At 39.0% G+C, this 55,943-nt stretch carries 60 protein-coding genes and 1 riboswitch; of the genes, 49 read left to right on the top strand and 11 right to left on the bottom strand.

What is annotated here, in order from left to right; all coding sequences use genetic code 11:
• The first annotated feature begins 122 nt into the window (after positions 1 to 122).
• Positions 123 to 827, top strand: a complete 705-nt coding sequence (locus AC5KOD_RS10030; RefSeq protein ID WP_496914418.1) for a DUF554 domain-containing protein — start codon at positions 123 to 125, stop codon at positions 825 to 827.
• Between the two features lie 50 nt (positions 828 to 877).
• Here the strand turns inward: AC5KOD_RS10030 and AC5KOD_RS10025 are convergent, their stop codons facing one another.
• The 3 genes from AC5KOD_RS10025 to AC5KOD_RS10015 form a co-directional block, all read right to left on the bottom strand.
• Entirely contained in the window at positions 878 to 1,678 is an 801-nt protein-coding gene (locus tag AC5KOD_RS10025; protein WP_496914417.1) for a helix-turn-helix domain-containing protein, read from the bottom strand.
• 96 nt (positions 1,679 to 1,774) lie between these two features.
• The gene (locus tag AC5KOD_RS10020) at positions 1,775 to 2,665 is read right to left on the bottom strand and encodes a DMT family transporter (protein WP_496914416.1); all 891 of its coding nucleotides are present in this window, start codon (positions 2,663 to 2,665) and stop codon (positions 1,775 to 1,777) included.
• Between the two features lie 16 nt (positions 2,666 to 2,681).
• Positions 2,682 to 3,482 carry a helix-turn-helix domain-containing protein gene (locus AC5KOD_RS10015; protein ID WP_496914415.1) on the bottom strand — a complete coding sequence of 267 codons (801 nt, stop codon included), beginning with the start codon at positions 3,480 to 3,482 and terminating at the stop codon, positions 2,682 to 2,684.
• A 796-nt stretch (positions 3,483 to 4,278) separates the two neighbouring features.
• Here AC5KOD_RS10015 and AC5KOD_RS10010 point away from each other — a divergent pair.
• The gene (locus AC5KOD_RS10010; protein WP_496914414.1) at positions 4,279 to 5,400 is read left to right on the top strand and encodes an alpha/beta hydrolase family protein; all 1,122 of its coding nucleotides are present in this window, start codon (positions 4,279 to 4,281) and stop codon (positions 5,398 to 5,400) included.
• A gap of 133 nt (positions 5,401 to 5,533) precedes the next feature.
• Positions 5,534 to 6,166 carry a TetR/AcrR family transcriptional regulator gene (locus AC5KOD_RS10005; RefSeq protein ID WP_496914413.1) on the top strand — a complete coding sequence of 211 codons (633 nt, stop codon included), beginning with the start codon at positions 5,534 to 5,536 and terminating at the stop codon, positions 6,164 to 6,166.
• 35 nt (positions 6,167 to 6,201) lie between these two features.
• On the opposite strand, the gene AC5KOD_RS10000 is transcribed toward AC5KOD_RS10005, so the two are convergent.
• Positions 6,202 to 7,092, bottom strand: a complete 891-nt coding sequence (locus tag AC5KOD_RS10000) for a MurR/RpiR family transcriptional regulator (RefSeq protein WP_496914412.1) — start codon at positions 7,090 to 7,092, stop codon at positions 6,202 to 6,204.
• A gap of 1,126 nt (positions 7,093 to 8,218) precedes the next feature.
• On the opposite strand from AC5KOD_RS10000, the gene AC5KOD_RS09995 reads away from it, so the two are divergent.
• From AC5KOD_RS09995 to AC5KOD_RS09950, 10 genes are all read left to right on the top strand, one after another.
• Positions 8,219 to 9,226, top strand: a complete 1,008-nt coding sequence (locus tag AC5KOD_RS09995) for a D-isomer specific 2-hydroxyacid dehydrogenase family protein (RefSeq protein ID WP_496914411.1) — start codon at positions 8,219 to 8,221, stop codon at positions 9,224 to 9,226.
• Between the two features lie 6 nt (positions 9,227 to 9,232).
• On the top strand, positions 9,233 to 10,363 hold the full coding sequence (locus tag AC5KOD_RS09990) for an iron-containing alcohol dehydrogenase family protein (RefSeq protein WP_496914410.1): 1,131 nt from the start codon (positions 9,233 to 9,235) through the stop codon (positions 10,361 to 10,363).
• Positions 10,351 to 11,193 carry a PTS mannose/fructose/sorbose/N-acetylgalactosamine transporter subunit IIC gene (locus AC5KOD_RS09985; RefSeq protein ID WP_496914409.1) on the top strand — a complete coding sequence of 281 codons (843 nt, stop codon included), beginning with the start codon at positions 10,351 to 10,353 and terminating at the stop codon, positions 11,191 to 11,193. The genes AC5KOD_RS09990 and AC5KOD_RS09985 overlap by 13 nt, the downstream gene beginning before the upstream one ends.
• Positions 11,194 to 11,214: 21 nt before the next feature.
• Positions 11,215 to 12,072, top strand: coding sequence for a PTS system mannose/fructose/sorbose family transporter subunit IID (locus AC5KOD_RS09980; RefSeq protein ID WP_496914408.1), 858 nt, complete (start codon positions 11,215 to 11,217; stop codon positions 12,070 to 12,072).
• Between the two features lie 27 nt (positions 12,073 to 12,099).
• On the top strand, positions 12,100 to 12,606 hold the full coding sequence (locus tag AC5KOD_RS09975) for a PTS sugar transporter subunit IIB (RefSeq protein WP_496914407.1): 507 nt from the start codon (positions 12,100 to 12,102) through the stop codon (positions 12,604 to 12,606).
• Between the two features lie 75 nt (positions 12,607 to 12,681).
• Positions 12,682 to 13,572 (top strand): hypothetical protein, encoded by an 891-nt coding sequence (locus AC5KOD_RS09970; RefSeq protein WP_496914406.1) that lies wholly within the window; start codon positions 12,682 to 12,684, stop codon positions 13,570 to 13,572.
• A 44-nt stretch (positions 13,573 to 13,616) separates the two neighbouring features.
• The gene (locus AC5KOD_RS09965) at positions 13,617 to 14,066 is read left to right on the top strand and encodes a PTS sugar transporter subunit IIA (protein WP_496914405.1); all 450 of its coding nucleotides are present in this window, start codon (positions 13,617 to 13,619) and stop codon (positions 14,064 to 14,066) included.
• Positions 14,067 to 14,129: 63 nt separating this feature from the next.
• Complete coding sequence (uxuA, locus tag AC5KOD_RS09960; protein ID WP_496914404.1) at positions 14,130 to 15,209, top strand: mannonate dehydratase; 1,080 nt, start codon at positions 14,130 to 14,132, stop codon at positions 15,207 to 15,209.
• Between the two features lie 29 nt (positions 15,210 to 15,238).
• Positions 15,239 to 15,892 (top strand): bifunctional 4-hydroxy-2-oxoglutarate aldolase/2-dehydro-3-deoxy-phosphogluconate aldolase, encoded by a 654-nt coding sequence (locus tag AC5KOD_RS09955; RefSeq protein ID WP_496914403.1) that lies wholly within the window; start codon positions 15,239 to 15,241, stop codon positions 15,890 to 15,892.
• On the top strand, positions 15,889 to 16,569 hold the full coding sequence (locus tag AC5KOD_RS09950; protein ID WP_496914402.1) for an HAD family hydrolase: 681 nt from the start codon (positions 15,889 to 15,891) through the stop codon (positions 16,567 to 16,569). Before AC5KOD_RS09955 ends, AC5KOD_RS09950 begins: the two co-directional genes overlap by 4 nt.
• A 183-nt stretch (positions 16,570 to 16,752) precedes the next feature.
• On the opposite strand, the gene AC5KOD_RS09945 is transcribed toward AC5KOD_RS09950, so the two are convergent.
• Complete coding sequence (locus AC5KOD_RS09945) at positions 16,753 to 17,700, bottom strand: 1-phosphofructokinase family hexose kinase (RefSeq protein WP_496914401.1); 948 nt, start codon at positions 17,698 to 17,700, stop codon at positions 16,753 to 16,755.
• A 162-nt stretch (positions 17,701 to 17,862) separates the two neighbouring features.
• Here AC5KOD_RS09945 and AC5KOD_RS09940 point away from each other — a divergent pair, with 162 nt between their 5' ends.
• The 12 genes from AC5KOD_RS09940 to AC5KOD_RS09885 all read left to right on the top strand — a co-directional run bounded on the left by AC5KOD_RS09940 (position 17,863) and on the right by AC5KOD_RS09885 (position 30,004).
• On the top strand, positions 17,863 to 18,636 hold the full coding sequence (locus AC5KOD_RS09940; protein ID WP_496914400.1) for a DeoR/GlpR family DNA-binding transcription regulator: 774 nt from the start codon (positions 17,863 to 17,865) through the stop codon (positions 18,634 to 18,636).
• Positions 18,636 to 19,079, top strand: coding sequence for a PTS sugar transporter subunit IIA (locus tag AC5KOD_RS09935; protein ID WP_496914399.1), 444 nt, complete (start codon positions 18,636 to 18,638; stop codon positions 19,077 to 19,079). The genes AC5KOD_RS09940 and AC5KOD_RS09935 overlap by 1 nt, the downstream gene beginning before the upstream one ends.
• A 20-nt stretch (positions 19,080 to 19,099) precedes the next feature.
• Positions 19,100 to 19,381, top strand: coding sequence for a PTS galactitol transporter subunit IIB (gene gatB / locus AC5KOD_RS09930; protein WP_496914398.1), 282 nt, complete (start codon positions 19,100 to 19,102; stop codon positions 19,379 to 19,381).
• Between the two features lie 21 nt (positions 19,382 to 19,402).
• Positions 19,403 to 20,743, top strand: coding sequence for a PTS galactitol transporter subunit IIC (locus AC5KOD_RS09925; protein ID WP_496914397.1), 1,341 nt, complete (start codon positions 19,403 to 19,405; stop codon positions 20,741 to 20,743).
• Positions 20,744 to 20,760: 17 nt separating this feature from the next.
• The gene (locus AC5KOD_RS09920) at positions 20,761 to 21,807 is read left to right on the top strand and encodes a galactitol-1-phosphate 5-dehydrogenase (protein ID WP_496914396.1); all 1,047 of its coding nucleotides are present in this window, start codon (positions 20,761 to 20,763) and stop codon (positions 21,805 to 21,807) included.
• Entirely contained in the window at positions 21,798 to 22,769 is a 972-nt protein-coding gene (gene lacD, locus AC5KOD_RS09915; RefSeq protein ID WP_496914419.1) for a tagatose-bisphosphate aldolase, read from the top strand. Before AC5KOD_RS09920 ends, lacD begins: the two co-directional genes overlap by 10 nt.
• A gap of 328 nt (positions 22,770 to 23,097) precedes the next feature.
• On the top strand, positions 23,098 to 23,940 hold the full coding sequence (locus tag AC5KOD_RS09910) for a PRD domain-containing protein (RefSeq protein WP_496914395.1): 843 nt from the start codon (positions 23,098 to 23,100) through the stop codon (positions 23,938 to 23,940).
• Positions 23,937 to 25,784, top strand: a complete 1,848-nt coding sequence (locus AC5KOD_RS09905) for a beta-glucoside-specific PTS transporter subunit IIABC (protein ID WP_496914394.1) — start codon at positions 23,937 to 23,939, stop codon at positions 25,782 to 25,784. The genes AC5KOD_RS09910 and AC5KOD_RS09905 overlap by 4 nt, the downstream gene beginning before the upstream one ends.
• A gap of 9 nt (positions 25,785 to 25,793) precedes the next feature.
• Positions 25,794 to 27,224 (top strand): family 1 glycosylhydrolase, encoded by a 1,431-nt coding sequence (locus AC5KOD_RS09900; protein WP_496914393.1) that lies wholly within the window; start codon positions 25,794 to 25,796, stop codon positions 27,222 to 27,224.
• 36 nt (positions 27,225 to 27,260) lie between these two features.
• Positions 27,261 to 28,073, top strand: coding sequence for a histidine phosphatase family protein (locus tag AC5KOD_RS09895; protein WP_496914392.1), 813 nt, complete (start codon positions 27,261 to 27,263; stop codon positions 28,071 to 28,073).
• Positions 28,074 to 28,261: 188 nt separating this feature from the next.
• Positions 28,262 to 28,361: riboswitch (THF riboswitch) on the top strand.
• 36 nt (positions 28,362 to 28,397) lie between these two features.
• Positions 28,398 to 28,922, top strand: coding sequence for a folate family ECF transporter S component (locus AC5KOD_RS09890; RefSeq protein ID WP_496914391.1), 525 nt, complete (start codon positions 28,398 to 28,400; stop codon positions 28,920 to 28,922).
• Positions 28,923 to 29,185: 263 nt separating this feature from the next.
• Positions 29,186 to 30,004, top strand: a complete 819-nt coding sequence (locus tag AC5KOD_RS09885; protein ID WP_496914390.1) for a ZIP family metal transporter — start codon at positions 29,186 to 29,188, stop codon at positions 30,002 to 30,004.
• A 120-nt stretch (positions 30,005 to 30,124) separates the two neighbouring features.
• Here AC5KOD_RS09885 and AC5KOD_RS09880 read toward each other — a convergent pair whose 3' ends face one another.
• Complete coding sequence (locus AC5KOD_RS09880) at positions 30,125 to 30,316, bottom strand: hypothetical protein (RefSeq protein WP_496914389.1); 192 nt, start codon at positions 30,314 to 30,316, stop codon at positions 30,125 to 30,127.
• A 331-nt stretch (positions 30,317 to 30,647) separates the two neighbouring features.
• Here AC5KOD_RS09880 and AC5KOD_RS09875 point away from each other — a divergent pair, with 331 nt between their 5' ends.
• On the top strand, positions 30,648 to 32,867 hold the full coding sequence (locus AC5KOD_RS09875; RefSeq protein WP_496914388.1) for a glycoside hydrolase family 3 protein: 2,220 nt from the start codon (positions 30,648 to 30,650) through the stop codon (positions 32,865 to 32,867).
• Between the two features lie 106 nt (positions 32,868 to 32,973).
• Positions 32,974 to 33,459, top strand: coding sequence for a GNAT family N-acetyltransferase (locus AC5KOD_RS09870; protein ID WP_496914387.1), 486 nt, complete (start codon positions 32,974 to 32,976; stop codon positions 33,457 to 33,459).
• Here AC5KOD_RS09870 and AC5KOD_RS09865 read toward each other — a convergent pair.
• Entirely contained in the window at positions 33,445 to 33,741 is a 297-nt protein-coding gene (locus AC5KOD_RS09865; protein ID WP_496914386.1) for a hypothetical protein, read from the bottom strand. The two genes, AC5KOD_RS09870 and AC5KOD_RS09865, sit on opposite strands and share 15 nt — an antisense overlap.
• 111 nt (positions 33,742 to 33,852) lie before the next feature.
• Here AC5KOD_RS09865 and AC5KOD_RS09860 point away from each other — a divergent pair, with 111 nt between their 5' ends.
• Positions 33,853 to 34,215 carry a MerR family transcriptional regulator gene (locus AC5KOD_RS09860; protein WP_496914385.1) on the top strand — a complete coding sequence of 121 codons (363 nt, stop codon included), beginning with the start codon at positions 33,853 to 33,855 and terminating at the stop codon, positions 34,213 to 34,215.
• Positions 34,216 to 34,277: 62 nt separating this feature from the next.
• On the opposite strand, the gene AC5KOD_RS09855 is transcribed toward AC5KOD_RS09860, so the two are convergent.
• Positions 34,278 to 35,306, bottom strand: coding sequence for a Gfo/Idh/MocA family protein (locus tag AC5KOD_RS09855; RefSeq protein WP_496914384.1), 1,029 nt, complete (start codon positions 35,304 to 35,306; stop codon positions 34,278 to 34,280).
• Positions 35,307 to 35,715: 409 nt separating this feature from the next.
• Between AC5KOD_RS09855 and AC5KOD_RS09850 the strand changes: the two genes are divergently transcribed.
• From AC5KOD_RS09850 to AC5KOD_RS09805, 10 genes are all read left to right on the top strand, one after another.
• Positions 35,716 to 36,639 (top strand): AraC family transcriptional regulator, encoded by a 924-nt coding sequence (locus AC5KOD_RS09850; RefSeq protein WP_496914383.1) that lies wholly within the window; start codon positions 35,716 to 35,718, stop codon positions 36,637 to 36,639.
• Between the two features lie 165 nt (positions 36,640 to 36,804).
• A complete protein-coding gene (locus AC5KOD_RS09845) occupies positions 36,805 to 38,088 on the top strand; it encodes an ABC transporter substrate-binding protein (protein ID WP_496914382.1) in 1,284 nt (427 codons plus the stop codon).
• Between the two features lie 114 nt (positions 38,089 to 38,202).
• Positions 38,203 to 39,111, top strand: a complete 909-nt coding sequence (locus tag AC5KOD_RS09840; protein ID WP_496914381.1) for a carbohydrate ABC transporter permease — start codon at positions 38,203 to 38,205, stop codon at positions 39,109 to 39,111.
• Between the two features lie 15 nt (positions 39,112 to 39,126).
• Positions 39,127 to 39,954, top strand: a complete 828-nt coding sequence (locus AC5KOD_RS09835) for a carbohydrate ABC transporter permease (protein WP_496914380.1) — start codon at positions 39,127 to 39,129, stop codon at positions 39,952 to 39,954.
• A 299-nt stretch (positions 39,955 to 40,253) separates the two neighbouring features.
• A complete protein-coding gene (locus AC5KOD_RS09830; protein ID WP_496914379.1) occupies positions 40,254 to 41,423 on the top strand; it encodes a Gfo/Idh/MocA family protein in 1,170 nt (389 codons plus the stop codon).
• A gap of 30 nt (positions 41,424 to 41,453) precedes the next feature.
• Entirely contained in the window at positions 41,454 to 41,924 is a 471-nt protein-coding gene (locus tag AC5KOD_RS09825; RefSeq protein ID WP_496914378.1) for a hypothetical protein, read from the top strand.
• Positions 41,924 to 42,916 (top strand): Gfo/Idh/MocA family protein, encoded by a 993-nt coding sequence (locus AC5KOD_RS09820; protein ID WP_496914377.1) that lies wholly within the window; start codon positions 41,924 to 41,926, stop codon positions 42,914 to 42,916. The genes AC5KOD_RS09825 and AC5KOD_RS09820 overlap by 1 nt, the downstream gene beginning before the upstream one ends.
• On the top strand, positions 42,900 to 43,763 hold the full coding sequence (locus AC5KOD_RS09815; protein WP_496914376.1) for a sugar phosphate isomerase/epimerase family protein: 864 nt from the start codon (positions 42,900 to 42,902) through the stop codon (positions 43,761 to 43,763). The genes AC5KOD_RS09820 and AC5KOD_RS09815 overlap by 17 nt, the downstream gene beginning before the upstream one ends.
• 114 nt (positions 43,764 to 43,877) lie before the next feature.
• On the top strand, positions 43,878 to 45,065 hold the full coding sequence (locus AC5KOD_RS09810; protein ID WP_496914375.1) for a glycine C-acetyltransferase: 1,188 nt from the start codon (positions 43,878 to 43,880) through the stop codon (positions 45,063 to 45,065).
• A 58-nt stretch (positions 45,066 to 45,123) separates the two neighbouring features.
• Positions 45,124 to 46,116: an L-threonine 3-dehydrogenase gene (locus AC5KOD_RS09805; RefSeq protein ID WP_496914374.1), complete on the top strand. Its 993-nt coding sequence runs from the start codon at positions 45,124 to 45,126 to the stop codon at positions 46,114 to 46,116.
• 75 nt (positions 46,117 to 46,191) lie between these two features.
• Here the strand turns inward: AC5KOD_RS09805 and AC5KOD_RS09800 are convergent, their stop codons facing one another.
• Both AC5KOD_RS09800 and rsgA read right to left on the bottom strand, forming a co-directional pair.
• Positions 46,192 to 46,653, bottom strand: coding sequence for a hypothetical protein (locus tag AC5KOD_RS09800; RefSeq protein ID WP_496914373.1), 462 nt, complete (start codon positions 46,651 to 46,653; stop codon positions 46,192 to 46,194).
• Positions 46,654 to 46,865: 212 nt separating this feature from the next.
• Positions 46,866 to 47,870, bottom strand: a complete 1,005-nt coding sequence (rsgA, locus tag AC5KOD_RS09795; protein ID WP_496914372.1) for a ribosome small subunit-dependent GTPase A — start codon at positions 47,868 to 47,870, stop codon at positions 46,866 to 46,868.
• Between the two features lie 251 nt (positions 47,871 to 48,121).
• On the opposite strand from rsgA, the gene AC5KOD_RS09790 reads away from it, so the two are divergent.
• Genes AC5KOD_RS09790 through AC5KOD_RS09775 form a run of 4 tightly spaced genes read left to right on the top strand, consistent with a single transcriptional unit; the run spans position 48,122 to position 50,666 of the window.
• Complete coding sequence (locus AC5KOD_RS09790; RefSeq protein ID WP_496914371.1) at positions 48,122 to 48,769, top strand: HD domain-containing protein; 648 nt, start codon at positions 48,122 to 48,124, stop codon at positions 48,767 to 48,769.
• A 23-nt stretch (positions 48,770 to 48,792) separates the two neighbouring features.
• Positions 48,793 to 49,437 carry a pentapeptide repeat-containing protein gene (locus AC5KOD_RS09785; protein WP_496914370.1) on the top strand — a complete coding sequence of 215 codons (645 nt, stop codon included), beginning with the start codon at positions 48,793 to 48,795 and terminating at the stop codon, positions 49,435 to 49,437.
• A 30-nt stretch (positions 49,438 to 49,467) separates the two neighbouring features.
• Positions 49,468 to 49,941 (top strand): SRPBCC family protein, encoded by a 474-nt coding sequence (locus tag AC5KOD_RS09780; RefSeq protein WP_496914369.1) that lies wholly within the window; start codon positions 49,468 to 49,470, stop codon positions 49,939 to 49,941.
• A 14-nt stretch (positions 49,942 to 49,955) separates the two neighbouring features.
• Complete coding sequence (locus tag AC5KOD_RS09775) at positions 49,956 to 50,666, top strand: DNA alkylation repair protein (protein WP_496914368.1); 711 nt, start codon at positions 49,956 to 49,958, stop codon at positions 50,664 to 50,666.
• A gap of 38 nt (positions 50,667 to 50,704) precedes the next feature.
• Here AC5KOD_RS09775 and AC5KOD_RS09770 read toward each other — a convergent pair whose 3' ends face one another.
• Positions 50,705 to 50,920 (bottom strand): hypothetical protein, encoded by a 216-nt coding sequence (locus AC5KOD_RS09770; protein WP_496914367.1) that lies wholly within the window; start codon positions 50,918 to 50,920, stop codon positions 50,705 to 50,707.
• Between the two features lie 302 nt (positions 50,921 to 51,222).
• On the opposite strand from AC5KOD_RS09770, the gene AC5KOD_RS09765 reads away from it, so the two are divergent.
• The 7 genes from AC5KOD_RS09765 to AC5KOD_RS09735 form a co-directional block, all read left to right on the top strand.
• A complete protein-coding gene (locus AC5KOD_RS09765; protein ID WP_496914366.1) occupies positions 51,223 to 52,716 on the top strand; it encodes a BglG family transcription antiterminator in 1,494 nt (497 codons plus the stop codon).
• Complete coding sequence (locus AC5KOD_RS09760) at positions 52,703 to 53,143, top strand: PTS sugar transporter subunit IIA (RefSeq protein WP_496914365.1); 441 nt, start codon at positions 52,703 to 52,705, stop codon at positions 53,141 to 53,143. Before AC5KOD_RS09765 ends, AC5KOD_RS09760 begins: the two co-directional genes overlap by 14 nt.
• A gap of 12 nt (positions 53,144 to 53,155) precedes the next feature.
• The gene (locus tag AC5KOD_RS09755) at positions 53,156 to 53,476 is read left to right on the top strand and encodes a PTS fructose transporter subunit IIB (RefSeq protein ID WP_496914364.1); all 321 of its coding nucleotides are present in this window, start codon (positions 53,156 to 53,158) and stop codon (positions 53,474 to 53,476) included.
• Between the two features lie 18 nt (positions 53,477 to 53,494).
• Positions 53,495 to 53,944: a PTS sugar transporter subunit IIA gene (locus AC5KOD_RS09750; protein ID WP_496914363.1), complete on the top strand. Its 450-nt coding sequence runs from the start codon at positions 53,495 to 53,497 to the stop codon at positions 53,942 to 53,944.
• Positions 53,945 to 53,963: 19 nt separating this feature from the next.
• Complete coding sequence (locus AC5KOD_RS09745; RefSeq protein ID WP_496914362.1) at positions 53,964 to 55,064, top strand: PTS fructose transporter subunit IIC; 1,101 nt, start codon at positions 53,964 to 53,966, stop codon at positions 55,062 to 55,064.
• A 24-nt stretch (positions 55,065 to 55,088) separates the two neighbouring features.
• Entirely contained in the window at positions 55,089 to 55,778 is a 690-nt protein-coding gene (gene alsE, locus AC5KOD_RS09740) for a D-allulose 6-phosphate 3-epimerase (RefSeq protein WP_496914361.1), read from the top strand.
• A gap of 45 nt (positions 55,779 to 55,823) precedes the next feature.
• Positions 55,824 to 55,943 (top strand): thiamine pyrophosphate-binding protein (locus tag AC5KOD_RS09735; RefSeq protein WP_496912754.1); only part of this gene is annotated, 120 nt, incomplete at its 3' end.

Below are 55,943 nucleotides of genomic sequence, written 5' to 3'. Positions count from 1 at the left end.
GACAAAACTTCAAGGAGGAATACTACGACCTCTATCTGTACGAAATAATCATACCCCTTATGGGGATGAAAAGGAACTATCAGAATAAATCTGATAACCTTATTATACGAGGAGGAAGAAAAATGCCAGTAGGACCTTTAGTAAATGTCTGTGCGACGTTGATAGGAGGCTTGATTGGCGCCTCAATCGGGCGCTTTATTCCAGAGTATTTACGAATTAAGATGCCTCAAATTTTTGGCTTGATTGCGTTTTGTTTAGGACTTCCAATGTTAATTGGTATGACTCACATGCTTAGTGTGGTAATTGCAGTTTTATTAGGGGTTATTATTGGAGAGTTGCTTAAATTAGAAAAGAGAATTGAAGGCTTAGCAGGTAAAATTCGTACCCCTTTGGAGAAAGTGATGAAATCCTCACCTTCGTTAGGTGGCGATGAATTTATGAATCAGTTTATTGCTATTTTAGTTCTATTCAGCGCCAGCGGACTAGGGGTTATCGGCTCAATGACTGAAGGGATGACAGGGGAGTACGATATTTTATTAGTGAAATCATTGTTGGATTTTTTTACAGCGATTATTTTTGGAACTAGTTTAGGTTATATGGTTTGCTTAGCCGCGATACCTCAGGGAATTGTGATGTTTACGCTCTTTTTCTTAGGCTCCACCATTATTCCTCTGACAACTCCTGATATGTTGGTTAATTTTTCGGCAGTTGGTGGTGTTATTATGCTAGCTACTGGTTTTCAAATTATGACAATTAAAGAATTTTCTATGGCTAATATGCTACCAGCATTGGTTATTGTGATGCCGCTATACGCGGCGATAGTCTAGTTAAAAAACGCATCAACTACATTCGTAAGAATGCTGTTTTGATGCGTTTTTCATTTGATTAAATCTTTGAATTCTGTTGGGGAGTAGGTGGTTTGATTTTTGAAAAATTTATTAAAGTGAGGATGATCGTAGAAGTCTGTATCTAAATAAGCATCGGTCACTTTTTTTGAGTGATCAAGAATTCGCGACATGGCTTGCTGTAAACGAACAGCTTGAATTACTTGTTTAGGGCTAGAGCCTAATAAATCAGTAAATAATTGCCGAATGTATCGATCACTCACGTGTAGCTGGGCAGCAAGTTCTTTAATAGATGGCAGTTCTTCACCAGAAAGTGATTCTTTCAGAATATAATTAATTATCTCGTGTTGCGTGTAAGGTAGCCATTCGTGGACGTAGTTTTGAAAAAGAGTAATACGTTGTTCAAAATCAATTTGGGTAAATTTTTTCCAAGGAAAGGCTTCGAAGGAATGGCTGAAAGTCTTTAATTGAGAGACTCGATGAACGAGTTCTTTTGCGGGTACATTGGTTTTAAAAATATAGTTTGGTGGGATCTTGATAACAAAATATGATTTATTCTTGGTATATGCTACGGGTTTAGGTTGTTTCATGCGCCCGAAAAAACAAGGACTAGTGAGACCCGTGGGATCAAATTCAATGCAAATAGCTGAATAACCATCTGGAAAAAGAGTCAGTACTAAGTCCTGTGTGTTATCGACATAAAACTCTTCAAACATAATATCGTTAGGAGAATCGGCGCCGTTCCAAGATCCTTTTTTGCGATAAAAGCTACCGATACTATTATCTAAAAGAGGTTGTTTTGAGGTCATCTTTTGATCAGTAAAAATAGACATGGTAGCCCACCTTTCTATAAATAAACGGATACTTTAGCTTCATTATAGCATAGTAAGCGTTTTTTTGTGAGAGGTGAAATAACCAGAATAATCTGGTTATTTTCGTTCTGAGACAAGTAGACCTAAGATGGCTAAAATGATGCCAATTACCATTGGCCAAGTCAGCTGTTCATGCAGGATAAGCACTGAAAAAGTGACAGTAACTACAGGGACTAAATAAATATAGACACTTGTTTTTACCGCACCAACGACTTTAACTGCATAATTCCAAGAAACAAAGCAAAAGGCTGAAGCGCCAATACCAAGAAAAAGTAGATTTAGCCAAACAACAGGTTTGATATAGTTCTCCAGAATCGGCTGAAATCCTAGAAATGGCATGGCGACTAACATAAAAAGAATACCGTAGCTAAAAATGCGTCGGGTCGTTAAAATGTTTGAATAGCCTAAGCTGCTTATTTTTTTCGTTAAGATGGAGTAGAAGCCCCAACAAACAGAGGCCAGAATCGCCAAAATATCTCCTGTAGAGCTAAAACTGACGGCTCCACCGTTGAAACTCAAAATAAAAATACCTGTTAAAGAGATGAGAAAGCCAATAAAGTAGCTGACTCGCAAGCTCTCTTCTTTTAGAAAAAGCGAGGCTAGTAAGGCCGTAAAAAAGGGGGAAATAGCAACAATCACCCCAACATTAGATGCCAAGGTATAGGTTAGAGCGATATTTTCTAATAAAAAATATAAGGTTACCCCAGTGAGTCCTGCTCCTGCAAATAATAATTCCTCTTTCCAACTGGCCGTTTTAAGTAATTTTGGCGCTAGCAGGAGTAAGACAAACCAACCTAGAATAAAGCGGAAAACTAATATTTCCAGAGGGCTGATGTGCACTAATAAAAATTTTGTAGAGACAAAGGTGGTGCCCCAGAGAAATATTGTAATCAAGGCAGCGATATGGCCTAGTGTGGTGCTTGATTTAGATGTAGTTAAGTGGTTCATTTTATAATGCCTCCAGTTAGTGAGTGTGTTGATGATAGATTTTTTGATAGGTTTTGGGTGTGACTCCCGTAATTTTCTTAAAGGCATTTGAAAAATGACTTTGATCGGTATATCCTAGTTGGTAGCTAATATGAGTAAGTTTTTCTTGTTTTTTGAGTAGTTCCTTAGCTTTAATGACGCGTGTTGTTTCTAAATATTGATAAGGTGTCACGCCAGTTGTTTTAAGAAAGTGACGAATTAACGTAAATTTATTTTGTCCAGTGTGGTGGGCGAGCGTATCAAGTGACAATTTTTCCTCCAAATGCTGATCAATATAGTTGATTGCAGTTGTTACCGCAGATTCATAGGTGACTGATAAGGGCTCGTTCTGTTGCTCGATTTTGGTTGATAGAGCATCAATGACGAGATAGAATAAGTCTTCTTTACTTTGTTTGGAATCATTTGCCAAAATAGCCGCAAATAATTGACGTAGATAAGCTTGGACTGAGAGAGAGGTGATGACATTGGAAGTGAATCTAGTGTCACTTCCAGTAAGTTCTTTCATCCTCTTTTCAGAAATATGTAGGCAATGATAATCGAGAGGGATATCGCCTAATTGGGCACAAGCATGAGGATCATACGGATTTAAGACAAACAAATCACCGGGCTCAAGCTGGTAGAACTGCTGATTACAGGTTAATTCGCGCTGACCTTTAACGATTAAGCCGATAACATAATAATCATGAAAATGATTAGGAAACTTTTGTGGTAGATTGATGAATGTGCAGTATTCCATATCTAACTCGCTATCTCTATATAAATGGCGTTCCTCGAGCATAAGCAATCCTCCTAAAATGATTAGTAATTAATCTAGAATACCACAAATGATCAACGAGTTATTGTAAAATATTGATTTTTTTTCATTTTTTACACGTTAATAAGTCTCTAAGTTACCATAATTCTCTTAATCTTACTGTTCAAATGTCGAATAAATGGAAAAGAATGCTGATTCTAGACTATTTTAAAAGAAAATTGAGGCTTGGTAAGAGCTGTTTAGGGCATATTAGAGGATTATGGGGCCTGTACTGGATTGGACAAGTCTTGACTGAGTGTGATATAACTGGATTAATAGGCTGATAGAGAAAAGGGATCGGGTAACGAAGAATAGAAAAATCGTGTACGGTGTTTACGTACATGAATCAATCGAGAAAAATTGATTGAATAACTTCTTATAAAGGACTCATTTTTTATTAAGTTGATAAAATTAGGATTTAAATCTAGAAAGTGATTATTAAAATGACAAGGTCTGAAAAAATGATGTACGGTGTTTGTATACATGGACCAATCGGGAAAAATCAATTAAATAACTTGTTTAAATTGGATACTTCTTGGATTGTTAATCATTAATAAAAAATAGATAGGGATACAAGAGTCATTCAGCGAAGGCAGCTAGTTTCGAAAAGTTAGCGTGGCACGGTTGAATGCTTTTTGTGTTGTAGTGACTTATCCTTTAAGTGTATGACTTTGAGGTGAAGGATCGCTTAAAAGATTTTGTAATTAGTATTGACAACTCAGACAGTACGATGTACTATTTAGTTATAAAACAGTACAATGTACTAAAGGGAGTGAAGATTGTGGAAAAAAGAATGAGACCAGCCGCTCAGGATATTGGAAGGATTCTTGGAGGAGGAATGTCACCAGAAGATTTTATCAAGTTAATGGATACAACGGAATTCAATTGTGGAACGTTTGAAAAAGTTCCTTTTGAGCAAACCCATGATTTTGTTGAAACATGCGAAAAATTAGGCGATCGAGCTGTTGCTTATGCAGAAAAAAAAGAGGCCTTAGGGCAACAAGTGACAGCAAGCCAGTATTATTTTAATGCGTCTTGCTTGTATCGACTAGGTGATTACGGGATTCGTGGTGTGACAGAAGAAAAATACAGAGTGTATGATAAACTTCTTAAAAGTTTCAAAAAGAGTAAGGAATTGACAACAACTGAAAACAGTGAGCCAGTGGAGATTCCGTTTGAAGGGAAGTCGATGCCGGGTTATTTACTAATCCCACCAAATGCGCCAAAGGATGTTCCGGTGGTTATTTGTATCCCTGGAGCAACTGGCTATAAAGAAGAAAACTATAATATCGCGTTATCTATTTATGAGCGTGGCTGCGCCGCCCTTATTTTTGACGGTCCAGGTCAAGGCGATCCGTTATTGAATCGTGGGATGTATTTAACGGTTGATAATTATGATCGTGCAGTTAAGGCCGTTATCGAGTTTATCCATGCTCACCCAAATGTTGGAAATAAAATAGGCCTAAGTGGAATGAGTTATGGTGGTTATTTAGCAACCAGTGCTTCAGCGTCCAACTCTGAACTGATTTCAGCACTGGTGAGTCGTGGCGGGTGCTCTCAAACAGATCAGTTAACGATGCATGAATGGGAAGGGATTGATCATTTTTATTTACGGCATTTTATGCCAAAATTTAATGTTGAAAATATGGATGACGCGATTGAAATCAGTCATGCTATGAATGTAGAGCCTCGTTTGCAGCAAATAACTTGTCCAGTGCTTGTTGTTCATTCAGAAGAAGACGTAATCCTTGGGGTTGTGGGGGCGAAAACTATTTATGAGAAAGTTGCGAGTGGTGACAAAGAGTATTATGAAGTTCCTGGCAATGTTCATTGTGGCAATAATGAAGATCAAAAAACACGCTCCTATGCGGCAGATTGGATTGTTAGTAAATTAATGCCGTAATAATCAAGTAACAGTGAGAATAGTTACTTCCATTTCTTAAAGCAATCATTTTGTTGTCGAAGATGATTGCTTTTTCCTATATAATGAAAGTAGTATATAGGTCATGATAGCTTGGGATGAAAGGAGCAGATAGATGAAACGAACCAACGAAAAAATAGTTGAAGCGGCAGTCGAGTTGTTTAATGAGAAGGGGTATAATGACGTGTCCTTACGTGAGATTGCGCTAAAGGCTGGAACAACTATTGGTAATTTAACCTATCATTATAAGCAAAAAGAAGAACTATTGAAAGCAATTTTAGCTAATCTTCAAACTAATTTTCCATTGAAGTCATCAGCAGGTTTAACGGGAATTGAAACATTAGAAAACATGTTAGACGCTATTAATTCGGCTCAAATGAATGAGACGAACAACTCCTTTTACTATCAAAATTTATATGAAATGACAAAGGATTCTGAATATATTTCAGAAAAGGCAAAAGAATTTCAACAATTTTTGTATGAATTAACACTTCAAAATCTGAAAAAGCTTCAAAAGGAAGAGATTGTTGAGCGAGCGATTAGCTATGAACAGTTGCAGAGCTTTGCGTATACGTTTGTAACAGTGTCAACAGTCTGGCTACAGCAAAATAGTCCACATAATAATCAGCTAATTCCTCAGCTTTCACTTTCTGTGGTACTATGTAATAGTCTTAGTCTCTATATCAGCGAGTCTTATCTAGAGACGTATCTTAATTTATGTCTAAAAAAAGGGATTAAACTGGCTTAATAAAAGAACCTGTCGTAGAGGACAGGTTTTTTTTATTAAGGGATAAAATTGTAAGGATTAGTTTTAGTTGTGCTGATGTTGTCCCTAATTTTTTTTATGGATTCAACGTTTTGATCGTAATTATGGTGCATGACATTTGTGTATAAAATATCCATAACAGTTAAGTAGCTGATTCGTGAGGCTAAAGACTCTGTTCGAAATAAAGTTTCTTCAGTTAAAACGATAATCGCTTGATCTGCAAGTGTAACGAGCTCAGAGCCACTGTTACCAGTCAGAGCGATAATTTTCGCAGGCGTTTTTTTGATTTGCCTCGCCAAGTTAACTGATTCTTTGGTTTGTCCTGAATGAGAAAAAATGAATACACAGTCCTCACTTGATAACTTGGTGGCAAAGCCTAGCTGCATATGATAGTCAAAAATATAGTTGCAACGATACTTGGTTCTAATAAATTTATGGAAGCTGTCGAAGGCGACAATTGATGAGCCACCAAGGCCGAAGAAATGTAGCGTTTTAGCAGAGTAAATAATGGCAAGGACATTATTTAACAGTTCTTCCGTTAGAAAATGAATGGAATTATTCAAGGAGTGAACATTCGATTGTAGAACTTTTTTGGCGATGTCGATACTTGAATCGTCTGGGTTAATCACATCTGTGCCATTCATAGCGCTTAGATTATGAAAGGTGGGTTGATAGCTAAAGTTACGAGCAATATCGATTTTGAAATCTTGAAACCCGCTATAGCCGATTTTTTTTACAAATTGATAAATAGACGATTGGGAGACATTTATTTCATTTGCTAATTCTTCTAATGTTTTTCGTGAGAGTAATTCATCGGAATGAATGAAATAATCAGCAATTTTGTGTTCAGTTTCACTGAGATTTCCTTTTTTTGCTCTGATTCGTTGATCTAAATAATGATTTTTCATTGGAACCTCCTGTGAGTGTTAGTATGTGTCAGTAGTACTAAGTATTTTTTTAAGAGAAAAGGGTTACAAATGATGATACTCGTAACGATGTTGAGCTAACTCTAGTGATGATTCACTGAAGTCAGTGGACTGTGCCGGCTAAAATTTGGTTACTTTTTATAGAGGGTGGGACTTATAGCTTATTATAGAGAATAACTGTCTAAAAAACAATTTTTATTTTTTTTAGGTTAGTAAAAAATAAAATTTGAAAAAGATTGCTTGAAAATAATGAGTGGATTTACTTTCTTCAAGGCAAAAAGTTAAAGAAGAGTGAGACAAAAGTCTCATCTTTTTTTCTTAACGAACTTTTAATCGTATATTCATAATTAATGTTTGTTTTATTGTTTTTTTTTCAATAAAAAGCATACAAAATAGTTTATCGTTCGTATTTTAAGGTGTTAATCGAAGAGTAACGATTGTATGTCCTAGTTACATAAAAGATAACAATTGTCATTAAATTGATAAGTGCGTGTGAAAGTAAAGGGGGATTTTTGAGCATTTTTAGTTTTAGCGTGATGATCAGTAAAATAGATGGCAAGCGAAATGAGTATAACACGTCTTAATAGTGACTAAAAAATTAGTTTTATATATACTTTTAATTTAATTAATCATGTTGATTATTTGGTGGCTAGGACAGTAAGTGTCAAAATGAAGGGGGAAACAATGGTTGGTTACTTTTATTAGTGGTGAGATTATGGCGACGGTTAGTAAATTAATCAGCTCATTTGTCAGCTAGTTTTTAAGAGGATTCATGGAAATAATTGTGTCGAAAAAATCAGCTATTTTCATTTTTGAGACCGTTTTCCGATAAGCGTTTTAGTAGTGATAAGCCGTGATAATAAAAAATATTTTTTATTATCTAAAACTCTTTACATAATTTTTTTTATGAAGTACTATTTAGGTATCCGATAGGGATACATTATAAAGTGACTGAGTTATCAGGTTTGCAGCTAGGTTGAGGGATTGAGAAGGGAGTGCTAGTGGGTCACTTGTTGGAAGGAGGAATAAATGAAAAGGCTTAATTGAATGATGGGTCGCTTTTTGAGAGGCACTGCAAAAAAATAGCGGTGAAAGGAGTTTGAGTAAGGTGAAGTATAAGATTGCAATTGTTAATTCTAGTAGTTTTGGCAAAATTTTTCCTGAGCATATGAGTCGATTAGAGAAAGTCGGAGAGGTCAAACATTTTACGGTTGATGGCGAGATTTCTGGTAGAGAATTGGCAGAGGTTCTTGAGGGTTATACCATTATTATTGCAAGCGTTACCCCGTTTTTTACACAAGAATTTTTTGATTACAAAGATGAACTTATTTTAATTTCACGACATGGGATTGGCTACAATAATATTGATCTTGAGGCAGCCGCAGACCATCAAACAATCGTGTCAATTATTCCAGCTCTTGTAGAGCGTGATGCAGTGGCAGAAAATAATGTGACTAATTTGATGACTATTTTAAGGCGGACAGTTGAGGCGGATAGCTCCGTGAGGGCGAATCATTGGGAAGACCGAGCAAAATTTGTCGGTAGAACGTTGTTTAATAAAACCGTTGGTGTCATTGGTGTCGGGAATACTGGCAGTGGCGTGGTTGAGATCGTCCGTAATGGGTTTAGATGCGAAGTTCTTGCTTATGATCCTTATAAGTCTGAGCGTCATATTCAAAGCTTTGGGGCTAGAAAAGTCGAGCTTGATCAACTATTGGAATCCTCAGATATTATTTGTTTATGTGCTAATTTAACAGAAGAGAACTACCACATGATTGGGGAAAAAGAAATTGCTAAAATGAAAGATAATGTGTATCTATCTAATAGTGCTAGAGGTGCCCTAGTTGATGAAACGGCGATTGTAACCGGTTTAAAAACAGGGAAGATAGCTGGTTTTGCAACAGATGTGCTAGAAGAAGAGCCGGGCCGACAAGATCATCCTTATCTTTCATTAGGTAATGTAGTAATGACACCGCATACGTCTGCTTATACAAGAGAATGCTTGAAAGATATGGGAGAGAAATGTGTTCAGGATGTTGAAGATATCGCTCAAGGAAAAGTACCTGAAAGGGCTGTGCAGGCTGAGAGTAGCTATCTTGCACAAGTGGTAAGGTAAGGGCGTATGATAGACGGGTTAAAAGTGAAGGTTGGGCCACAGTTTTATCAGTATCAGATTGGCGCCATTGAGTGTGTGCCGAGCTTGTTAGCGGAGTACAAGGCTAAAAAAATTCTGATTGTGCATGGGACTGTTTCATGGGAAAAGGCTAAGCCTAAGTTGAGTTTTTTACAGGACAGTCATTATCAATTCAGGTATCACCGTTATACAGGTGAATGCAGTTATTACGGCGCTGAGCTGATTAGGGAACTTGCCGAGCAGGAGGAAATTGATTTTATTATCGGCGTGGGTGGTGGCAAGCTGACAGATTTAGTTGGCTATGCAGCTCATTTGCTTAATCTTAATTTCGGGATTATTCCGACACTGGCAAGTAACTGTGCACCGTGGACGCCTCTTTCAGTTATGTATAAGGAGACTGGTGAAGCTGAGGGGAAAACAGAGCATTATTTAAGACAGGCGGCATTTTTAGTAACTGATCCTGAATTAATTATTGATGCGCCTGTGCCTTATTTTATTGCAGGATTGGCTGATACCTTGGCTAAGTGGTATGAATCAGATACTATTTTGCAGCAAGAGCATTTGAAAAATGAACCCTTTTTACAATTAGCAGCTTATACATCAGTTTTATGTAAAAAGGCGATTATGCAGGAATCAACGAAGGCAATTGAAGACATGAAAAAAGGCGAGCTTTCAGCTGAATTTGTTCATCTATCAGAAATTGTTTTTGCCGTTGCTGGTATGGTGGGAGGCTTGGGCGATAAATATGCGCGAAATGCTGCTGCCCATGCGATGCACGATGCAATGAGTAAGTATATTCCTGAAAGTCACCAGTACTTACATGGTGAAAAAGTTGCGTATGGGATTTTTTATCAATTAGCGCTAGAAGGTAAATGGGAAGCTATTGATGAGTTATTACCTTTTTATCAGACGTTGAAATTACCTATGTCTTTGCAGCAAATGGCGATTTATCCCACAGATAAGAGTGTTATTGATCAGATGGTGACATTTATTAATTCAAAAGAAAAGGTTCATCTTATTCCAATAGTCGTGACTGAAGCGTCGCTTAAGACAGCGGTAAATCAGTTGGAAGATTATATTAAAGGGAAGAGAGAGAAGGGAGACATATGGAAACATTAAGTGTTGTACAAAGTTTGTTAATTGCTTTATGGACTGCAGCGGTTATGTCGAGATGGCTAGGGGGAGGCGCAACTTTAACCCTCAGATTTTCACCATTAATGACTGGTTTGATTGTTGGTCTTGTTATGGGAGATGTCGCTCAAGCGATGATTGTAACTGCCGCGCTACAAATGATTTATATGGGAGTATTTTCACCAGGTGGGTCAATGCCGGCGGAGCCTTCAATTGCGGCGGCGATTGCGGTTCCCGTAGCTTTAATGGGGAATTTAGCTCCAGAAGCGGCTATCGCTGTGGCTGTACCCGTTGGGCTGTTAGGTAGCTATTTATATCAATTTAGATTTTTTATCAACACATTCTTGGGTAAATATACAGATAAAGCGGTGGATGAATTAAATCCGAAGGCGATTTCTCGTTCGATCATTGCTTATCCGACTATTGCGTCATTTGCACTGTTTGTTCCACTCGTTTTTGTGGCTCTTTATTTTGGCGCACCGGTTATTGCGGATGTTATCACAGCGCTTGAAGGAACAGTTGTTATTCACGTATTAGAAGTTGTTGGTGGTGGATTAGCCGCAATTGGAATTGCGACAACTGTTTACGTTATTGGTCGAAAGGATTATATGATGTTCTTTTTCCTTGCGTATTTCATGAGTATTGTCTTTAAATCATTAGAGGTTACGATGGTAACTTACGCAATCTTTGGTGTAATAATCGCCTTGATTTTTGTTCAGTCTCAAAAAGGAAAAAATGTGCCAGCGCCAGCTAGCAGTGCTGGTAAAACAGGAGCCTCTTTTGACGACGATGACGATGATTATGATGACGGATTTTAACTGATAGGAGGAGAAAGTAACATGACAGAGACGACAAAAAATACAACTCTTGCACCAGAAGAGATTACGAAAAAAGATGTGACGAAAGCGTATCTTAGATGGCATTTTGCCAATGAAATTCCCCATTCTTTTGAACGGTATCTAGCGCCTTCGTTACTATATGCCATGATGCCAATTTTAAGAAAGCTTTATAAGGATGATGATGCGTTAAAGGCAGCGTATAAGCGTCAATTGCTATTTTTTAATACTCAGCTTAGCTGGGGGGGCGGTGTAATTACAGGTCTGATGTCTTCGATGGAGCAGCAAAGAGCTCAAGAAGAATATGAGGATACTGAAATTTTAATGCAAGATGATTTGATGTACAACACAAAGGCTGGACTAATGGGAGCCTTAGCCGGTATTGGGGATGCGATTGACTCAGGAACGGTTCAATACATTTTTATTGCGATTGCAGTACCGTGGGCAGAGCAAGGAAGTGCTTTAGGCGCCTTGTTCCCATTTATTGCTTTTGCTCTTTATCAAGCAACATTAGGGGTGTTTTTTGCTCGACAAGCTTTTACAATGGGACGCAACGCAACGGGGTTAATGCAAAGTTCTGGGGTTCAAAATGCGATCGAAACCTTATCTGTTCTGGGATTGTTTATGATGGGGATATTGGCAGGGAATTATGTTAAAGTGTCATCGGCTTTGCAATTTAAAATTTCAGGTCGAGAGTTTGTCATCCAGGATATATTGGACCAAATTGTTCCGGGAATCTTGCCTTTAGCAGTAGTTATGGGTGTCTATTGGTTCTATACGAAAAAAGGTCTGAAAGTAACTCAGGCACTGTTATGGCTGACGGGAATCTTGATAGTCTTAGCAGCAGTGGGAATCTTATAAACTAAACCTAGAAGGAAGTGGCATAAAATGGGAGTCATTAATTTAGCACGTGTAGATGAGCGATTAATTCATGGTCAGGTCATGATGACACTGTCACAAAAAAGCGGAGTTAATTCAATTTTTGTTGTTGATGAGGTGGTGGCTAAGGATAAATTTATGCGCGATTTGTATAAAAGCGCTGGTGGCCGAACAGGTCAAAAAACGATCGTTGTATCACCTGACAAAGCGAAGTTTTACTGGGATGAGTACGAATTTAAGGACTATAACTGTATTCTGATCGCTAAGACAGTGAGTGTTATCTATGATTTGGTCACACATGGGGTGCCGATGAAAGAGTTAAACATTGGTGGTATTGCTCAGAAAAATCCTGATAAAGATCTTTTGGTGACTAAATCAGTTTACTTAAATAAAGAAGATGCTGAAAAGTTAAAAGAGCTGAATGAAGCGTATGGTGTTGAGGATATTTATTTCCAAGCGACGCCTTCAGCGCCAAAATCAACTTTAAAAGAGGTATTAGCGAAGTTCGATTTGTAGGCGGACTTTGTGCTGACGGTGATTGCTTTTTAGCAACATCGTCAGTGTTTCAAGTAATGGAACAGATGAGGGGAAGTGCGGATCAAGATGAAACCAGATGAGCGGCTACAGGATTGGACGTTTCGCTATCAGTATATGTATCGCTTGCGTCGTACAAATAAGCAAAAGCGACGATTTATATCAGCTCTTGTGGCGGATATAAGTCAAATGCGACAGGATATTAAAATTATTGAGCACCAACAAAATAAAAAATACGTTTCGAGTAATGTCTATATTGGCGATGTGGAGACGGCGGATCGAATTATTTGTACTTATTACGATACGCCACCTAAAAGCATTGGCCCTTATACATTGTTTGACCGCAAGAAACAGCGTCAAGCTGTGACTTCTTTTATGGTGGTTAGTACGGTGATTGCTTTGTTGTTTGGTCTGATAGTAACATTAGCTTATATGAAAAGTTCTCAAGGGGCATTTGATTTTAGATCAGTTAATACGCTGATAGCGATTGGCTGTTATGGCATTTATTTTTTCCTTTTTAGTAAAGTAGCGAAGGGATTGTCGACGAGAAAAACACTTATCCGAAATACATCGTCTGTTTTGGCCTTATTAAGTTTGATTGAGACAGTGACAACTAAAAAAACGGCATTTGCGTTTGTTGATGAGGGCTGTTTTGGTGAGTTGGGACTAGATTTATTGAAAGAAACGTGTAAAGCCTCTGCTAAGATTTATGCGCTCGATTGTGTGGGAGCAGCGACTGAGTTACATGTGATGGGTGACGGAATTCAACCAGACAAGCGCCACTTGGTTCAGAGTCATCCGCAAGAGAAAAATCAGGTGACGTTTATTTTTGGTGGGAGATTGGCACAAACTGCTCAAGGTCCGCACTTTTATCTTGAGCCATCAGATTTAAAACAATCCACGTTGAAAGTTGAAAATATTAATAAAATTAAGGCCCTGTTTGATTAGAAAAATGAGAATAAAGAGGTAAAAACAGCTAAGGAGGAACTACCATGCTTGGAATTGTTATTGCAACCCACGGAAAACTAAGTGACGGACTCAAAGATTCAGCTGAGGTGATCATGGGTGGAACTACGAATATAACGACAGTTAATTTGAATCAAGGAGACGACATTCAAGAACTGGGTGTACAGATAGAAAAAGGAATTAATGAGGTAAATCAGGGCGATGGTGTGATTATCTTGGTTGATTTAGTCAGTGCGAGTCCTTATAATCGTTCTCTACTCGTTGTTAGCCAATTAGAGGAAGAGTTGCAGCAGTCTGTTTATGTCATCGGTGGCGCAAACTTGCCGATGCTACTTGAGGCAATTAATCATCAATTACTGGCAACGCCTGTCGATCAGACAGCACAAGCGATTGTGGCTCAAGGCGTAGACAGTATAAGTAAATGGCATGTGTCTATGGTTGCTGAGACGGCCGATGATGACGAGGATGATTTCTAGTAAGACTATCAGTTTAAGCTGATAGAGTATGTAGCTGAATAAAATAGCAAAGGATGATTCAAAATGAAATGGGGATTTAGATGGTATGGTGAAAAAGGAGATTCCATACCATTACAACACGTGAGACAGATACCCGGGATTACGGGTGTTGTGGGAACACTTTTAACTAAATTACCTGGCGATGTCTGGGAAATTTCTGAGATTCAGGAGTTGAAAGAATCCGTTGAAAAGGAAGAATTGGAGTTGCTAGGCATTGAAAGTGTTGCGATTCATGATTCGATTAAAGCTGGTGCACCAGATAGAGACACGTATATTGAGCATTATATTCAAACGATTCGCAATCTATCTCACTGCGGCGTTAAGTTGATTTGTTATAGCTTTAAACCGATTTTTGGTTGGGCGAAAACGACGTTAGCTCATGAAAATCAGGATGGTAGCTTTTCACTTGTATACGATCAAGCAGTTGTTGATAAGATGGATGCCAGCGAAATGTTTAAATTGATTCATAGTCAATCTAAGGGCTTTAGCTTACCAGGATGGGAAGAAGAGCGGCTTAAAAAGTTTGACTCGCTAGTTAAGATTTATGAAGGGGTAACTGAGGAAGATTTGTTTGAAAATCTAAAGTATTTCTTACTGAAGGTGATTCCAGTTTGTGAGGAGATGGATGTCAAGATGGCGATTCATCCGGATGATCCACCGTGGGAAATCTTCGGATTACCGAGAATCACAAAAAACCTGCATGATTTGCAAAAGATAATGGGGATCATTGACTCGCCTTATAATGGGATTACGTTTTGTACCGGCTCTTTAGGGGCAGATCCGGCCAATGATTTGGTTGAAATGGTGCATCAGATTGGCGATCGTATTAATTTTGTTCATTTTCGCAATGTTGGATTTATGGGCGAAAAGAAATTTAAAGAGACCGCTCATTTAAGTACGGAAGGCTCACTAGATATGTCTGCTATTATGAGCGCCTTGATCGAGGTTGGTTTTGATGGGGTTATTCGACCTGATCATGGCCGAACAATTTGGGGAGAAGTGGCGATGCCAGGCTATGGTCTTTATGATCGCGCGCTAGGGATTTCTTATTTGCAAGGCTTGCATGAAGCAATTACCAAAGCAAAATCAGAGGAAGTTAATTAGCTAGGAGCCATAAAAGAAGGAGAATGAGGATGCTAGCAAATATGGAGCATGAGTTATATAAACAATTAGCGGAGGTTAAGCTGTTGCCATTATATACAGCGACTGACTTAACATATCTTGAGCGTTTAGAGGAAATACTTATTCGTCATGAGGTTCGCTTCATTGAAGTGACATTTCGTAGTGAATTAGCTGCTGAGGCAATTAAACTATTGGCGAGTTCGGGAGAATTAGTTGTCGGTGCGGGAACGGTCAGAACGTTACAGGAAGCTAAGGTAGCCATTGCTAACGGAGCGAAGTTTATTGTCTCACCTGCTGTTGTTCCTGATGTTATTGAGTATTGCTTGGGCTTGGGGATTCCGGTTTTTCCGGGAACTGCGACACCAGGAGATATTCAGCGGGCGCTAGAGTATGGGCTTAAGGTTGTTAAGTTTTTCCCAGCTGATATTTACGGTGGTTTATCTGCCATTAACGCATTGAGTGGGCCGTTTTATGACGTGAAATTTTTACCAACAGGTGGTATCACTCCAGATAATTTTGTTGAGTATCTTGAGAATGATCAGGTCATAGCTGTTGGCGGTTCGTTTATTATATCGGAAGCGTCACTGAAAGAGGACGCTCAAAGGGCAAGTGAGAAGCTAGGGGAATTAGTCGCTCGTTTGCAATCTAAGGAGGTGCGTCAATGAGTGAAACGGTCGCAATAGCTGGAGTTATTTTTGATATGGATGGTTGCTTAGTGGATACTGAGTCAATTTATAAGATTGCTTGGAGAAAAGCCTTTGATTCATTTGCAGTCGATATTTCAGCCAAACAAATCGATGGTTGGGTGGGATTAGGCTGGGATTTAATCGCCAAACAAATTGACCAATTGACACAAAATAGTAAACTGACCGCTGCGATTCGTCAAGCGAGAGAAACGTATTTTTTTCAAATGCTGTCGGATGATCTGGTTCATTTGATGCCTGGTGCTTTGGAAATTCTAACTGTTGCTAAAGAGGAACGGTTGGTTATTGGGCTAGCCTCATCAACTTTGACTGAAAAAGGTCGCAAAATTCTTACGCATTTCGACCTGTTAGATTTCTTTGATTTCTTAGTATTTGGTGATGAGGTCAAGGAGAGAAAACCTGCAGGCGATATTTATGTGAAGGCGATTGAAAAATCAGGGCTTAAAAAGGAGCAATTGTTGGTTTTTGAAGACTCGCTTATCGGCTGTCAGGCTGCAAATGAGGCGAACTTGCAAACGGTTTGGGTACCTGACAAACTAGCTCATAGTCAAACAGAAGAGTATCCTGAAACAATTTGTAAGGTAGTCGCATCATTGGATAAAGGAAAAGATTATCTGCAGAGCCGTGTAAAGGCCTAACAGAGTTTATGGGAGCATCGTTATTGGGGGTAGAAGTGGGGTCGATAAAACGGACCTACTTCTATCTTTTTTTGTTTGTTTAAATGAGCCAACAATCTCCCATATTGTTGATTTTGAGCATATAAAATTAAAATAGAGTGAAAAACGAGTCGCGGTGAAAAGTAACCGCGACTCGTTTTTTGATTAATCAGTTAGTGGCTCTACTGTAATGGTGTTTTTATACTGTTCTAACTGCTGGCTAGTCACTTCTGGAAAGACATTCAATGCGTTACAGGTAGAAAATAAAAGAGCATCAGCTAGTATTGTTTCGGGTGCTTGTTTATTAGCAAGACCTTTAATGAGTCGACCAAGAAAGAAGTCACCACAAGCAATAGGATTTTTTGCTTCGATAGGCTGAGCCCAGCCATGATAGCACTTGCCATTTAAGCGACCAATGATGCCATCTTTTCCAAGGGTAATAACAAAATTAGGGATATCGGTGTTAATTTTTGTTGTTAGTAACGTCAAAAAGTCTTCCTTGTGTTCTAAGTGTTCGTTTGGGAAAATATCGCGTATTTCTTCGTCATTAATCTTTATCAAAAAAGGAGTAGTTTGGGCATATGTGTCTTTAAGGGCCTCGCCACTTGAATCAAGGCAAATGTTAATTTTTTTTCCTCGTTCGGTAAAGGCAGTTTCTAGTTGATAGAGATAATTAGAGGGCATTCCACGCATAAAAGAACCAGAAAAGACGAGAAAGTCATCTGTTTGAACTTTTAGGAGTAGCTGCGTTGTTAAGTCGGTTAAGACAGAGTCTTTTAGCGGCTGCCCTTTTTCGTAAATGGGTATGACCGAAGAGTGCTGCTGATCGACTAAGATGCTACAAATCCTTGTTTCCTCTTGGCTTTTTGTAATGGCTAAGGGGTAATCTTGCTGATTGGCAAGTTTGGCAACTTTTTCGCCATAGCTTCCTCCTAGAATAGTGTGAATCAGAAAGTCAGTCTTCTTTTCAAAGTTTAATGAATAGGCGACGTTGAAGCTTTTGCCGCCGGGGAATTCCCTGATTTCTTTTGGGCGATTGGGATATCCTTCTTTAAGATCTTGGAACAAAAGGGTTCGGTCGATTGCTGGGTTAGGACAAACTAGGTGTATCATGTTGGATCACTCCTTCATTTTAATACACTCATTATACATCTTTTTTGCAGTTTAGCCATATAAAATTTGTTAATGCAAAATTATTGCAAAGAAAAACATTGCATTTTGCAAAATACATGTTATTATATTGATAACGATTACAGGTAGGAGGAAGCGGAAAAAATGGCAGAGAATCGTAAAGAAAAAATATTAGGGATTTTAAAAGAAAAAAAATCAGTTCGAATTTTGGACCTAAGCAAAGAATTAAGAGTTTCTCGAGAAACGGTTCGCAAAGATATTACTGAGATGGAAGAGATGGGTCTGTTAAAAAAAACCTATGGTGGTGCTGTTTTAGATGGAGCAAACACAGAAACTGATTACGAAAAGCGCAGGACGGAAAGTCAGCAAGCAAAAGAAACGATCGCGGAACGGGCGCTACAGTTTATCGAAACTGGAGACACGATTTATTTGGACTACGGCACTACTTCATATATGTTGGCAAAAAAATTAGTTGATTTTGAGAATTTGACAGTAGTGACTAACAGTATCCCGATCGTTAACCTTTTAATTCGCTCAGAAGGAATCAATTTGATTATTTTGGGTGGCAATGTTCGCAAGAATGAAGACTCTCTTTTTGGTACTTTTGGATTGAACAATGCTCAGCAGATATTTGTTGATCTTGGGTTTTTTGGTTGTGCTGGAATTGATATTAAATCGGGAATGACCAACTACCATATGGGCGAAATTGAAATTTCTAAGGCGATGTTAGCTCACAGTAAAACTGTAATTGTGATGGCGGATGATACAAAGTTAGGTAAGTCGGCACTTTATAAAACCTCAGAATTGGCTGATATTGATATATTGATCACAACCGAAATGAAGGATAGTGAGATGGAACATGAGTTTTTAAGTCATGCTATCGAGGTGATAAAAACAGAAAAGGAGGAGGATAATTAATGGTTTTAAAAGAGTATTTGTTTCAGACTAACTTTCAAGATCAGCATGAGTTATTCGCTGAGGCAACTAAATTTTTAGTCAGGGAAGGTTATGTTAGTCCAGAGTTTGAGAGGGCTTTATTGGAAAGGGAGGCGTCATTTCCAACAGGGTTGCCAACTACACCAGAGGTAGCGATACCTCATACTGATGGTACGTATGTAAAAAAGGATGGCATTCTCTGCATCCTTAATAAACAACCGATTAAGTTTAATGAGATGGGGGGAGATGATGAGGATGTGGTTTATCCGCAACTAATTTTTCTACTGGTCATTAAAAGTGGTGGCAAGCATCTCGAGCAGCTGCAACAATTGGTTGAAAAAATTCAAGAAGGTGAGCTGACACGTCAATCATTAGCAGCTAAAGACCAGCAACAATTTGAAACAATTGTACAAACATTTATCTAAGATAATAGGAGGAAATTATAATGAAGAAAAAAGTAATCGTCGCGTGTGGAGGAGCAATTGCAACGTCAACCGTTGCTGCTAATAAAATTAGGGAGTTGATGGAGGCAAATGGAATTGATGGGGAGGTGAAGCAGACTAGGATTACAGAGTTAGAGGCAGAAAAAGATGGAGCGGATTTAATCGTGACGACAGCTAAAGTGAAAAAAGATTTTGGCGTGCCTTTAGTTCACGGTGTGGCCTTTATTTCTGGTATGGGCATGGATAAACTTGAACAACAAATTTTGGATGTTTTAAAAGATTAACAGAATATAGGAGGTCTATTGATGGGAATAATAAAATATATAGTCGATCTTGGTCCAACTGTTATGCTTCCGCTAATTATTTTTATTATCGGAATTGTATTGAGGCAGGGGATCGGTAAATCTTTACGATCAGGCTTAACAGTCGGAATTGGTTTTGTAGGGATTAATTTGGTCATCAGTTTGATGACACAAAATCTAGGGGATGCAGCAAAGGCAATGGCAGATAATTATAATCTGGGCTTGGAGGTCATTGACCTAGGATGGCCGGGTACGGCTCCGATGGCTTGGGCTTCAGATATGGGATTAATCGCTATTCCAATCGCTATTTTGGTTAATATTGTCATGCTAGTTTTAAAGCTGACAAAAGTGGTTAATGTTGATATTTGGAACATTTGGCACATGGCTTTTACAGGTGCGATGGTTCAAGTTGCTACAGGAAGTTATGTCTGGGCGATAGTTGGCATTGTGGTGCATGCTGCGATTGCTTACAAATTGGGCGATATTTTCACGCCTGTGACGGATGATTATTTTGGTTTAGAAGGAATCGCCATGCCTCACGGGACATCGGCATATACGGGTGTGATGGCGGCTCCGATTGATGATTTAATTGAAAAAATTCCGGGGCTAAACAAGATTAATTTAACCTCTGAAAAGATTGAAGAGCGTTTGGGCGTTTTTGGGCAACCGACAATTGTTGGGGCAATTCTTGGTTTTATTATCGGACTACTTGCTAAATATCCAATAGGCGATGCCTTGACGTTAGCAGTGCAGATGGCGGGGGTTATGGTACTGATGCCGATGGTAGTCAAGCTTATCATGGAGGGGCTAATTCCTATTTCAACGGCTGCTCGCGATATGTTAGATAGACGTTTTTCAGGCGGAGATTTTCGGATTGGCTTAGATTGTGCCCTGATGTTAGGAGATCCAGCAGTTGTGGCGAGCTCGATGCTGTTTGTTCCACTGACTCTAGTGATTGCCGTATTGATGCCGGGGAATAAAATCTTGCCTTTTGGTGATTTAGCTACTATTGGCTTTTTCATAGCCATTGCTGTAGGTGTCCACAAAGGAAATATTTTCAGAACCTTATTCTCAGGGACTTTTATTATGAGTATAACGATTTGGATTGCGAATCAAATGGCAACGATTCAACAAGCGCTAGGACAGCAAGTTGGGCTAACGAAGGCTGGGGAACAAATTTCTTCACTGGACCAAGCTGGCTCACCAATTACTTATTTATTAACAAAAGGGATTACTTTAGAGATGAGTCTTGGTTTTTTTGTAATAGCAGCGATATATATTTTCTGTTTAGCGTATACGTATGTGAAATATAAAAAGGGCACATTGTACGTTGAAGCGGAGTGAAAGTGAAGTGATGTAAAATGAAAGCATTGGCGGTAACAGATAAAGCGATACTAAAGTTACGTGAGTTGGATGTACCACGCCCTAAAGAAGGGGAAGTGGTTATAAAAGTGGCCTATGTGGGAATTTGTGGATCGGATTTACCTCGATATTTTGATGGCGGTGTTCACTCTTATCCACAGGTATTAGGGCATGAATTTTCAGGTGTAGTCACAGAGTTAGGTGAAGGTGTAACGAATCTAACCGTTGGAGAACGAGTTGCAGTTGCGCCACTTATACCTTGTAATCGATGTGAACAATGTCAAAAGGGCCGACCACAATTGTGCACAAATTATAGTTTTATAGGATCGCGGCAGCAAGGCGCGATGGCAGAATATGTAAGTGCTCCAGCAGTAAATTGTTTAAAGGTGCCAGCTGATTTGAGTTTAAAAGTAGCAGCAACGATTGAACCATTGACAGTCGCCATACATGGTATAGAGCGGATTAATACTCGTTCAGGCGATAGGGCATTGGTACTCGGAGCGGGAACGATTGGGTTGATGACGATTTTGGCGCTAAGAGCACGTGGTGTTGGCGAAATTATTGTGATTGATTTGAATCCTTACAAGTTGGCAAAGGCTTTGGAAATTGGGGCTGATGTCGTACTTAATCCTTTAGAAGTGGAGTTAGATGCTTACTTTGAAGCCAATGGTTTGGCTGAGTTAGTTTTTGAAACAGCAGGTAGCAATCAAACTCAACGGCAAGCGATTAGATACGCGGACCGAAAAGGAAAAGTCGTTTTTATTGGGACGTGTACAAATAGTGTTACCTTTGAGGCGGAAGAGTTTGAAGTGATTTTAAGGAAAGAACTCGAATTGACAGGGTCGTGGATGTCTTATTCTACACCATTTCCAGGATTTGAATGGACAGCGGCACTCCGATATTTGGCGTCTAAAGAAATTGATACGGCTAGCTTAATTACTGGGATCTATCATCTTGAGGATAAAGGATTGCCATTTGAAAAAATGCGAGAAAAAAACTCCCATGAAATTAAAGTCTTAATTGAAATTGGAGGAGAATTAGTGTGAATGAAACAAAGAATGACCGATTACGAAAAATGATAACTCCAGAAGGTGTGATCGCTGCATTGGCAATTGACCAACGAGGAGCTATGAAAAAAATGATGGCTGCACACGAAAAAGAAGCCACAACAGAAGAAATTAGTGAGTTTAAGTCACTTGTTGCCAAGGAATTAACACCCGCTACTTCTTCTATTCTCTTAGACCCTGAATACGGATTACCTGCGACCAAACAGACCGATTCAGCATGTGGCTTATTACTAGCATACGAGAAAACAGGCTATGATGCAACTATTCCTGGGAGATTACCAGACATTTTAGAGGACTGGTCTGTTTCCCGCTTGAAAAATGCTGGGGCAGATGGGATTAAATTTTTGCTTTATTATGATGTCGATGAGGCTAGTTCAATCAATGAACAGAAGCGGATATTTGTTGAACGGCTGGGAGCAGAATGTCTAGGAGAAGAAATGCCTTTCTTTTTAGAATTGCTGTCTTATGATGCAACAGGCTTAGATCAAAATAGCCTTGAGTTTGCGAAAGTAAAACCGCATAAAGTTAATGAGATGATGCGAGAATTTTCAAAGCCACAGTATCATGTGGATGTCTTGAAAGTGGAGACACCTGTTAATATGGCATTAGTTGAAGGTTTTTCTGAGGGAGAGAGTGCTTATACGAAAGAGCAGGCTGCTGCTTTTTATCAGCAACAAGCAGAGGCGACAAAGCTTCCTTATATCTTTCTAAGTGCAGGAGTTTCTTCTAGGCTGTTTCGTGAAACATTGAAATTTGCTAGGGAATCTGGTTCGACATTTAACGGAGTTCTTTGTGGTCGAGCAACTTGGGCTGATGGTGTCCCGATTTTTGTTAAGGAGGGGAAGGAGGCAACCATTGAGTGGCTTCAAACAATTGGAAAAGAGACTGTTAATGAGTTAAATCAAGTCTTGAAAGAAACTGCTACACCGATTAAGTGGTAGATAAAATAAGAGAAGCGGAGCTGTGACGTATGTCACGGCTCTGCTTCTCTTGTTTTCATTTTGACACATGTGTCTTCACGTGGTGAATTAAATTAAAAGCGTGATAACGATAAGAAAAAGCTAACAAAATTGTGGAAGCGTTGACTAACGGAAATAAACATTGTATAATGATGGCATAAATTAAGAAGAAGAACGAGAAATAGCGCTGTAGTTATTTCTTGAGTTATGTTACTGATAGAGCAGGCAGAACTCAGATTAAACATCAAAGGAACCGATATCGGTTTGTTTAGTGTTTAATCTGAGTTTTTTTTCTGGAAAGGAGTCAATGATGAAAGTTCGTCAAATATTAAATAACAATGTCGCTTTAGTGGTACGAGGAGGGCACGAATCTATTGTGTATTCGACAGGGATATCATTTAAGAAAAAAGTTGGCCAACGAATAGATGAGTCTGAAATTGAGCGAGTATATGTGTTAGATTCTAAGGACCGCTTGGAACATTTCAGTTATTTGCTGTCTCAATCAGATGAGGCAACCACTGATTTGATTAATGAGTTAGTTTCTTTTGGGGAAAAAGAGATAGGCAAAAAGGCAAATGATTATTTGTATTTGGCTTTACTAGATCACATCATGTTTGCTGTCAAACGAGCTGAAAAAGGACAATTTATTCGCAGTCCGCTAGCTTGGGAAGTGAAAAAGTTTTACCCAACTTATTTTAAGATTGGGGTACACGCTCTTGAGATGATGAGACAGCTTTATGGGATTGAGTTTCCAGAAGACGAGGCGGTTTCGATTGCGTTGCATTTTGTTAACCTACAAGAAAATCAGGTATTACTAGATGAAAAGCTTGAAGATATGGAAACGTTAAGGGATATGTTAAATATTATCAAGTATCATTTCAATATGAATTTTGATGAGACAAGTCTGACTTATCTGCGTTTAGTGACGCATCTCCAATACTTTATTGAACGGTTAAGACTCAATAGTCCATATGAAGCAAAAGAATCCGTTCTATATGATCAGGTGAAGGCGTTATACCCTGACTCATTTGAAGCAATCGAAAAAATTGCCATTTACGTTAAAGGGAAATTTAATCAGGTCCTGTCAAAAGAAGAGTTTACCTATTTAATGATTCATATTAATCGTGTAACTGAAAGGAAAGATAATGAATGAAGTATCAAGCATTTAATGAGCAAATAATTAAGCTAGTCGGTGGTAAAAAGAATATTCAATCAGTGGTTCATTGTATGACTCGACTTAGATTTACATTAAAAGACCGCAACAAGGCTAACACGGATGCCATCAAGGAAATGGATGGCGTTATTGATGTGGTGAGTAATAATGTTGCGTATCAAATTATTGTTGGAACGCATGTCAATGATGTTTATAAAGAACTGACAGAGATGCTCGGAATAAGTGACTCTCAGGGAGAGGCACCGAAAGAAAAAAAGAATATTGTTAAGGCTATTTTAGATGTTATTTCTGAATCAATGACGCCAATCTTAGAACCGATTATCTGTGCCGGTTTATTGGCGGCATTCTTATCGATTGTGTCTTTGACAGGAATTATTTCTCCAGAAAGTCCGACGTATCAAATTTTTGATACTTTACGTATTGCGGTCTTCTTTTTCTTGCCAGTATTTATGGCAATGAGCTCTGCTAAGCGTTTAGGAGCTAGTCCGTATTTAGCAGTGGCGTTAGCTGTGACGATTTTATCTGAGCAAATTAACGGCGTTAAAGGGCTAGGTCTGTTCGGCTTATCTCTACCAGAAATCACGTATGCGAATAGCTTTATTCCCATTTTACTAGCCGTGTGGTTTATGGGGCTTGTGACGAAGTTTGTTAAACGAATTGTGCCTAGTGCGGTTCAGTATTTCTTGACACCACTTTTAGTCATGGTGATCACGTTACCCGCAACATTACTAGTATTTGGTCCTTTGGGCTATTATTTAGGAGAAGGTATCATTGGTTTCTTTAATTTGTTAATGAATACAGTTGGCAGTTGGTTTGTTATGATGTTATATTCTGCTTTGCAACCATTTATTATTATGCTTGGAGCTGGAAATTTCATTATGCCAGTTGTTGCACAATTGATTGCAGCAGATGGATTTGACCCTGCGTTTATCTCTTCTTGTACAATTTCTGATATTGCCGTTGGAGGAGCGATGCTTGGTTATTTCTTAAGAACTAGAAACAGTAAACAAAGACAACTATTTGGAACGGTGACCTTATCAGCTGTTTTAGGCGTAACTGAGCCAGCTATTTACGGGGTATTTGTTAAGTTCCGTCGGCCTTTTGTTGCCGTAATGATTGGCGGTGGCTTAGGTGGTTTATTTGCAGGCTTGACTGGAGTTAAAGCTTATTCAGTAGCGTGGGGATTATTTGGCTTACCGTCATATATCGGTAATAACGGTGACTTTAAAAATTTATGGTTTATGGTAACAGCTGTGGTTATTAGTTTTGTTGGAGCGGCCATTGCTTCTTATATGTTGGGCATTCCGTCAGAAGAGGGAGAAGCGACACAATCAGATAATAAGGTTGTTAATAGTGAGCAAGAGATACGGACGATGCCTGTCGGTAGTTTAGTAGCAGGCAAGCTGGTTCAATTAGCTGAAATCGGCGATCAAGCTTTTTCAACAGGTGCCTTAGGTAAAGGTGTTGGTATCGTACCGACAAGTGACGACTTATACTCACCAATCGATGGTGAAGTGACAGTTGTTTTTCCAACTAAACACGCCATAGGAATTAAGGATGAAAACGGTATTGAATTATTGATTCATGTTGGGATTGATACGGTTGAATTAGAGGGTCGTCATTTTGATTTATTTGTCAAGCAAGGCGATCAAGTAACAAAAGGTCAAAAATTGGCCCAAGTCGATTTTGCAGGAATTAAACAAGAGGGGTATGATCCAACGAGTATTATGGTTGTGACAAATACTAATGATTTTCTGGATGTTATTCCTGTTTCAAATCAAGTGGTCAATGCAGCTGATTCATCGATGAGCATTGTATTTTAGGAGGAGCTTATGAAATTGAAGAATGATTTTTTATGGGGCGGTAGTATTGCGGCTCATCAGTGCGAGGGCGCATGGGATCAAGACGGAAAGGGTCTCGCGATTATGGATTTAGTGACGACTGGTTCTTATGAAGTGCCCCGTGAAATTGATCAACATATTCAAGAGGGGAAAAACTACCCGTCTCACACGGGAATTGATTTCTATCATCGTTACCGTGAGGACATAACCTTGTTTGCGGAGATGGGGTTTAAAGCGTTAAGGATTTCCATTGACTGGTCGCGAATTTATCCTAATGGAGATGAGTCTCAGCCTAATGAACGAGGGATTCGTTTCTATCAAGAGCTTGTTGCTGAATTACTCAAGAATGGCATTGAGCCAATTGTAACCTTGTATCATTTTGAAATGCCGATTCACTTAGTTAGAGAATATGGCTCTTGGGCTAATCGTCAGGTGATTGATTTTTATCTTAATTATTGTGAAACTATGTTTGAAGCTTTGAAAGGGCAGGTTAAATATTGGGTTACTTTTAACGAAATGAATCACATTGACCCTCAAACAGAGGCGAGTGATATTTTTACTTACATTATTGCTGGTCTAAAATATTCGGAGTTAACGGACAAGGCGCAGACATTAGCAACTATTGGGTATCATATGACTGTTGCAAGCTGTATGGCTGTCGAATTAGGTCACAAGATTGATCCGACAAATCAAATTGGCTGTGTTTTTGGGATTGAGCCGGTTTATCCAGTGGATTCTAATCCGATTAATGTGATGAACGCATTTAAACAGTTAGATCGAGATTTCTACCAAATTGATGCGATGTGTCACGGAGCTTTCCCTCGCTATAAACTAACTGAGTACCGCGAAGCAGGTATTCAAATAACGGTGACAGAAGCTGATCAATCCGCGTTTTCGAAAGGTAAATTGGATTTTATAGGAATGAATTACTATGCTAGTTCAGTAGCTGAGTATGAGGGGGCAGATGCCGAAAAGAGCGCTTTGTTTGGTGGTATTCAGAACCCATTTTTGGAAACAAGTAAGTGGGGTTGGGCAATAGATCCTATTGGTTTGCGTTATTTATTGAATTACACTTATCGCAAGTACGGTCTACCAATTATGGTGACTGAAAATGGTTTAGGTGCGGTTGATGACCTAACAGAAACAGGCGAGATTCATGATGCGTACAGAATTGATTATTTGCAGCAGCATATCAAAGAATTGAAAAAAGCAGTTGAAGAAGATCAAGTCGACTGTATTGGTTATTTAACTTGGGGGCCGATCGATTTAGTAAGTGCCACGACTGGTGAAATGAAGAAGCGTTACGGCTTTATTTATGTGGATAAGCAGGATGATGGTAGTGGCACTCTGGCGCGCTATAAAAAAGATTCCTTTGATTGGTATCAGCAGGTGATAGCGTCTAACGGAGAATGTTTGGATTAAGAATGAGTAAGCATATGAGAACGGGGAGAATGTAGGATGACAGTAAAGTTAAAACGGACAATAGGAATGAGCTTAGTGTTGGCAGGAATCGTATTAGGGGGATGTACAAGTAAGTCGGTGGAAAAGGCTGATTCAACGCCAACTGAAACAAAACCAGTCGAAATTTATTTTGTACGTCACGGTAAAACAATGTTTAATACGACAGGTCAGGTTCAAGGCTGGTCAGATACGCCATTAACCGATAAAGGAATTGAGCAAGCGATGGAGGCTGGTAAAGGCTTAAGTGAGGTTGAGTTTCTTTCGGCTTACTCAAGCGATATGGGACGAGCGCGCCACACAGCCCAGTATATTTTAGCTGAAAGCAAGTCAAAAAGTGTGAAGGATTTGTCGGTGAATGAGCTAGAAGGACTTCGAGAATGGGGCTATGGCGGATACGAAGGACGCGATGATGCGGAGTTGTGGACGCCATTGTTTGATGAAAAAGGAATTAAGTTTGAAAAAGATTGGTCTACTTGGGAAGAGTTGACTAAAGCAATGACAGACGAAGAGATGGCGGATGCTATAGCTAAAAATGATCCGACTCAGACGGCGGAAAACTATGAAGAAATTGTTAAACGTTCTAAAGAAGCCGTTGATACGATTATTAAAGCAGCTGAAAAACAAGGCGGCGGTAAAGTGCTAGCAGTCTCTCATGGTAGTGAAATTCCGACCATTCTATCTATTTATACGCCAGAGGATTATCATGGTGAAAGTATTGGGAACTGTAGCTTGACAGTACTTAAATATGCTGATGGAAACTATACATTAGAAAAAGTTGGCGATACTGAGTACATGGCTCAAGTAAAGTAATGACCTAGAGGGAGTTAAAGGAATAAATTTTTGCTCCAACCTAAAACAGGCCGCATAAATTAAAGGGAGGTAAGTATCCTTAGTTTATGCGGTCTGTTTTGAATGGAAGTTGGGTAAAACAAAGTGCCTCTCCTTGAAGAAGTAGTACGGTATGTGCTATATTAAAGGCGGTAGAAATACCAAAAATAAACAGAGTAGGAAATAAAGCGTTAAGTGTTGGAAGGATGGGATGTTGCCTTTCGGACGAAGGACTTTTTAGTTCGCGGTTTTATTTTCGCATTCGCTGCAGTTTTTTTGTAGCAGCTCTATTAGGAGATGCGCAGGATGAACACAAAAAAAATCACCACCAAGGGAATCGCCTTAATGGGCGTACTAATGGCTATGCAGCTGATTTTAACAAGGTTTTTGGTTATCCAAACACCTGTTGTTAGAATTGGCTTTTCGTTTATTCCCACAACGATAATGGCCATGATTTTTGGACCACTTTTAACAGGAGTTGGTTCGACATTGTCTGATTTTATTGGGATTACACTGTTTCCAACAGTTGGTGGGTACTTCCCAGGATTTTCAGTATCAGCCTTTTTATCAGGAGCCATTTATGGTTGGTTCTTTTATAAGAAGGAGATGACATGGCAACGTATCTTAATTGCGAATGTCATCATTGTCGTTTTTATTGACATCATTTTGAATACCTTTTGGTTATACTTGATTATGGGACCAGGAATTGTTGCACAAATTCCACTACGGATTGGTAAAGCGTTGATTTTATTGCCTATTCAGGTCGGAATAATGTATGGTCTTGGCAATAAAGGTGTCCTAAAGAATCAAGTTGCACGGTTTCAAAATTAATAACAGATACAACTAATAGAAGACGAACATCCATTTGTGGCTAGGAGACAATCCTAGCTGCTTTTTTTATATAATATCTTTAAGGGTGCCTAAAAAACAATTTATTTAACCCTATAATCGCTTGGCTGTCTAACAAACCTGTGATAAAATGAACACATAATGACAATGAATGAATAATTGAGCTTTTTTAGAGAGATTAAAGGGTTTTTGTTCTTAGTGAGAGAGAAAAGTAGGCAAATGAGTGTAAAAATGGAGGCGTTTAAATGGTTAATTGGCTATTGGGTCTAAATGCTTGGCAGCAAGCGTTAGTCGGGACATTATTTACTTATGGTATGACTGCCTTAGGTGCTGGGCTAGTTTTTTTCTTCAAGGATATCAAAAAAGATGTCTTAAATATCATGCTAGGATTTGCTTCGGGTGTGATGATTGCCGCTAGTTTCTGGTCATTACTTGATCCGGCAATTGAACAAGCGCGAGCAAATGGGGATATACCTTGGCTAGTGGCTGGAATTGGATTTGGTTTAGGTGGGCTGTTTTTATATGCAGCAGATCGCTTGATTCCGCACATGCATTTCGGTCCAGCTAAAGAAAAAGAAGGCTTGCCAAGTCATCTAAAGCGAACCATTTTGTTAGTATTTTCTATTACCTTACACAATATTCCAGAAGGATTGGCAGTCGGAGTGGCTTTTGGTGCTGCCAATCAAATGGCTAACCCCACTGCTGGTGTATTAGCTGCAATCTCTGTAGCAATTGGGATTGGAATTCAGAATTTTCCCGAGGGAGCCGCTGTTTCAATCCCTTTAAGACAAGAAGGATTGAGCCGTTCAAAAGCCTTTATTTATGGGCAAGCATCAGGAATAGTGGAGCCGATTGCTGGGGTGTTGGGAGCGATATTAGTAACTAAAGTATCGTCAATCTTACCTTATGCCCTCGCTTTTGCAGCTGGAGCGATGATTTATGTTGTAGTTGAAGAGTTGATTCCAGAGGCTCAGCAGACAACTTCTAGTAAAAATCACTATGGTGTTTTTGGGGTGATGGTTGGGTTTATCATTATGATGGTACTGGATGTAGCATTGGGCTAATGAATAAAAAAGCTTTTACGTGGCGTGATTATCCATGTAAAAGCTTTTTTTGCAAGAAAAATTTCGGGGGAAATTATTCTTAGTTTATATAATCGTTACTAATTAAGTGTAACGTTATAGTTAACGGTAGTACTGACGATTGTGTCTGCGATCACCAAAGATGAAGCGAACTAACCAGACAACTAATGCCATTGGGATTAAGATGTGTAAGGCAAATCCTAAGATGCCACCAAGTACTTTCATTAAAAGTGATGCTACGACGATAAATCCGACGATTGTTAATAGCGTTTTGATTGTTGAATTATTTTCCATGTCTTTCGACCTCCAGCTCTCTGTTTGTTTTCTATATACTTATCTTATCATCGAGGGGGTTCTTTGGTATCGTCCTTAGGTCTGAACTTTCTCTCACTCTTGAGGCGCGTTTTAGAAGGAAATCATGTTTTTTAGCCAAAGGAAGATGACAAGACATCTTTAAATGATTGAGATTAATCGTATTTTTGATAAGTATTGAAATAAATGCATTGTGATGTTTTTTAATGATTAGAAACGATTGTTTATTCGACCAAATCGTATTATGATAGAAGAAGAATTTAAATAACGACGATTAATTACATAAACCTGTAGTAATGGAAGGACACAAGTTATGACAAAAAAATATCAAATTGAAGAGCAGGACGGCTATTATCTTGCTAAAAATGAGTCTGGTGCAACGCTGGGGTTTGCTAAAGATAGTCCAGTAACTCTTTTAGAAGTAGACGGCTATGCTTTTAAAGATTTGAATAAAAACGGCCAACTCGACCCTTACGAAGATTGGCGCTTACCGATGGAGGCGAGAATTGCTGATTTGGTAAAACAAATGGCCTTAGAAGACATTGCTGGCTTAATGCTATATAGTGCTCATCAATCTGTTTCAAGTGAAGGGCTATTTGGTACGATGTTTGCCGGAACCTATAAAGGTCAGACGTTAGCTGAAAGTCAGGCGAACCTTGCTGACTTAACTGATCAGCAAAAAGCGTTTTTAAAAGACGAGCGATTGCGTCATGTCTTATTAACGGCTGTTCAAGATTTAGAGACAGGTGTAAAATGGAACAACAATCTGCAGGCGTATGCTGAATCCTTAGATTTAGGTATTCCTGTTAATATCAGTAGTGATCCTAGGCATACCACAAGTGCCAATAGTGAATTTGATGCAGGGGCAGGGGGCGATATTTCTAAGTGGCCGCATCAGCTTGGGTTAGCCGCAACCTTTTCTCCAAAATTAATCAAGGAGTTTGGTGAGATTGCTGCAAAGGAATACCGCGCATTAGGCATAACGACGGCTCTTTCACCGCAAGTCGATATTGCTACCGAACCTCGCTGGATGAGATTTAACGGTACGTTTGGAGAGGACAGCCAACTGAGCACGGATTTAGCCAAAGCTTACTGTGAAGGTTTTCAAAATAGTCCAGATGGCTGGGGTAAGGAAAGCGTTAATGCGATGGTTAAACACTGGCCAGGTGGTGGCAGTGGTGAAGGTGGGCGCGATGCTCATTATGGCTATGGAAAATTTGCGGTCTATCCTGGCAATAATTTTGATGAGCATTTAAAGCCCTTTATCGAAGGCGCCTTTAATTTAGAAAAAACAAGTCAAGCTAGCGCAGTGATGCCTTATTATACAATCAGCTATAATCAAAGTAATGAAGTCGTTGGAAACGGTTTTAATCATCATCTGATAACGGAGCTGTTACGAGACAAATACAATTATCAAGGTGTTGTGTGCACAGATTGGAATATTACTCACGACGCACCTACAATCGATTCATTTATGGTAGGAAAGCCTTGGGGAGTTGAAGATTTAACTATAGCAGAACGTCATTATAAAGTATTGATGGCTGGCGTGGATCAATTTGGTGGTAATAATGAGTCAGAACCGATTATTGAGGCGTATAAAATAGGGGTGAAGGAGCATGGTGAGACATACATGCGCGGGATTATGGAGGTCAGTGCCACACGTCTACTACGCAATATTTTCCGAACAGGCCTAATGGAGAATGCATATTTAAATAGTGAGGAGTCACGTGCTCAATATGGCATTCCTACGTATCAGGAAAAAGGCTTTGAGGCTCAGCTAAAGTCTATCGTGATGGTTAAGAATAAGGCGGGAGTATTGCCACTTTCTAAGAAATCGAAGGTTTATATTCCTAAGCGGATTCGACCAGAAGGGGTTAATTGGTTTGGGCAAGTCACGCCTGCTACAGAAGAGTTGCCTGTCTTGGCCGAAACTGTGGCACCTTATTTTGAGTTGGTAGCAACACCTGAAGAAGCTGATTTTGCACTTGTTATGATGGAATCACCTAAGTCATCGGGATATAACAAAAAAGAAGGTTACTTGCCAGTATCTCTACAATACCGACCTTATACAGCTGAAAGTGCCAGAGAATTCAGTATTGCTGGAGGGGATCCTCTGGAGAAAAGTCAAGATCGTGGGTATCGCGGTAAAACGAATACAGCTGAAAATGAACGTGATCTGGATCAGTTGATCGCGACTAAGGAAAGCATGGGTGATAAGCCGGTAATCGTCACTCTTGATAGCAATAATCCGACAGTGCCGAAAGAATTTGAAGCTTATGCAGACAGCATTTTGATTCATTTTAGTTCAACCAATCAAGCACTGATGAATGTGATTAGTGGAGAGACTGAGCCGAGTGGTTTGTTACCGTTTCAACTGCCGGCTGACATGGAAACAGTTGAAACTCAACAAGAAGATGTGGCTCATGACATGATTCCATATACAGATAGTGAAGGCAACCAATATGATTTTGCCTTTGGGATGAATTTTAAAGGGATCATTGAGGATGAACGTGTTGCAAGGTATAAGAAATAAAAAAGAAAACGTTAGGAATGGCGAGTTATGTCACCATTCCTAATGTTTTTAAGGCGTTGATTAAGAAAAAAATGATATAATAACAAGGAAGAAAAGAGGGGATTACATGGAAGTTAGAATGTACCGTCAGGCAGATTGTGAGCAACTTTATGAGTTATTCTATCAAACGGTTCAACAAATAAATCGTCGTGATTATTCGGCTTCACAGATCAAGGCTTGGGCTAAACCGTCTACTGATTTTACGAGTTGGCATCGCTCATTCGAAGAGCATTATTCACTTGTTGCTGAGGCGCAAGATGAAATTGTGGGCTTTGCAGATATGAGCGATAGTGGTTATTTGGATCGACTTTATGTTCATCATCAACACCAAGGAGAAGGAATTGCCAGCTCTTTAGTTGACCGACTGGAAGTATATGCTCAGAATCAAGGCATTAAAAAAATAACTGTCGCTGCATCTATTACCGCAAAGCCCTTTTTTTTAAATCGTAATTATCGATTAGTTAGAAAGCAGCAAGTCGAACGAGAGGGGCTATTACTTACTAATTTTTTACTTGAAAAAGAGGTGCCAAAGCGATTATTAACGAATAAATAATTGATAAAGAATAATCAGTAAAAGCGAGATAATTAGCCGAACTACCAAATGGCTCAAGTTGGTTTTGTCTAAAATAACTTGACCGTTTAGCAGTGCTGAAAGTAGCAGTAAGGCTAGGCCAAGATAAAGTAGGTATTGATTAAATGGTGTCAAAAAAAGACTGAGAACACTTAGTAGATTAAGAGCGATTAACCAAAGAGGGGCTTGGCTACAAAAAGCGGTAATCGCTAATAGCATAGAACCTCCATACAAATATATTAGTGCCCACACGAAATAACTCATGATATCACCTCCAGACAGATAAATAAGTGCAATTCGTTTAAAGTACTTCTGTCATACCATATCATAGGGGGTTCACCCCCTGACAAGTAAAAAAATGAAAGGAGAGTGTGTATGAAGATAGGAAAATTTATTAAGACGAATCAAACAACTCGTGATACCGTTCGTTATTATATTGAGGAAAAGCTTTTAACGCCAATTAAGCGAGAAGGAAGTTATTGGTTTGGTGAGCAAGAACAAGAGGATTTTACTGCGATTCGTGAGCTGCGAGAGCTTGGTTTTTCAATCAAAGGGGTAAAGGCGATTCAAGCGAATCGACTAACTCACGGTTGTGGTAGTCAGGAGCAATGGATGGGCAATCATCAGCTAATTAAGCAAGAGTTAGTGGATATCGAAGAGGAATTGTGTGTGCTTCGTGAGCGTCAACAGAAATTATCAGCATTATTGGACGTCTTAGAGGAGAAGTTAGAAGAGTGAAGGATAAGAAAAAGGGTGGAGCCAACTCGAAATAGTCGTGTCTGCTTCACCCTTATTTTAGGTTAGAGAGTTATTTTTTCACCATTTGCATCAGCTGAGTCTTGTTCTCTTTCAGCAATGTAGATGGTTTGTTTGGCGCTGTCAGAGGGAACACGAATGTCAGCACGAGTATTAGTTAAAATACTTTCTGCAAAGTGTTTTATTTCTAAGTAATAACCACTTTCTTTGCTGATGTCTGGTTCAAAGCTCTTCTCACCGTGAGGATAATCCATTAATTTTCCATTTTCTAAAATGAGTGTTCCTTTTTCAAAATTAACTCTGAAGCGCATTTCAAAGCCAAAATCGTCATTGTTAATAGTCCAATCATCCTCAGCGTTGACGACTTTTCCATCGGCGTAGTGATAGTTAGAAGACACAATGTCATAACCATTGCCTTTATTAATCACTTTTCCACTAGTGGAAACTGATTCTGGGGCACCGAATAACCAGTTAATTGTATCAACATCATGAATATGTTGGTCTAATAAGCAACCACCAGATTTTTCTTTTTTCAGTAACCAGTTATCCCAAGACCAAATTGGCGTAGTACCACCACGGAAGAAAGAGGCGGCAACTACATCACCGTATCGTTTCGTATCAATGGCTTCTTTGACATATAAGTAGCTTGGGAAGAAGCGAAGGGTTTGTCCAATCATTAGTTGTTTATCGTATTTTTCTGAGGCATCGATCATTTCCTGAGCAGCTTCAGAGGAAATCGCCATAGGCTTTTCACAGAAAACGTGCATGCCAAGAGACATCGCTTTGACAGCCATCGGTGAATGCAGATAGGTAGGTAAACATAAATCAACGTAATCTAACTCTTCCTTTTCAATCATTTCCGCCATATCTTTGTAGAATTGATACTTGCTAAAATCGACTGGGCTGACTCCCGTCGGCAAATTCCCTTCAACTAATGCACCACCTTGTTTGGCGTCATCCACATCGCAAATTGCAACTAATTTAATCGGAAATCCTTCTTCCTCTAGACGAATGTAATTCTGTAAATGTGAATTTCCCATAAAACCTAATCCGACTAATCCAACTTTTAACATATCTGTGACCTCCTATTTTTTAAAAGCGTTTTCTTTGTAAGTCAATAATAGCAAGAGAAGCCTTTCAGATGATTTAGACTGAAAGCTTTACTTTTTGCACAAAAAGCCCATTTTCTGTTTTGAGAACTTTGTGAAATTATCTCTGTTAGGAGAAAGCTCGAAATTTTACACAAAAAGGCCAAGAAGAGGAGACGCTCTATTCAAATCCACTATTTAAGGTAATAATGGGTGTATAAAAAATTTTTCTATTCCACTCGCTTCGTAACCGCTATCAATGTTATCTTATTACTATTGATTTAAAAAAATGACAGAGGGCTGAGAATGGATAGTTGTCTTACATTATTGGTTTCTTAATTGTCGGTTAAAGCTAAATTATCAAGCTTTTCAATGAAAGAATGGTGGTAGAAAGATGACTCATCTTGATGGAGAAAATATTGAAGACAAATTACAGATACCGAACTTTTTAATAGAAATTGAGAATATTATCACGGTTTACTACAATGAGTTTACAAAAAGTTATTTTTTTGATGGTGAGAAACATGATTTTTGGGAATTTGTTTATGTTGATAAAGGTGAGATTGAGGTCTCAGCAGACGGTATCAATTATCAGTTATCTGAGGGAGATATCATCTTCCATCGCCCAAATGAATTTCACACAATTGGTGGCAATGGGATTGTCGCGTCTAATGTATTAGTGATCAGCTTTATTAGTCATTCGCCAGCTATGGCATTCTTCGACCAAAAAATCATGAAATTAACAGAAAATGAACGCAATCTGTTAGGCCGCTTTATCGGTGAGTCTAAGAGCGTTTTTGCTAGTGGATTGGGACGCTTGTATCAAGCAGATAATCGGCTAAAAAACCCTTTAGTAGGAGCCGAACAAATGATGTACTTGTATCTACAGCAGTTTTTAATTACCTTGATTAGAGTGGAATTAGACCCAGTCAATTTAGCCCGAACATCTGGTTTGTTAAAAAAGAATTTTCGGGATGACATGATTAATAAAATTGTGCTGTATTTAGAAAAAAATATGCAGCAAACAATTCTTTTAGATGATTTATGTAATGAATTTTATTTGAGTAAAACTTATTTAAAGCGTTTCTTTAAAAAAGAGACAGGTTATACAGTGATGCAGTATTTGAAAGCCTTGCGAATGGAAGCAGCTAAGAAATTAATTCGTGAGGATAACTTGAGCTTTACAGAAATCTCACGCTTAACAGGCTTCGATTCAGTTCACTATTTTTCTTCGAGCTTTAAAAAATATGAAGGCCAAACACCTAGCGAATATCAGCGTTCAATCAAGGTTTATGAAGAAGAAACATTACATAATTAAGAAATCTGTTAAATGCTACTACAATTGGACTTGCTTTTGAAAGTGAGTAGCATTTTTATCAGCGGATGAAAACGCTAACTATTTTAATACCCAGTTTCTTTGGCTATCTTCGAGCATAAATGAAACTGGTGAAATAAAAATGAATGGAAAAGGGAGGATTTTGGTATGAAACGAATGCACAAAGAAAAGGGGTTTGGAAAAATGAAGAGTAAAAAGCTTTTAGTAGGGATGTTAAGTTTATTAGCTGTTGCAGCAGTTGGTTGTGGCAATAAAGAAGAGGGCGGGGGCAAAAAAGGCGGTAAAACCGAAATTTCTTATGGATTATGGGATAAGTCACAGGCTCCTGTTTTCGAAGAAATCGCAAAGGAATTTGAGAAGGAAAATCCTGATATTAAAGTAAAAGTTGAGATCACACCATGGGCTCAGTACTGGACAAAATTAGAAACAGCTATTACTGGCAAAAATGCTCCAGACGTCTTTTGGTTGAACATACCTAAATCAACGGATTACATTGAGTCAGGTGTTGTTGCTCCTTTAGATGAATTTGATATCGATGTCTCAAAATTCCCAGAACAGTATTTAACGTCTTATACCAATGATGGCAAGTTGTACGGAATTCCAAAAGATTTCGATACAAATGGCTTGTGGTATAACAAAAAGATTTTTGATGAAGCAGGTGTCGCTTACCCAGATGATACGTGGACTTGGGATACGTGGTTAGCGACTGCTAAGAAATTAACGGATAAGGATAAAGGTGTATATGGGATGGCAACACCTGTCACATGGCAGGGCGGTTACTATGAAACCATTTATCAAAATGAAGGACAACCATTCACTGATGATGGTAAAAAATCAGCTTTTGATCAGCCAGCGACTATAGAGGGCGTTGAATTTTGGCATAAATTCCAAGAAGAAGGCGCAGCAGTTCCAATTGAAATGATGGCTAACAGTACACAATCAGAATTACTTCAATCTGGTAAGGTAGCGATGGCAATTGATGGGTCATACATGACGCCTGTCTTCTTTGAAGAAGAGTACGGCAAAGAAAATCTAGACGTTGCCCCACTTCCTAAAGGTAAAGTGAGAGCGACTACATCTAATGCCCTAGCAAACGTGATGTCAGCCCATACTAAAAATAAAGAAGCAGCTTCAAAATGGATCAAGTATCTGGCATCAGAGGAAGTGAATAAAAAAGTAGCGGAAACAGGCGTAGTGATTCCAGCTTATGAAGGGTCACAAGAGGCATGGGTCAATGCTTATCCAGATAAAAATATTCAAGTTTTTGTTGATGCAGTAGACTATGCTGTGCCATTACCAAACAATAAAAATGGTATGGCGGCAGTAGCGATCGAAACAGAAATCTTCAATGAAGCATGGCTAGGCAACATGACGGTTAAAGAAGCAGCTGCTAAATATGTTGAACAAGCCAATACCTTACTAGCCAAATAGAGTTAGCGTTTAAAAGTAATACTTTGGGAGACTGGTGGTAGTGTGTATGGCTATAGCTAGTTTTCCCAGAGTTTGTTAGTAGGTATGATTTCTAGGTCAATTAGGAGGGACAGGATGAAAAAAGGTGCCGTTACATTATTTGGCAAAAAGTATGATAAAGAAGGATTGTTCACCGCTATTCTTTTTGCTGCGCCGTTATTACTAGGTATTTTAACCTTTTATTTAATACCCATGTTTCAAAATGCCTTTTACTCGTTTACCCAATGGGGGCAATTTGGTGGCTATTCGTTTACAGGCTTAGCCAATTATAAAAAATTATTTGCAGATCCAACGGTGTTAATTGCACTCAAAAATACGGTAACGTATGCGATTTTTACAGTACCAATTGGAGTGGCAATTTCAATCGTTATTGCGGTGCTGTTAAACAATAAAATCAAAGGTGTTAGCTTTTACCGTGTTATTTATTTTTTACCAGCGGTGACAATGACATCTGCCGTTGCCATGATTTGGAAATGGATGTTTAATTCAGAATATGGCATTATCAATCAACTTTTATCTAAGATAGGGATTATGGGGCCGAACTGGTTAACGGATACCCGTTGGGCGATGATCGCTCTGATCATGGTTGGTGTATGGAGCTCGCTTGGCACATCCATTGTGTTATATCTAGCTGGGTTACAAGGGGTATCGAGTAGCTTTTATGAAGCGGCGGATATGGATGGGGCTGGCCCGATTCGTAAGTTCTTTTCAATCACCTTACCTTTGTTAACACCAACAGTCTTTTTCAACTTAATTACATCGTTGATTTCAGCATTACAAGTATATGATTTGATTTTCCTGATGTATTCCGAAACAAATCCAGCACTGAAAAGTGTCCAATCACTTTCCTACTTGTTCTATCGCAATGCGTTTGTCTTTAATGACAAGGGCTATGCCGCGGCTATCTCAGTCGTGTTACTCGCGATCACGCTGATTATCACAGTTATTAATTTCCGCTTACAGAAAAAATGGGTTCACTATTAGAGGAGGGAAATAGACATGAAGGAAGTATCGGGTAGTAAAAAAATCGGAGTCCATCTTTTGTTAATTTTGGGTTCTGTTATGATGGTTTTCCCTTTCTTATGGATGGTGTTAACCGCCTTGAAAACTAATACAGAGGCTATTGCTGTGCCGCCAACATTTTTTCCGATTGAGCCTCAATGGCAAAATTTTACCAATATTTTTACTGAATTAAACTTTGGTCGTTTCTATTTAAATACCTTTGCTTCAACAGCGGTAATCACTATCGGACAGGTTTTCTTTTGTGCGATGGCCGCTTATGCCTTTGCACGATTGGAGTTTCCATTTAAAAATGCGTTGTTTATCCTTTTATTGTCAGTTTTGATGGTGCCAGGGCAAGTTTTCTTGATTCCTCAGTATTTAATCGTACAAAAATTAGGCTTACTTGATTCGATCCCAGCTCTTTTTTTACCGGGACTATTCTCTGCCTTTGGTACTTTTTTACTGCGACAATTTTTTATGAGCATTCCTAAAGAAATCGAAGAGGCGGCGATAATTGATGGGTGTTCGCGAATTAAAATTTTCTTTACGATCATCTTACCATTATCCAAATCTGCGTTAATTTCACTGTCAATTTTTTCTCTATTATATGGCTGGAATTCACTTCTTTGGCCATTGATTGTTAACACATCACCAGACAAAATGACTCTATCAGCAGGTTTAGCCCAGTTAAGTGGTCAGCATTCGACAAACTACCCACTATTAATGGCAGGTTCATTCTTAGCGATTGTGCCATTAATCATTGTTTTTCTGATTTTCCAAAAACAATTTATCGAAGGGATAGCTTTAAGCGGATCTAAGAGTTAGTTGTACAAAATAATAGCTAATAGGATGCTAGGGGATAAAGCTAATTTGCTCTGGCGGCTATAAGAACATCAAGGTGCACGTATCCTTTTATCGTGTCACTAGCAGAGAGGGGGACTTTTGTTTCCCCTCTAATTTTTATCCAATTAACTGTTAGTGAGAGGTGGAGGAATAGTTAGTACAATAGAGGACTTAATATGTATAGAAAAAGATTTTTAAGGTGCTAGAGGCTATTAAAAATGTGGGCACGTTGAGATAATGAAAGTGAAGAAGAGCTTAATACAAGCAGAGAGGACAAAAAGATGACGATAAAATTTGGCATTATTGGTTTAGGCAATCGAGGTAGTAAATTTACGTTGCACACCTTAATCCCTCATGGAGAAATAGAGGTTGTCATGGTGAATGATGCTAAAGGCAATCATTTTGATCTCTTTGCTGAACAGGGAATAGCGACGACAATGGATTATCGCGAGGTGCTACAAAATCCTGAGGTTGAGGCAGTTTTTATTGCTACACCTGATGATACTCATGGGGAAATAGTATTAGAGGCCATTAAGTATCAAAAGCATATTATCTGTGAAAAGCCTTTAGAGATTAGTGAGGTGAAGGTGGCTCAACTAGAGGCAGCGTTAGCTGATTATCCTAAGGTCTTTTTAGTAGGTTATGTACTTAGGTACGCGCCTTTGTATGCTAAGGCGAAGGAATTGATTGCTAGTGGAATCATTGGTGAGGTTTTTTTAGCGAATGGAATGGATCATATCGACTATGGCGGCTACGCTTTTTTCCATGATTGGCACCGGACAAAGGCTAAAGCGCATAGCTTACTTTTACAAAAATCGACTCATAGTTTGGATATTTTAAATTGGTTAATAGATGCGGAGCCAACACAAGTAGCAGGTTTAGGTGGATTAGAAGTTTTTGGTGAGCCAGGAGCAATTCGGAAGTTTGGCGCACCTTTGACAGAGCCGCTTAATTGTCGAAGCTGCCCGCTTCAATATGACTGTGAAGAAAGCTTACGGAACCTTAAGATTCATAAAGGCAAAGATTGGCAAGCGGATTGGCCTGATAATTGTGTGTTTGAATCAGAGATTGATGTTCAAGATCATCAAGCATTATTAGTTAATTATCGCAATAAAGTCAAGTTGACCTATTCTATTTGTCAATTTAGTGCGTATTATCGTCGCGAATTTCAATTTTTTGGTACAAAGGGTGAGCTATATTTTGATGACGAGAGAAATGTCATTATTGTGGATGATCGTCTAAAGGCTGAAAAATTAACGTATAGCATTGTTGATAATGGGGGACACAGTGGTGGCGATGAAGAAATGATTTTGGAATTTATTAGGTGTGTTAAGGATGGGGAGCAACCTCGTTCTGATATAACGAGCAGTGCCAGTGTTACAAGGCTTGTTCTCGCGGCACAGGAGTCTATTGATCATAATCAGATTGTTGCAATACCAGTTACAGTCTAAGGAAATTTTGTGATGAGAAGAGGGAAAGAAATGAGAGAAGAAGATCAGGCTAGTATTGAGTTAGTGGCGAAAGGCTCGCTTGGAAAGGTGCGTTTTTTTAGGTATTCATTGACGGTGAATCACCATCATCAAGACCAGCAAGATGCGATCTTAAGTGAAATAGTTGACTGGTTAAAAGCAGCTGGAGTCAAAGAACTTCGAACAGTATCAGCCAGCTATGCTAAGGGAAAAAAAGTAGTGGTAGTGACGATGTCATTTGCTGATGAGGTCTTAGTAAATATCTTTATTAATATGGAAAGTCATCAGCATGGCTTTATTAAAAAAAGTGAAATTGCTGGAACAAAGGGGCTATATGTATTTGACTCTGAAAGCGAAACGGCGTTTACCTCGGATTTTCTCTCGCCTATTGAGTATCAATTTAAAGCCGTCAATCCAGAAAATAGCCAGTTGTTAAACGTGATTAATACGAGTTTAATTAGTGGAGAGGTGGAGAAGGTCTAATGAAGGTTGCGATTATCGGGTGTGCTCATATGCACGTTGAAAGCTATATTCGCTGTTTAAAGCAGTTGGAGGTAGAAGTGACAGCGGTTTATGATCATCATCCAGAAGTGGGGCAGCCTTGTGCTGACCGTCATGATTTATTATTTACTCCTACCTTAGAAGAACTATTTGCGACAGATTGTGACACAGTTGTTATTTGTTCAGAAAATAAGTTTCATAAGGAGCAAACGATTGCGGCAGCTAATCACGGGTGTCACATTATTGTCGAGAAGCCGATGGCCTTATCTGTAGCTGAAGCTGATGAGATGATCGCAGCAACAGAAGCCAATCACGTAAAATTACTGGTTTGTCATCCTGTCCGATTCGCCCCGACGATGCAGGAGCTAAAACAAGCAGTTGAGGCTGGACAATTAGGCGAAATTTATGCTATCAATGCCAGTAATCATGGTAAAATTCCAGGCGGTTGGTTTGTGGAGAAAGAGCTATCAGGTGGCGGTGCGATTGTCGATCATACAATCCACATTGCTGATTTGATTCATTGGTTATTCGCTTTAGAGATCGAGAGCGTCTCGGCTGATGGTGTGACGGCTGTTAGTGAGATTGAGCCAGAAGACAGCGGGTTGCTTCATGTCAGATTTAAGACAGGAGAGGTTCTAAGTTTAGATACATCGTGGAATCGACCAGAAAATTACCCTGTTTGGGGAGATGCGATGTTGGAAATTATTTCTGAAAAAGGTCGAACAGTAGTAGATGGTTTTGGTCGAAAAGCAGAATTATTTCAAAGTGGAGATCAGGCTAATCAATGGGTTTATTATGAAACGGATATGGACATGGCGATGCTTAAAGTTTTTAAAGAGGTTATCGAGAATGATTTACCATCGCCTGTTGATGGAGAAGCAGGTCGTTTTACAATTGAACTGTTTCAGTTGGCCTATGCGTCGATTGATCAACAAAAAAGAGTAAAGGAGTTATCTTATGAAAATCGGAATTAACAGTTGGACATTGCCGACAAATTTAAGTCTGGAAGAAACTTTTAAAGTTACTAAAGAAGCTGGCTTTGAAACAATTGAGTTGAATATGGCAGAAGAGGTTAAGCATGAAACGATTGTTTCTGAATTAGGATTGGAGGATAGCCCGCATTTAACGTTAAAAATGAAAGAGTCTGAGCTTGCTGCAATCAAGGCATTGGCAGATAAATATGAGTTACCAATTAGTAGTGTGGCAACAGCTCTCCATTGGAAATACCCACTAAATTCACCAGATCCAACCATTCGTGAGCAAGGGAAGGAAGTAGCAAGACGGATGATAGACGCCTGCCAAATTTTTGGCGGAGACACAGTCTTAATCGTCCCAGGTGTTGTGACAGCGGACAATGACTATGAAAGCTGCTATCAATTAGCGCAAGAGGCTTTCCGAGAGCTAGCACCTTATGCTGAGGAACGAGGTATTGTCATTGGCGTGGAGAATGTTTGGAATAAGTTTTTGTATAGCCCACTGGAAATGCGCCAATTTATTGATGAGATAAATCATCCTTTTATTAAAATTTACTTTGATGCGGGAAATGTTTTGCAGTTTGGTTTTCCTCATCAATGGGTTAAGATTTTAGGGAAACGGATTGCGAAAGTTCATGTGAAAGATTTTAGCACAAGTGTCGGTAATATCACGGGTTTCACGAATTTGTTAGCGGGAGATTTGGACTGGCCGCGTTTGATTTCAGCTCTTAAAGAGGTGGGATATGATGGCCCAATTACTGCTGAGTTAAGCCCTTACAAAGATGCTCCATTACAATTAGCTAAGGATACGATGAAAGCGATTGATATTATTATCAATTTGGCTTAAATCATTCTATAATAGAGGCATCAAGCTCGACAAAAATGAGAGGCGGATGAACATAGTCTCCTCACCTGTCGAGCTAGCTTGGGGTGTTTATCCAAAAAAATGGAGGGATTATCAATGAGCAATGAACTAGATTTATTTTTAGAAACGAATTTGACTGAGTTGAAGAGTAAAGGTCTGTACAATGAAATCGAACCTTTAGAAAGTCCTAATGGGCCCCTCATTACAATCAATGGGCAGCAACTTATTAATTTATCTTCAAATAATTATTTAGGCTTAGCAACGGATCAACGAGTGGTTGATTCTGCTAAAGCTGCTTTAGATCAATGGGGAGCGGGAGCTGGTGCAGTGCGAACCATTAATGGGACACTGCAGGTTCACTTAGATTTAGAACGAGAATTAGCTCATTTTAAGGGGACAGAAGCAGCCATTGCTTACCAATCAGGTTTTAATTGTAATATGGCGGCTATTTCTGCCGTAATGGGTAAGCGGGATGTGATTTTATCTGATGAATTGAATCACGCTTCAATTATAGATGGTTGCCGATTATCTGGGGCTAAAATTATTCGAGTCAACCATTCAGACATGACCGATTTTAGAGAGAAAGCTAAAGAAGTCAGAGAATCAGGACGGTATGAAAAGGCGATGTACATTACCGATGGCGTCTTTTCAATGGACGGAGATATTTGTAAATTACCTGAAATAGTGGCAATTGCAAAAGAGTTTGATTTAATGGTGTATGTGGATGATGCGCATGGTTCGGGTGTGTTAGGGCATGGCCATGGAACAGTTAAGCATTTTGGTTTGGAAAAAGAAGTCGAGTTTCAAATCGGCACACTTTCAAAGGCGATTGGTGTCGTTGGTGGGTATGTTGCGGGTTCCCAAGACCTGATTGACTGGTTAAAGGTTCGTTCGCGACCATTTCTGTTTTCGACAGCAATGACTCCCGCTGATGCGGCAGCAGCAACAACTTCTTTAAAAATTTTAGACGAAGATACGTCGCTAAATGAAGCTTTGTGGGAGAATGCGACTTATTTTAAAGATCGTTTACAACAGCTAGGATTTGAAACAGGGATTACTGAGACGCCAATTACGCCAGTGATTATTGGTGATGAGCAGAAAGCTCAGGATTTTAGTAAGCGGTTGTATGAAGAGGGAGTCTACGTGAAGTCTATTGTCTTTCCGACGGTGCCTCTTGGGACTGCTCGGGTACGTAACATGCCAACAGCAGCCCATACGAAAGAGATGTTAGACCAGGCCTTGACTATCTATGAAAAAGTAGGCAAAGAATTTGATTTGATTTAATGGTTAACATTACGGAAGCTTTTCAATTAGCTTAGTTTTATAAAGAGGAGCGCTTAAAATGAAAAAAATTATGATTACTGGTGCCTTAGGGCAAATTGGTTCAGAATTAACACGAGCATTGCGAGCTAAGTATGGTGCTGAAAATGTTATTGCAACTAATAATGTAGATGATGGGCATTCAACAATCCCTCAGGAAGGCCCTTTTGAGTTGCTAGATGTCGTTGATTATGCCTCATTTTTTGAGATTGCTAAACGTTATGAAGTAGATACCTTGATTCACTTAGCGGCGTTATTATCTGCGGTTGCAGAAGCTAAGCCGCAATTGGCTTGGAAAATTAACATGGATGGGACGATTAATGCTTTAGAAGTGGCACGAGAATTGGACTTGCTATTTTTTACCCCTAGCTCAATTGGTGCTTTTGGTCCAAGCACACCCAAAGATATGACCCCTCAGGTGACAATTCAGCGGCCGACTACGATGTATGGTGTCAACAAAGTTTCGGGAGAGTTGTTGTGTGATTATTATCATGAACGTTTTGGAGTGGACACTCGTGGTGTGCGCTTCCCAGGTCTTATCTCGTATTTAACGCCACCAGGAGGCGGAACTACTGATTATGCTATAGAAATTTGTTATGAGGCTGTCCAGAAACAACGATATGTCTGTCCGCTTGCAGCTGATACTCGTTTGGATATGATGTATATGCCTGATGCGATTAACGCAATCATTGACTTGCTTGAAGCCGATGGAGATAAGTTAATTCACCGCAATGCATTTAATATCAGCTCAATGAGCTTCACACCAGAAGAAATTGCGGCAGAAATTCGTCAGATTTATCCAGAATTTGAAATAACGTATAACGTTGATCCGATGCTACAAAAAATTGCTGATAGCTGGCCAAATAGCTTAGATCCTACTTGTGCAAAAGAAGAGTGGGGCTTTAGCTATAAATACGGACTACCTGCGATGCTAGAAGATATGTTTGCTCATATATCCACTGAGTCAGTACCAGCCCAGGAAGCATCAGAAAAGCGATCAAAAGTTTTAATGTAAAAAATAAGTTCGATCGGTCTCACAATTAGTGAGGACTGATCGAACTTATTTTATATTTGTGTAGATAAGAGCTAATTACAATTTAATCGTGTCAATTGATTCTGTGATAATCCAATCATCCATATTTTTATCACGTCGATATTTAAAAGGATCAATGGCTTCTAGCTTATCAATTTCAAAAACGGCTAAAAACTTTTTTCCTGCCCAACGCTTATACTGATCTTTTGATAAATTTAATTCCGTCTCGTAGCTATCAACAAAAGCAATAGATTCCTCAGGTGTCATTTTTTCAGTTTCAACGACGTGTTTAATTACTCCACGATGAGACACAATCATGTCTCCTCCTGTTTCAACAAAATAGATAATGTCATCGACTTTAGCTCTACCGCCTAAAGGAACTTTTTTTCCCGCAGCACCGCGGATTATCATTGTTTTTTCTTTGTTGAGCAATTTTTCAAGCTCCTTAGCCTTATTGTTCAAATAGACTAAATGCTCTGCTCTTCCCTCTTTCGACTGATACCATTCACTTACTGCCATATAATCATCTCCTATGTCAATTTTTTATACTCAATGAGCTTTATGGTTGTTAACACGAATCTCCTCGCATAAAGGGACATTAAAAAATGGAGGATAGGTCCAGTATACCAATAAGTTGTTATTAAAACAAAAAAATAAAAATAGCTTAAGCAAAGAGGAATACTGTCCTTTATCTTAGTATATAGAGATATTTTTTTGTTTTTTTCTATTAATTATTTCCGCTTTTGTTTCTTTAAGTCATTCTCACGATTGCGTTTATTTAAATACGCTAGTTCTCGTTGTAATTTTTGATATTGCTTGAATCGATCGGTGCTTAACTCACCTGCATTGATGGCAGCTGTAACGGCACATTTAGGCTCATTCTGATGGTGACAATCATTAAAACGACAGTGTTTGGCTAGCTCAGCAATATCTTCAAAGGTTTGATCGAGCTGTTCATGAGTTGACCAGACGCCAAATTCACGCATGCCTGGTGTGTCGATTAGCCACGCATCTTGGACAGATAAAAGTTGGCGTGATGTAGTAGTATGTCGACCGCGATCATCACTTTCACGAATATCTCCTGTCAGCTGTAAATCAGTTCCAGCGAGCCGGTTAATTAATGTGGATTTACCAGCGCCAGATGAACCGACTAAGGCAATTGTGCGGTGATTTGTTAACCGCTCGTTTAAAGCAGTTAGTCCTACACCAGTTATTGAGCTGCAAGGGAAACAATCAATTCCCGGATGCTCTTGTTGAATACTTTTTTGCACGGAAATGATGTGATCGCCCATTAAATCAGCTTTGGTTAAAATAATAACGGGAAGAGCGTTGCTATCCCACGTATTTAGAATATAACGATTAAGGCGCGCGAGATTGAGGTCATGATTCATGCTCATGACTAACCAAATTTCATCGATATTTGCTGCAATGACTTGCCGCTGATCCTGATTGCCTGCGACATTACGAACGAAGCAAGATCTTCTTGGAAGGATGCGCTCAATGACTTGATGGTGATCGTCAGTAATGACCCAATCGCCAACGGCGGGTAGATCATATTTTTCTGAAATCGATTGGGATAGTTTCCCTGTTAGCTTTAAAAGACAGCTACCTGTTGATGTTAGCCCAGCATAGCTATTTTGGCCAGTCATCGTAATTCGCGAAAGACAGGCTTTTTCTTGGCTGTTGAGAGGATAATTAACCTCATCGTTCCAGCCTAATGTTAAAAGTGTGTTCAATCAATTCTCCTTTTCTAGGAGAAGACCGATTAGATGTCAACCTTCTCCTTTTGACAGTAGTGACGAGCAATAGAAGTAACGTTAATTAGTTTTTTCATAATCATCATCCTTTCGCTTCTTGATTGAATCAAGTTATTACTGTGATTATCTCAGAGCTGACATTGTTTGGCAAGCTAATTTAGTTCACTTTTTAGCTGTTAATTCCTTCTGGAAAAGAGTAACATAAAGATAAAGAAATCAGGAGGTAAATAATGGAAGAGATAGAACAATTAGGTCTTATTGCCGCGTATGCTGAGCAAATATTAGCAAATGATGAATCTGGTCACAGTATGGATCATATTGAACGAGTAGTGAGGATGGCAAAACGATTGGCAGCTAGTGAAGACTGCGATCATTTTTTAGTTGTAGCAGGAGCTTATCTTCATGATGTGATAGATGACAAATTGGTGCCAGATGTGACGGCTGCTCGTCGCGAGTTGCAGTTATTTTTAGCTTCAATTGGTTTGTTGGAAAAAGAACGTGAGAGTCTGTTCTATATTATCGATCATGTCTCGTTTAGTGCGAGTCTTGGCAAAGAAGTAGAGGAGCTAACTATCGAAGCTCAAATTGTCCAAGATGCTGATCGGTTAGATGCAATTGGTGCGATTGGAATTGCCCGAACCTTTTATTATGGTGGGCATACGGGACATAAAATCTATGATCCAGAAATCTCTCCTCGTCAGCTTAAAACGAAGGCTGACTACCGAGTAAATGAAACAGTTATTAATCATTTCTATGAGAAATTATTAGTGTTGGTTGATAAACTGAACACGTCACTAGCAAGAGAGATTGGACAAGAGCGTCAAGCAGTTATGAAAGAGTTTTTGGCGGCGTTTATGAAAGAGTGGCAAGGGGAGTAATTTAAGAAGGGATCTGACAAAAAATGAGTGTCTATACGGCTAATAGTTTTAAGAACCTCGATTGGCGGCAGCAGGAGCTAACTGATCGTGATTTCAATAATTATCTATTTGAAGAAGTAGATTTTTCAGGTGCTAATCTGAGTGGCAGTGATTTGACCAATGCACTCTTTAAAAGATGTCGCTTTGTAGGGACTAATCTTAGAGATTGTCAGTTAATCGGTGCCGATTTGCGAGGGTGTAACTTACGTGGAGCTCAGCTTCAAGGGGTGAATTTTTACCGATCAATGCTAGAAGGTACTGATTTGAGTCAGATTCAAGCAGATGAACAGACCCGCTATTTTCATTATCGTTGCCCTGAAACAGGCCCGTTTATTGCATATAAAAAATGCTTTGATGATCGTGTGGTTCAATTGCTAATTCCTACTGAGGCAAAAAGGACATCAGCGACAGATTCGAGTTGTCGCTGTGAGTGTGCGAAAGTGCTGACTATTAAAAGCATTGATTATAAGGAATCTTATCATGACGCGGTTTCTTATGCGGATCAGACATTTATTTATGAAGTTGGAAAATGGATGGTTGCCGAAAATTTTAATCCAGATCGTTGGGCGGATTCAACTGGGGGAATTCATTTCTTTATGACGCGTGAAGAGGCGATAGGGTATCTTTAAATGGAAATAATAAATCGAGGGGGAGCTTTTATGGAAAAAGGTGTGATTGTAGAACGAGAAAACAAATTTAGCGTTATATGGCAAATTAATTTACCAGTAACGTTAGAAAGTGCCTGGAAGTTAGTCACAACGGATGAAGGCTTTATTAGTTGGTTTCCCGAGCTGCGGGTCGGGGAGTTGAGGTCAAATGGTTACTTGCTATTTTTAATGACGGAGACAGAACAGCTTGAGATGTTGATTACAGACTATCAGGAACTCGAGAGTATCGGTTTTAAGTGGGGAGACGATCAGGTAGATTTTCGGTTTAAAAGATTATCAGAAAACACAACTCAACTAGAATTAGTGGAATCTATTACCGCTATAACGGCTCATACGCCTCGAGATTTGGCAGGTTGGACCTGTTGCTTGGAGAAAATGAAGCGAATAAGTCAAGGGGAGAAAGTGACGTTTTCAGCAAATCAATTTGATGAGTTATACGAATACTATCAAGAAAAATTATCATAGAAAGGGGACCAGGCATGTCAGTGGAAGTAATTATTGAAGAACTGCGAGCGAAATCATCGGATAAGTATAAGCAAAATGTCATTAAAATGGGAATACCAGAAGAAAATTCGATTGGAGTGGCAACGGGTGACTTACGCAAACTAGCCAAAAAGCTACCTAAGGATCAGAAAAAGGTGAGAGACTTATGGACAGCTGGTTTTCATGAGACGCGAATCTTAGCTGTTTTATGCATGAAACCAGAGGATTACTCAGTAGCTGAGTTGACTGTTTTTATGAATGAGATTGTTTCTTGGGATCTATGTGATTTGTATTGTAAAACAGTTTTAATCAATCGCAAGGATTTTTTTGAGTTTATTAATAACTGGATAAAATCGCCTGAATTATATGTAAAACGAGCTGCCTTTACTTTAATTGCGTCAATGTCGACTCATCATACACCGACATCATCGGAGATTGAGTATTATTTAGGGGAGATAATGACATATTCTGATGATGACCGTTTATTAGTTAAAAAAGCCGTGTCATGGGCACTGAGAGAATTGGGAAAGATTGACGAAGAAAGCCATCAATGTTCACTAGCAGTTGTAAAAAAAATGGCTGAAAGTGGGACAAAAGCTCAGCAATGGATTGCCAAAGATGCACTTAAAGAATTGCAGACACTAGTTCGAGTTGAGGGGCGTCGGCGGTTAATTTCCGCTAAATCTAAAATGGGACAACAACGTTGAAATAAAAAAATAGCCATCTAGGCTATTTTTTTTATTTATTAGATGGGTGTTGGTTTGAATGTAATTGTACACAGATTTTTATAGTGGAAGTGGTAGCTGGCTCTCAGTGAGTTGTTTTCAATGAGTGTCGTTGCGGTATCCATAACATCTTGTTGATCTAGGTTAGGATAGTTTTTAGTGTGAGAAACCAAAGGGGGCAATTCTTTTCTTGCTTCCTCAAGTAATAATTCTTCAATCGTTTCACGGTATGCCATTGTTTTGTACCCTCCTCTTCTTCTCTACTATAACATGCTTTTATGGCATCAAATAAATCATTCCAAAGACATTATGACAAATGAAGGCTTGATTTTGTGTTATTGACGCTAGTTTGTCATATTGGCGTTTGCTTGACAGACTGAAAAAGTAAATGAAATAGAAGGATTGCTAATTTTTTTGGTGACAGCTACAATCAAAACAAGTTAGTGTATTAGCTAAAGTGTCCATTGCAATGGACAAAAACCAGTGAAGCGTTTTCGGTTTCGTGGGGTATGATAACTATATCGAAGGGGGGATGGCCATGAGTTCAAAGGGGAAGCGAGAACAACGGCTATTGCTATTATTATCAAAAAAACAAGATTATGTTACCTCTGGAGAGTTAGCAGAAGAACTCAATATCTCGAATAAAACAGTGTATCGATTAATTAAAGAGATTAATGATCAAAGTTCAGACGGTGTATTGATCTCTTCAGAGAAGGGAAGAGGATATAAACTAGATTATCAGAAATATATGAATCGATCGAATCATTATTTGGCGAAAGAAAGTCAAATAACCCCTTCTGAAAGAAGGAAACGAGTGATGGAAGAATTATTATTGTCATCGCCTAAGGCTAAGAATGTCTATCACTTGTATGAAAAATTTTTTGTGGGAGATTCAGTCATTTCCAGCGATGAACAACTCATCAGTAAAGAGCTTGAACAATATGAGTTATCACTAGAACGGAAGAATCGAACCATTGCGATTGTCGGCGAAGAAGCGAATATTCGTAAAGCGATTTCTGATTTAATTCAATTATTAAACATTATTGATATTGATGAATTAAAGCATAATGATGAACTTAATTTCAATAATTACGATGTGTTATTTGTACTAGATCAGTTACGATTGATTGAAAAAAGACTGGCTATCACTATTCCGCATCCATATAATGTTAACATTTTCTCTCATCTCTATATCTTAATTAGTCGATCTAGGAAAGTGGGCACGTCCTTGTTCACCATGACAGAGGCTGTTACTCAGGGAGAGAAGATGGAGCTTGAAAAAGAGCCGATTCTTCGCCAAATATCTGAGGAAATTATCTCCCAAACAGAGCACTACCTAAATGAGACATTACCAGAAGTTGAGACGTACTATCTTTATCAATATTTGGTGTCATCTAGAATGCAAGATTCAATAGGCTCGTTGGCGATCTTTTCTGCAGAAGTTTCCGCTGTGACACAGCTTTATTTAGATGAAATGAGTCGCCAGCTACAAGTATCAATTGCAAATGACACTATTTTTATTGATTTGGCCAATCATATCAAACCAATGCTAAATCGTTTAGAGCATAGAATTCGTGTCAAAAATAGTCTGCTTGATCAAATAAAAATGGTTTATGAGGAAATCTTTCGAAATGTTTCAAAAATCTCAAACATGATCAGTGAAACATACCAGTTGCCAGAAATAAGCGAGGATGAGAATGGGTTTATTACTTTGTATTTTGCGAGAATTATTGAAACCAATCAACTCCCAATTCGTACACTAATCATGTGTACAACAGGTGTTGGTACATCAGAGTTGTTGAAAGTTAAAGTGGCTAAAAAATTTCCTGAGTTAGAGATTGTTGCTGTTGTTTCAACGAGAGATGCTAAACAGTTTTTAGAGACGTACCCTGATATTGAATTAATCTTGACAACAATTCATCTTAATCATCAGGTGTCGATCAAAACGTTACTTGTTAGTGCTATGTTTACGAGTGATGATCAAAAAATGCTGCAAAGTAAAATTGAGGAGATATATGATGACCGAACTTAATTTATATCAGCTGTTTTTCAATTGCCAGTTCTCCAGTAGAGCAGAGGCAGTGGCCTTTGTCGCTGAAGAAGCTGAGCGACTAAACATGACGAATATAAAAGAAACAATCATCAACTCCCTTGACGAGCGTGAAGCGATTGGTAGTACCATGATTGCAGAACACGTCTTACTGCCACACATTGAAAGTTCATCGTTGCGAGAAAGCCAGCTCTTTTTTTTACACTTAGAAAAGCCAATTGAGGATTGGTCTGAAACGGACAAAGACATTAAGTTGCTGATAGTCATTTTATTAAAGCAAAATGAAACAGTGGCAACAAAACAACGCATCAGCCTAGTTGTGAGAAAATTAGCTGATGATGAGTTTATCGAAAAATTAGTAAAAGCGGAAAGCAAAGCCGCCTTTGAGCGGGAAATTGCCCATATATAGGAGGAAATAACCATGAAAATAGTCGGAGTAGCAGCATGTACAGTAGGGATAGCTCACACGTATATTGCACAAGAAAAATTGGAAAATGCTGCAAAAAAAGCAGGATACGATATCGCTATTGAAACACAAGGAACGATTGGAACGGAAAATGAGTTAACAGCACAGCAAATTGCAGAAGCTGACATCGTGATTCTAGCAGTGGATGTTAAAATTTCAGGTCGTGAACGCTTTGAAGGCAAACGAATTATCCAAGTGCCAACTGAAATCGCAGTAAAGTCACCAAATAAATTGATTGAAAAAGCTAAAGAAGTGGTTGAACAAGAAAAAGCGTAATAATGAGGGAGAATGACAATGGAAGTAAAAGATATCATTGATTTGAAAACAGTTAAAACCAAAATGGCTGCTAAAACTAAGGATGACGCATTGAATGAGCTGGCACATAGTCTATTGGACAATGGATATATCAGTGAGGTAGAGGGCTTTATGACTGACATATATGCTCGTGAAGCTGAAGGGAAAACGGGGATTGGAAGTTATATTGCGATTCCTCACGGTAAAAGTGCTTATGTGAATAAGATTGGCGTAGCCATAGGAATTACTGATGAAGAGATTCCTTGGGAGTCACTAGATGATAAAGGCGTAAAAGGAATTATCCTATTTGCAGTTGGGAATGACACTGAAGGGGCGACTAGCCATCTAAAATTGTTGTCATTATTTGCTAGAAAGCTTGGAAATGATGAGATTGTCGAGAACTTGCTTAACGCGACGTCGGCAGAAGATGTTTTGAAGGCATTCGCATAGGGAGAAGGAGAAAATAAACATGAAAAAATTAAAAGAATTAAATTTAAAAGGGCATTTACTGACCGCTATTTCATATTTAATTCCAATTGTTTGTGGGGCAGGATTTTTGATCGCAATTGGAATGGCCTTTGGCGGAACAAGCCAAGGACAGTTAGTTCAAGGTGAGTTTTCAATTTGGGATGCGTTCGCCACCATGGGCGGAGCAGGACTAGGGTTATTACCAGTCGTGATTTCGACGGGAATTTCTTTTTCTATTGCAGGTAAACCAGGGATTGCACCAGGATTTATTATTGGGCTAACAGCTAATGCGATTGGCGCTGGGGTTATTGGCGGTATTTTAGGCGGTTATTTGGCGGGGTATCTCGTTGTTGCTACACTGAAATATGTTAAGGTACCTAATTGGGCTAAGGGCTTAATGCCGACTTTAATCATTCCATTTTTAACCTCAATAGTAGGTGGTTTAACAATGGTGTATATCATTGGTTCTCCAATTGCGACCCTGACGTTACTACTAACGAATGCATTAAATAGTTTAGGATCGTCTTCTTTACTTGTATTTGGAGCGGTTGTTGGTTTGTTGAGCGGAGTAGATTACGGTGGTCCAATTAATAAAACAGTATTCGCTTTTGCTTTAACTATGCAAGCAGAAGGTCTTAATGGTCCTATTACGGCGTTACAATTAGTTAACACTGCTACTCCAATAGGATTTGGCCTAGCGTATTTTATTGCGAAATTATTTAGAAAAAATATTTATACATCATTAGAAGTTGAGACATTAAAATCAGCCGTACCAATGGGTGTCATCAACATTGTTGAAGGGGTCATCCCGATTGTAATGAATGATCTCGTACGTGGCTTAATCGCAACGGCTGTTGGTGGTGCAGCCGGAGGTGCCGTTTCAATGGTGCTAGGAGCGGATGCAACAGTGCCGTTTGGTGGCGTTTTGATGTTACCGACGATGTCTAGACCATGGGCAGGCGCGATTGCCTTGTTGGTTAACATCTTAGTAACAGCGATAACTTTAGCGCTTATTAAAAAGAATTTGACCGAAGATGAAATGAGTCAACAGATTGAAAAAGAAGAAGACGAGATTAGTTTAGACGATATCCAAATTTTATAGAAAAACCAGAGGTGAAATATAAAAATGAGTAAAGTAGAATTTTCACCATCGCTAATGACGATGGATTTAGATAAGTTTAAAGAACAAATTATTTTTTTAAATGATCGGGTTGGTTCCTATCATATTGATATTATGGATGGTCATTATGTCCCAAATATCACATTGTCACCTTGGTTTATTGAAGAGGTCAGAAAAATTAGCTCACTACCAATGTCAGCACACTTGATGGTTAAAGATCCTAGTTTTTGGGTTCAACAGCTAGTCGATTTAAAGTGCGAATGGATTTGCATGCATGCGGAAGTATTAGATGGCCTAGCCTTTCGTTTAATTGATCAAATTCATGAGGCGGGGTTAAAAGCCGGTGTAGTGTTGAATCCAGAGACGCCAATTGATGTGATTTTTCCTTACATTGATCTCTTAGATAAAGTTACAATCATGACGGTTGATCCCGGGTTTGCAGGTCAGCGTTTTATTGAAGGGACATTGGATAAGATTACAGCATTAAGAGAATTACGAGAAGAAAAGCAGTATAACTATCTTATTGAAATGGACGGTTCATCTAATCGTAGCTCATTCAAACGGATTGATGCAGCAGGGCCAGATATTTATATTGTAGGTCGTAGCGGATTATTTGGTTTAGATGAAAGCATTGAGACATCGTGGGAAATCATGTCTCAGGATTATCAAGAGATGACAGGGAAAACAATAGCATAAACTAATTAACGGGGAGCAATCCCCGTTTTTCTTGGAGGAATAGCAGTGTTTGATAAAATCGATGAACTAGGCGTTAACTCAATCCGTACCCTAAGTATGGACGCAATTCAGAAAGCAAATTCAGGACACCCAGGCTTACCAATGGGAGCGGCACCAATGGCGTAT

Source organism: Vagococcus sp. WN80Y (assembly GCF_059621045.1).
Note: the sequence above shows the minus strand (reverse complement) of the source record. Positions and strands in the feature narration are given on the sequence as shown.

What these genes read in the sequence shown, in the direction of transcription:
- AC5KOD_RS09865 (WP_496914386.1), bottom strand. Translation starts at nt 33,741, where the DNA reads ATGAGTTATTTCGTGTGGGCACTAATATATTTGTATGGAGGTTCTATG.
- AC5KOD_RS09850 (WP_496914383.1), top strand. Translation starts at nt 35,716, where the DNA reads ATGACTCATCTTGATGGAGAAAATATTGAAGACAAATTACAGATACCG.
- AC5KOD_RS10000 (WP_496914412.1), bottom strand. Translation starts at nt 7,092, where the DNA reads ATGAAAAATCATTATTTAGATCAACGAATCAGAGCAAAAAAAGGAAAT.
- AC5KOD_RS09965 (WP_496914405.1), top strand. Translation starts at nt 13,617, where the DNA reads ATGCTTGGAATTGTTATTGCAACCCACGGAAAACTAAGTGACGGACTC.
- AC5KOD_RS09885 (WP_496914390.1), top strand. Translation starts at nt 29,186, where the DNA reads ATGGTTAATTGGCTATTGGGTCTAAATGCTTGGCAGCAAGCGTTAGTC.
- AC5KOD_RS10030 (WP_496914418.1), top strand. Translation starts at nt 123, where the DNA reads ATGCCAGTAGGACCTTTAGTAAATGTCTGTGCGACGTTGATAGGAGGC.
- AC5KOD_RS09860 (WP_496914385.1), top strand. Translation starts at nt 33,853, where the DNA reads ATGAAGATAGGAAAATTTATTAAGACGAATCAAACAACTCGTGATACC.
- AC5KOD_RS09985 (WP_496914409.1), top strand. Translation starts at nt 10,351, where the DNA reads ATGGAAACATTAAGTGTTGTACAAAGTTTGTTAATTGCTTTATGGACT.
- AC5KOD_RS09830 (WP_496914379.1), top strand. Translation starts at nt 40,254, where the DNA reads ATGACGATAAAATTTGGCATTATTGGTTTAGGCAATCGAGGTAGTAAA.
- AC5KOD_RS09840 (WP_496914381.1), top strand. Translation starts at nt 38,203, where the DNA reads ATGAAAAAAGGTGCCGTTACATTATTTGGCAAAAAGTATGATAAAGAA.
- AC5KOD_RS09800 (WP_496914373.1), bottom strand. Translation starts at nt 46,653, where the DNA reads ATGGCAGTAAGTGAATGGTATCAGTCGAAAGAGGGAAGAGCAGAGCAT.
- AC5KOD_RS10025 (WP_496914417.1), bottom strand. Translation starts at nt 1,678, where the DNA reads ATGTCTATTTTTACTGATCAAAAGATGACCTCAAAACAACCTCTTTTA.
- AC5KOD_RS09910 (WP_496914395.1), top strand. Translation starts at nt 23,098, where the DNA reads ATGAAAGTTCGTCAAATATTAAATAACAATGTCGCTTTAGTGGTACGA.
- AC5KOD_RS09805 (WP_496914374.1), top strand. Translation starts at nt 45,124, where the DNA reads ATGAAAAAAATTATGATTACTGGTGCCTTAGGGCAAATTGGTTCAGAA.
- AC5KOD_RS09810 (WP_496914375.1), top strand. Translation starts at nt 43,878, where the DNA reads ATGAGCAATGAACTAGATTTATTTTTAGAAACGAATTTGACTGAGTTG.
- AC5KOD_RS09755 (WP_496914364.1), top strand. Translation starts at nt 53,156, where the DNA reads ATGAAAATAGTCGGAGTAGCAGCATGTACAGTAGGGATAGCTCACACG.
- AC5KOD_RS09815 (WP_496914376.1), top strand. Translation starts at nt 42,900, where the DNA reads ATGAAAATCGGAATTAACAGTTGGACATTGCCGACAAATTTAAGTCTG.
- AC5KOD_RS09775 (WP_496914368.1), top strand. Translation starts at nt 49,956, where the DNA reads ATGTCAGTGGAAGTAATTATTGAAGAACTGCGAGCGAAATCATCGGAT.
- AC5KOD_RS09750 (WP_496914363.1), top strand. Translation starts at nt 53,495, where the DNA reads ATGGAAGTAAAAGATATCATTGATTTGAAAACAGTTAAAACCAAAATG.
- AC5KOD_RS10015 (WP_496914415.1), bottom strand. Translation starts at nt 3,482, where the DNA reads ATGCTCGAGGAACGCCATTTATATAGAGATAGCGAGTTAGATATGGAA.
- AC5KOD_RS09895 (WP_496914392.1), top strand. Translation starts at nt 27,261, where the DNA reads ATGACAGTAAAGTTAAAACGGACAATAGGAATGAGCTTAGTGTTGGCA.
- AC5KOD_RS10020 (WP_496914416.1), bottom strand. Translation starts at nt 2,665, where the DNA reads ATGAACCACTTAACTACATCTAAATCAAGCACCACACTAGGCCATATC.
- AC5KOD_RS09940 (WP_496914400.1), top strand. Translation starts at nt 17,863, where the DNA reads ATGGCAGAGAATCGTAAAGAAAAAATATTAGGGATTTTAAAAGAAAAA.
- AC5KOD_RS09900 (WP_496914393.1), top strand. Translation starts at nt 25,794, where the DNA reads ATGAAATTGAAGAATGATTTTTTATGGGGCGGTAGTATTGCGGCTCAT.
- AC5KOD_RS09845 (WP_496914382.1), top strand. Translation starts at nt 36,805, where the DNA reads ATGAAACGAATGCACAAAGAAAAGGGGTTTGGAAAAATGAAGAGTAAA.
- AC5KOD_RS09765 (WP_496914366.1), top strand. Translation starts at nt 51,223, where the DNA reads ATGAGTTCAAAGGGGAAGCGAGAACAACGGCTATTGCTATTATTATCA.
- gatB (WP_496914398.1), top strand. Translation starts at nt 19,100, where the DNA reads ATGAAGAAAAAAGTAATCGTCGCGTGTGGAGGAGCAATTGCAACGTCA.
- AC5KOD_RS09760 (WP_496914365.1), top strand. Translation starts at nt 52,703, where the DNA reads ATGACCGAACTTAATTTATATCAGCTGTTTTTCAATTGCCAGTTCTCC.
- AC5KOD_RS09880 (WP_496914389.1), bottom strand. Translation starts at nt 30,316, where the DNA reads ATGGAAAATAATTCAACAATCAAAACGCTATTAACAATCGTCGGATTT.
- AC5KOD_RS09745 (WP_496914362.1), top strand. Translation starts at nt 53,964, where the DNA reads ATGAAAAAATTAAAAGAATTAAATTTAAAAGGGCATTTACTGACCGCT.
- AC5KOD_RS09785 (WP_496914370.1), top strand. Translation starts at nt 48,793, where the DNA reads ATGAGTGTCTATACGGCTAATAGTTTTAAGAACCTCGATTGGCGGCAG.
- AC5KOD_RS09935 (WP_496914399.1), top strand. Translation starts at nt 18,636, where the DNA reads ATGGTTTTAAAAGAGTATTTGTTTCAGACTAACTTTCAAGATCAGCAT.
- AC5KOD_RS09825 (WP_496914378.1), top strand. Translation starts at nt 41,454, where the DNA reads ATGAGAGAAGAAGATCAGGCTAGTATTGAGTTAGTGGCGAAAGGCTCG.
- AC5KOD_RS09925 (WP_496914397.1), top strand. Translation starts at nt 19,403, where the DNA reads ATGGGAATAATAAAATATATAGTCGATCTTGGTCCAACTGTTATGCTT.
- AC5KOD_RS09790 (WP_496914371.1), top strand. Translation starts at nt 48,122, where the DNA reads ATGGAAGAGATAGAACAATTAGGTCTTATTGCCGCGTATGCTGAGCAA.
- alsE (WP_496914361.1), top strand. Translation starts at nt 55,089, where the DNA reads ATGAGTAAAGTAGAATTTTCACCATCGCTAATGACGATGGATTTAGAT.
- AC5KOD_RS09920 (WP_496914396.1), top strand. Translation starts at nt 20,761, where the DNA reads ATGAAAGCATTGGCGGTAACAGATAAAGCGATACTAAAGTTACGTGAG.
- AC5KOD_RS09820 (WP_496914377.1), top strand. Translation starts at nt 41,924, where the DNA reads ATGAAGGTTGCGATTATCGGGTGTGCTCATATGCACGTTGAAAGCTAT.
- AC5KOD_RS09770 (WP_496914367.1), bottom strand. Translation starts at nt 50,920, where the DNA reads ATGGCATACCGTGAAACGATTGAAGAATTATTACTTGAGGAAGCAAGA.
- AC5KOD_RS09875 (WP_496914388.1), top strand. Translation starts at nt 30,648, where the DNA reads ATGACAAAAAAATATCAAATTGAAGAGCAGGACGGCTATTATCTTGCT.
- AC5KOD_RS09955 (WP_496914403.1), top strand. Translation starts at nt 15,239, where the DNA reads ATGCTAGCAAATATGGAGCATGAGTTATATAAACAATTAGCGGAGGTT.
- AC5KOD_RS09855 (WP_496914384.1), bottom strand. Translation starts at nt 35,306, where the DNA reads ATGTTAAAAGTTGGATTAGTCGGATTAGGTTTTATGGGAAATTCACAT.
- AC5KOD_RS09975 (WP_496914407.1), top strand. Translation starts at nt 12,100, where the DNA reads ATGGGAGTCATTAATTTAGCACGTGTAGATGAGCGATTAATTCATGGT.
- AC5KOD_RS09980 (WP_496914408.1), top strand. Translation starts at nt 11,215, where the DNA reads ATGACAGAGACGACAAAAAATACAACTCTTGCACCAGAAGAGATTACG.
- uxuA (WP_496914404.1), top strand. Translation starts at nt 14,130, where the DNA reads ATGAAATGGGGATTTAGATGGTATGGTGAAAAAGGAGATTCCATACCA.
- AC5KOD_RS09890 (WP_496914391.1), top strand. Translation starts at nt 28,398, where the DNA reads ATGAACACAAAAAAAATCACCACCAAGGGAATCGCCTTAATGGGCGTA.
- AC5KOD_RS09780 (WP_496914369.1), top strand. Translation starts at nt 49,468, where the DNA reads ATGGAAAAAGGTGTGATTGTAGAACGAGAAAACAAATTTAGCGTTATA.
- AC5KOD_RS09945 (WP_496914401.1), bottom strand. Translation starts at nt 17,700, where the DNA reads ATGATACACCTAGTTTGTCCTAACCCAGCAATCGACCGAACCCTTTTG.
- AC5KOD_RS09835 (WP_496914380.1), top strand. Translation starts at nt 39,127, where the DNA reads ATGAAGGAAGTATCGGGTAGTAAAAAAATCGGAGTCCATCTTTTGTTA.
- AC5KOD_RS09990 (WP_496914410.1), top strand. Translation starts at nt 9,233, where the DNA reads ATGATAGACGGGTTAAAAGTGAAGGTTGGGCCACAGTTTTATCAGTAT.
- AC5KOD_RS09950 (WP_496914402.1), top strand. Translation starts at nt 15,889, where the DNA reads ATGAGTGAAACGGTCGCAATAGCTGGAGTTATTTTTGATATGGATGGT.
- AC5KOD_RS09870 (WP_496914387.1), top strand. Translation starts at nt 32,974, where the DNA reads ATGGAAGTTAGAATGTACCGTCAGGCAGATTGTGAGCAACTTTATGAG.
- AC5KOD_RS09905 (WP_496914394.1), top strand. Translation starts at nt 23,937, where the DNA reads ATGAAGTATCAAGCATTTAATGAGCAAATAATTAAGCTAGTCGGTGGT.
- AC5KOD_RS10005 (WP_496914413.1), top strand. Translation starts at nt 5,534, where the DNA reads ATGAAACGAACCAACGAAAAAATAGTTGAAGCGGCAGTCGAGTTGTTT.